Genomic DNA, 57,671 nt, shown 5'->3' with positions numbered 1-57,671 from the left:
AAAATCATTATGTTCTATATCTCTAAAATTATTTTCTTCTTGCCCTATTTTATCAATAAGCGTAATATCTTTATCTTCTGAATCGTCATTACTTGTAGCATCTAATGATATAGGTTGATATCCATACGATGCTTCCATAGCTTCTAGAACATCTTCCTCTGTACACCCTAAATACTTAGCTATATCTTTAGCCTTTGGATGTTTTTTACTTTCTTGTTCTAAAACCAACTTAGCTTCACTAATCTTTTTACTTAACTCTTGAACTCTTCTAGGTACTCTTAATGTCCAAACCTTATCTCTAAAGTATTTCTTTATTTCACCTACAATTGTTGGAGTTGCAAAGCTAGAAAATTCAAACCCTTTTTCAATATCATATCTATCAATAGCATATATTAAAGCTAAGGATGCCACCTGATAAATATCTTCAAACTCAACACCCTTATTAATATACTTTCTCGCTAGTAAGTTTACTAAATATAGATGTCTCTCAATCAAAATATTTCTTATTTCTCTATCTTTATTTTTACTATATATCTTGAACAGTTCTTTATTATCCATATTTAGGTAATTAGTAGCATTAGCTACGTCTTTCATTAATTATCAACTCCTAAATATTTAGTCATTTTTATTATTGTTCCTTCGTTGACCGATGATTCAATACTCACTTCATCCATTAAAGTTTGTATTATAAATATTCCTAATCCATTTTCTTTTGGATTATCTAAGTCCGGTTTTCCTAAAGATTCTATATTACAACCAATTCCGTTATCTTTAATCTCTATATTAAGTCCATTATCTAATATATTAAAAGTTATATAAAATACATCATCCGAACTATGTTTAATTGCATTTGTGCAAGCTTCTGATACTGCAACTTTCATGTCTTCTATATCATCTATAGAAAAACCTATCTTATTAGCTATCCCTGAAGTTGTCAATCTTATAATACCTACATACTCTGGATTAGCGCTAATTTCCATTTTTATACTTTCACAAGTCAAAATTTATCCCTCCACTTTAAATATTTTATCTAGACCTGTTATATTAAAAATCTTTCTAACATTACTTCTAGGATTAATTATGTATATTTCTTTATTTCCCACTTTTAATTTTTTTAAAACACCTATCATAACGCCTAATCCAGTAGAATCTATATATTCTAAATTTTCAAGGTTAATTTTCATATCTAACATTTCTTTATCTGCTAGCTTATGTAAATATTCTTTTAATTTATCTGATGTAGATACATCTAATTCTCCGCCTAAATTTACATCCCAAAATTTATTTTGAGAATCTAATGTAGAATTTATGTTTATTGACATTTAAAAACCTCCTAATATCTATTTTCTAAAAATCCTAAATACCTTAAGTATACTAGTTACTTTCGTAAGTATAGCTATAATTTCATCTACGCTTTTTGTTATAGATGCTGTATTTTCAATTATCTCCTGAATATTTCTTTCATTATAATCAATTAATCTATTAGCTCTTTCCACAACCTTAGTTGTGCTGTTTAATAATTTAGCTATATATATAGCCACAATTAAAGCTGATGCTCCAATTAAAATAGCACCGATTTGCCACCCCATTGCATTCATTACTTACTCTCTCCCTCACCACCGAAAGTTCTACTTATTATTATTTCATCTTCTGAGATTTCTATATTATCTTCATCTAAATCTTCTGTAAGTAATGATATTTTTTCTTTTACATCCTCTAATGTTTCATGTAGAACATCTTTCGGATTTTCTTTCACTTCATCAAATTTTTCTTTCGCGTCTCTTCTTAATTCAGATCCCTTTTTAGGAGCAAAGAATAAACCTGCAATAAATCCTAATATTGCTCCTAGAAATAAATACTTTCCGCCTTTTCTACTCATAAATGCTTCTCCTCTCTCTTTATATATATATACATATCTCAATTATAACTAAATTATACAAAAAGAATAGGATAAAATCCTATTCTTCTTCCATATTTATTTTAGCTATGGAAACTACATTTACTTCGTCATCAGTTTTCATTAGTTTCACACCACTTGTTACTCTACCAAATATTGATATATCTGCTACTCTTAATCTAATAAGAACTCCATCAGAGTTTATTATCATAATTTCGTCATCTTCATTTACCATTTCTGCTCCGACAATTTTACCTGTCTTTTCGCTATTATTATAAGTTTTTATTCCTTTACCAGCTCTTATTTGGCTTCTATATTCAGTTATGTCTGTTCTTTTACCTAATCCATTTTCGCTAACTACAAGTAAATCAGTTCCTTCATCAGAAAGATTCATAGACACAACTTCATCATCACCTGATAAAGTTATACCTTTAACACCCATAGCAGTTCTTCCCATATGTCTTATATCATTCTCATCAAATCTAATAGACATACCATCTTTTGTGACTAAAAGAACTTCTTTGTTTCCGTCAGTAAGTTTAACATCTATTAACTCATCATCAGCTCTTAATCCTATAGCTATAAGACCTGATTTATTTATATTTTTAAATTCTTCTCTCTTAGTCTTTTTAACTATACCTTTTTTCGTAGCTAATAATAAATATTTATCTTCATCTTTTGCATCTATTGCAATTAACGTAGCTATTTTCTCATTAGGTGCTAATTGAAGTAAATTAACTATAGCAGTTCCTTTAGATTGTCTCTTTCCTTCTGGAACTTCAAATGCATCTAATCTGAACACTCTACCTCTATTAGTGAAGAATAATAATCTACTATGAGTTGTAGTAGTAACAAGTTCTTTTATGAAGTCTTCTTCTCTTGTTGTAAGAGCTGCAACTCCTCTTCCACCTCTTTTTTGACTCTTGTAAGTATCTGATGGCAATCTCTTAATGTAACCAAAGTGAGTAAGTGTTATTGTAATTTCTTCATCACTTATAAGATCTCTCATATCTATTTCGCCTTCAGCATGTCTTATTTCAGTTCTTCTTTCATCAGCATATTTTTCTTTTATTTCTAATATTTCTTTTTTGATTACGTTTAAAAGTAATTTTTCATCAGCTAATATAGCTCTTAATCTTTCGATCTTCTTAAGTAATTCTTGATATTCAGCTTCTATCTTATCTCTTTCTAAACCTGTAAGTCTTTGAAGTCTCATATCTAAGATAGCTTGTGCTTGAACATCACTTAAATTGAACTTCTCTATTAATCCCGCTTTAGCTTCTTGAGTAGTTTTTGAAGCTCTTATTAAACTTATAACAGCATCTATATTATCTAATGCTATTTTTAAACCTTCTAATATATGAGCTCTAGCTTCAGCCTTATTTAAGTCGAATTTAGTTCTTCTAGTTACAACATCTTTTTGATGCTCTAAGTAGTAGTATAATATTTGCTTAAGGTTTAATACTCTAGGTACTCCGTTTACAAGAGCAAGCATTATTATACTAAAAGTATCTTCCATTTGAGAATGTTTATAAAGATTATTTAATACTATATTAGCATTAGCATCTCTCTTTAATTCTATAACAATTCTCATACCTTGCCTGTTACTTTCATCTCTTAAGTCAGATATTCCCTCTAACTTCTTATCTTTAACTAATTCAGCTATTCTTTCCACTAGTTTAGCTTTATTTACCTGATATGGTATTTCTGTTACAACTATTTGTTGTCTTCCTTTAGCTAACTCTTCTATATAAGCCCTAGCTCTAACTTTTACCTTACCTCTACCTGTTCTGTATGCATCTGCTATACTTTCTTTTCCCATTATTATTGCTGAAGTTGGGAAATCAGGTCCTTGTATATTTTTCATTAAATCTTCAACTGTACATTCAGGGTTATCTATTAATTGTATAGTTGCATCTATAACTTCACCTAAGTTATGAGGTGGTACTGATGTTGCCATACCAACTGCTATACCATTTGATCCATTGACTAAAAGGTTAGGGAATCTTGATGGTAATACTGATGGTTCCTTTAAAGACTCATCAAAGTTTGGCACAAAGTCTACTGTTTCTTTATCTATATCTCTTAATAACTCTAAAGATAATTTACTCATTTTTGCTTCTGTATAACGCATTGCAGCCGGTGAGTCACCATCTACAGAACCAAAGTTACCATGACCATCAACTAAAAGACCTCTAGTCGAGAAATCTTGGGCCATTCTAACCATTGCGAAATAAACTGCTGTATCACCATGTGGATGGTACTTCCCTAGAACGTCCCCTACAATACGAGCAGACTTTCTATAAGGTTTATCTGGTGTTAAGTTTAATTCACTCATAGAATATAATATTCTTCTATGAACAGGTTTTAAACCATCTCTTACATCTGGAAGGGCACGACCAGCTATAACACTCATCGCATAGTCGATATAAGAGTTCTTCATTTCTTCCGCTATTTCAACAGGGATTATTTTGTTATTGTTTTCTTCCATTTACACATTCCCCTTTCTTATACATCTAAGTTTCTAACGTAAGTTGCATTAGCTTCTATAAATTCTTTTCTAGGAGCTACTTTATCTCCCATTAACATCGAGAATATTTGATCTGCAACTACTGCATCATCTATAGATACTTGTAATAAAGTTCTAGTTTCTGGGTTCATAGTCGTATCCCATAACTGTTCTGCGTTCATCTCTCCAAGCCCTTTATATCTTTGAAGCTCTACACCTTGTCTACCTATTTCATCTAATAAACTGTTTAGTTGAGCATCTGAATAAACGTAGTATTCTTTCTTTTGTTTTTTAACTTTATATAAAGGTGGTTGTGCTATATATACATAACCTTCTTCTATAAGAGGTCTCATATATCTAAAGAAGAATGTTAGTAGTAATGTTCTTATGTGAGCACCATCGACGTCGGCATCGGTCATGATTACTATTTTATGATATCTTAATTTCTCTAAGTCAAAATCATTTCCTACACCGCATCCATATGCAGTTATCATATTCTTTATTTCATCAGAAGATAATATTTTATCTAATCTAGATTTTTCAACGTTAAGTATTTTACCTCTTAATGGTAATATAGCCTGAGAGTGTCTATCTCTACCTTGCTTAGCAGAACCACCGGCAGAATCCCCTTCGACTAAGAATATTTCACTCTTAGCTGGATCTTTTTCAGCACAGTCAGCTAATTTCCCAGGTAATGAAGTACTTTCTAGTACACTCTTTCTTCTAGTTAACTCTCTTGCTCTCTTTGCAGCTTCTCTTGCTCTTTGAGCTCTAAGCCCTTTATCTACTATAATTCTAGCAGTAGTAGGATTTTCTTCTAAGAATGCACCTAGTTCCTCTACAGTTACACCGTCAACTATACTTCTCATAACTGTATTTCCTAGTTTAGTTTTAGTTTGTCCTTCGAATTGAGGCTCAGGAAGCTTAACTGATACTACAGCAGTAAGACCTTCTCTTATATCTTCTCCTACTAAATTTGGCTCACTATCTTTGATTAATTTATTTCTTCTCGCATAATCATTTATAGTTTTTGTAAGAGCTGCTTTAAATCCACTTAAGTGAGTTCCACCTTCGTGAGTATTTATATTATTAGCAAAAGAATATATGTTCTCTGTATAACCATCAGTATATTGCATAGCCAACTCAACTACACAATCTTTAACTTTTTTATCTATATATACTATATCCTCATGAATTCCAGTTCTGTTTTTATTTAAGTATTTTACATACTCAACTAATCCACCTGTATAATGGAATTCTTTCTTCTTAGGATTTTCATGTCTTTTATCTTCAAATACTATTTTTATGCCTTTATTTAAGAATGCTAATTCTCTAAGTCTGTATTCTAATGTTTCATACTTGAATTCTATTTCATCAAATATTGTTGCATCAGGCATAAATGTGATTATAGTTCCAGTATGAGTAGCCTCACCTACAGGTTCTAATGCAGATGTAGTTACACCTTTTGCATAAGTCTGCTTGTATATCTTTCCATCCCTATATACTTCAGCAACTAACCATTCTGATAAAGCATTAACTACAGAAACCCCAACTCCATGAAGACCACCAGATACCTTGTATCCTCCTCCACCGAATTTACCTCCTGCATGAAGAACTGTTAATACTGTTTCCAGCGTTGATTTTCCTGTTTTAGGATGTACTTCTACTGGTATACCTCTACCATCATCTTTTACAGTTACACTACCATCATCGTTTATTCCTACGTATATTTTTGAACAGTATCCTTGTAAGGCTTCATCTATACTGTTGTCTACGATTTCATAAACTAAATGGTGTAAACCTCTTGGACCAGTTGAACCAATGTACATACCAGGTCTTTTTCTAACGGCTTCTAATCCTTCTAGTACCTGTATCTGACTTGCACCATATTCTTGTTTCATTTAGTTCCCTCCATTCTCTATGCTAACAACATTTCCTTGATTTATATTAAAAATAGTTGTATTACTTTTATTAAATATTTTTTTATGTGAAACCTCAGCCGTAGTAATAAACATCTGTACTAAACTTAAGTTATCTATAAGCAACTTTTGCCTAGTTTCATCTAACTCACTAAAAACATCATCTAAAATTAAAACAGGATATTCTCCTACTTCATTTTTTATTAACTCTATTTCTGATAATTTCAATGAAATAGACGCAGTCCTTTGCTGACCTTGTGATCCATATAATCTAACATCTAAATCATTTATAAATATATTTAGATCATCCTTATGTATACCATATCTAGTAGTCCTAGTATCTATATCATGCTCTCTACTTGATACAAGTTTCTCGATAAACTTATTGTACACAGTTTCTATAGTATCCTCTTCAGATATATTTATTTGATTTTTATAATTAATTTTTAGATCTTCAATTTCATTAGTCAAATTTTTATGCATTGTCATAGAAATATTAGCTATTTTCTTTATAAAATCTCTCCTAAGAATATAAATATAACTTCCATACCTTGCTAAACTTTCATCATAAACATCTAGTAGATTTTTATCTACAATATGTCCCTTTAAAAGTTTATTTCTTTGAAATAGTACTTTGTTATAATTAGTAAGATAATTATAATACTTAGGTATAATTTGGCTAATTTCCTTGTCTATAAATGCTCTACGTTCTTTAGGTCCTTCTTTTACTAATTTTAAATCTTCTGGTGAAAAGATTACAACATTTAAATTACCAAGTAACTCATACATCTTTTGTATATGTACTTTGTTTACCTTAACACCCTTTTTATTTTTACCAATAGCTATCTCTATTAAGTAATCTGAATTATATTTAGAGAAACTACCTCCTACATATAAATTTTCTTTTTCGAATTTTATAATTTCTCTATCTTTGCTAGTTCTAAATGATTTTCCAAAGGACAACATGTAAATAGATTCTACTATATTTGTCTTACCTTGACCATTTTTTCCAACAAGCAAATTAACTTTTTCATTGAAATTTATATGTAAATTATCATAGTTTCTAAAGTTAACTAACTGTAAAGTCTTTAGTCGCATAAAAGGCGCTCCTTTTTACACTACTTTAATTTTTTGCCCTTCAACCTCAACTATATCTCCAGGTCTTACTTTTTTACCTCTTCTAGTTTCAACTTCACCATTTACTTTAACAACACCTTCTTGTATTAAGAACTTTGCGTGTCCACCAGTTGATGCAAAGTCAACTAACTTAAGAAATTGATCTAATTTTATATATTCAGTATCTATAGTTATTTCTAACATGTTGACTCCTCCTATTTTTCCATTTATATTATTCTTCCAATATTGCGCTAAAAATATATTATATCATAAATTTACTGACTAGCATAATTTAGTGATAAAAAACCCAACTTTAATCTAGTTGGGTTTTGTCTGTCTCTATATGTTAGATGAAATTCTTACTGGAAGTAATAAGTAAGTATACTTAACCTCATCAGCAGGTTTTATTATGCATGGATTGACATTAGTAGTAAATTCTATAAATATTTCTTCGCTATCTATGTTTTTTAATCCTTCTAAGAAATATCTAGAGTTAAATGCAATATCTAAATATTCCCCTTCTAGATTTAATTCCACTTCTTCATAAACATTACCTTTATCAGTATTTGAAGTTATCGCCATTGAGTTATCTCTTATCGTTAATTTTATAAGATTATTCTTTTCAGCTTGAGATAAAAGAGAAGCTCTTTCTATACTGTTTAAAAGATCTCTTGTTTTTAATTTTATTTTAGAATTATATTCTCTAGGAAGTAATTTTTTGTAATCTATGAATTCACCTTCTAAAAGTCTAGTTATTATTTTTGTATCGTCTATTATGAAAATAGCATTCTTATCATCAAATCCTAATCTTACATCTTCTTCCGATGATAATAAACTATTTACGTCGGTTAAAGTTTTTCCAGGTATTATAACTTTTGCATTGTTTATTGCATTATCTATAGAACAACTTCTAACAGCAAGTCTGTATCCATCTATTGCAACTAAACTTATATTTCCGTCAACTATTTCTAAAAGTTCACCCATTAATATTGGCTTAGTTTGATCTTGTGATGTAGCAAATACAGTTTGCTTTATCATATTTTTAAGTAAGTCTTGAGGGATACTATATAAATCCTCTTCTTTTACTTCAGGTAATTTAGGATATTCTTTTGCGCTTTCACCTTTTATTTTAAATCTAGAATTAACACAGTTTATATAAATATTATTATCATTATCCGTTTCTATTTCAACAAATGAATCAGGTAATTTTCTAATTATATCTCCAAATAATCTAGCATTAACTACTATTTCCCCTTCTTCTATTACTTCTGATTGAGCATAAGTTTCAATACCTATTTCTAAATCATACCCTGTAAGTTTCAATTGATCATGTTTCGCAGTTAATAATAACCCTTTTAATAATTCTAAAGTTGCTTTTCCGTTAATAGCTTTTTGAGCTATTCCTATTTTATGAGCTAAAAGTTTTTGATTACAAATTATTTTCACTGTGGATAACCTCCTCTTGCTTTTTATACAAAAAAATAAATAAAAATATTAGTAGTAATAGTAGTAGGTGTTGTTGATAATGTGAATAAGTACTTATGTGATAATAAACGCAAAGATATTAACATGTGTACAAAATGTTAATATCTTTGTTAGTTTTTGTAGAATATATTGTTAGTAAAAAATAGACAAAAATCTTATCAACACTTTATTAGACAGATATTAACAGACAAATGTGTATAAGATTAGCCTTTTAATTCAGACATTATTTTATCTATTTTAGCTTTAATATCATCATTTTCTTGTATATCTTTTGATATCTTGTCATGGGCATGAATAACTGTAGTATGATCTCTTCCGCCAAATTCCTCTCCTATTTTAGGTAAAGACAAATCAGTAAGTTCACGTGATATGTACATAGCTATTTGTCTTGGATACGCAATTGATCTAGTTCTTTTTTTAGAATTAAAATCTTCCATTTTTATATTAAAAATAGTTGAAACCTTCTCTTTTATTCTATTTACTGTAATTTCCTCAGTTTTAGACGTAGTAATAATATCTTTTAATGCTTCTGTTGCAAGATCAAAAGATATATGTCTATTTGTAAGAGAAGAGTATGCCACGACTCTTGTAAGAGCACCTTCTAATTCTCTTATGTTTGATTTTATATTTTTTGCTATATAAGTCATTACTTCATTTGGAACATCGATACGTTCCATTTGAGCTTTCTTTCTAAGTATAGCAATTCTAGTTTCAAAATCAGGAGCCTGAATATCTGTAATAAGTCCCATTTCGAATCTAGATCTCAATCTATCCTCTAATGTAGGTATTTCTTTAGGTGGCCTATCACTAGAGATTATTATTTGTTTATTTGCTTCATGTAAAGAATTAAAGGTATGGAAGAATTCTTCCTGAGTCCCTTCTTTACCAGCTATGAATTGAATATCATCTATTAAAAGTACGTCTACATTTCTATATTTATTTCTAAATTCTTCATTTCGATCATTTTTAATAGAGTTTATAAGTTCATTTGTAAATTTTTCAGATGAAACGTAAACAACTTTTGGATCCTTTTTTTCACTTAATATATGATGTCCAATTGCATGCATTAAATGTGTTTTTCCTAAACCAACTCCTCCATATAAGAATAAAGGATTGTAAGCTTTTGCAGGAGATTCAGCAACAGCTACACAAGCAGCGTGAGCAAATCTGTTACTATTACCAATTACGAATGTATCAAAAGTGTACTTAGGATTTAAATTAGGATAATTCTTTTTTATATTAGAAGGCTTGTCTTCTTCTTCTTCGTCTAAGTCTTCAACCTCTGATTCGCTTAATACAAATTTTACATTGTACTTTTTTAAAGATAACTGATTTATTGAACCTTCTATTAAAGTTAGGTATCTATCTTCTAGTATGCTTTTTGTAAATTCATTTGGAACCAGAAGAATCAAGTCATTTAAGTAAATTTTTAAAGGAACTATTTGCTTAAAAAAAGCATTAAAGCTAGGGCGAGAGAGCTCACCTTTTATTAATTGTAGTGTCTTGTCCCATAAAGAAACTATATCCATAATATAAACCTCCGAACAAAATAATTAACATTTTCCACAAAGTTATTAACAAAAATAAAAAATCTATATAAATTTAAAAAAGAATAATTAAAGTTATGGATAATGATGTGTATAATATATAATAAGTTAAATTTAACCTTAAAAAACTAAAAGATATAAACAATATGTATATAAAGTTATAAATAGTATATTTTAATAATAAATAAGTTAATAACTAAAGTATTGTCTTAAGATTTATAAGTTATACACATTTATATCCACAGTTTGTGAATAAAATTAAAATAGTTGATAAATTTATGAACATTATCAACAGGTATATTAATAATATCAGAATATATGCCAAACTTCAATATAATATGCGTAATTTATCCACAGTATTGTCATATTGTTGATAAAAATACACACAGGTATAAAATCTACTGTTTTTAAGCTATAATAAAAAGGAAATATAAAAAGTTATATACATTTATATAAATAGATAGAATTTTTTATAATCCAAATAAGTGTATTTGGTCGTCCAAAAACACGTTGACAACTAAAATAAAAGCATTTATAATTGTATGTGTTATGTTTACTTTGAGGGTAAAGTTGTTATTTTAATAAAATAAAACGGAAAAAATCTGAAAGGCGGTGCAATAGAATGAAAAGAACTTATCAGCCAAAGAAAAGACAAAGAAAGAAAGAACATGGATTCAGAAAAAGAATGAAAACTTCTAACGGAAAAAACGTGTTAAAAAGAAGAAGAGCTAAAGGAAGAAAGAGATTAACTCATTAATAGTTAAAAGGGCCGCTTAAAAGTGGCCTTTTTGTGTAAAAAAATAGTAGAAGCTGTGTTTATGGAGGATAAAATATGGACTTTAATAGAACACAAGGTTTAAAAAAAGATTCTGATTTTAGAAAAGTATATAAACACGGCAAGTCTTTTGCAAATAGATATCTAGTAATGTATATACTAAATAATAAATCAGAAAATAGTCGTATTGGAATATCAGTATCAAAAAAGGTAGGAAAAGCGATTATAAGAAATAAGGTAAGAAGAAGGATTAAGGAAGCATATAGAGTCAATATAGATGAAAACGTTAAATATGGATATGACATAGTTTTTATTGCAAGGGTTGCTATAAAAGATGCTGAGTATAAAGATGTAGAAAAATCTATGAAGCATCTTGTGAAAAAAGCAGAAATGTTTATGTAGGTACATATGGGGTGTTGTATCTTGGAGGTTTTCAATATGAATAAAATAATGTTTATAATGAAGGAAATAAATATATACTTATCGAAATTATGTATTTATTTAGTAAAATTATATCAAAAGTATATCTCCCCTCTAAAGGGACCTACTTGCAGATTTTATCCCACTTGTTCGCAATATTCTATAGAGGCATTTAAAAAGTATGGTTTATTTAAAGGTATGTATCTTACGATAAAGCGAATATTGAAATGCCATCCTTTTCATCCAGGAGGCTATGATCCTCTAAAATAAAAGATACTCTAGGAGGTATAGAGAATTGAACATAATTGGTAATTTATTAGGGCATGTTTTAAGAATTATTTACGATGTTGTGCAAAATTATGGATGGTCAATAATAGCATTTACAATACTTGTAAAAGTATTATTATTACCACTTACAATCAAGCAAACAAAATCAACTAAGGCTATGCAAGATATACAGCCAAAATTACAAGAAATACAAGAAAAATATAAAAATAAGCCAGAAAAACAGCAACAAGAGATAATGAAATTATATCAAGAAGCTAAGATAAATCCATTAGCAGGGTGTTTACCATTATTAATACAAATGCCAATAATAATAGGTTTATTCAGTGTTTTAAGAGACCCAGTAGCTTATGGTGTATTTCAAAATGAAGCAGCATTCAAATTAGCAGATACTGGATTCTTATGGCTACAAAGTTTAACAGCAACACATAATATCGAAATGGGGATACTTTCAGGTGTAAGTGCTTATGTAATGCAAAAAGTTATGACTCCTCCAGACCAAGCACAAGGTCCAATGAAGACTATGACTTATGTTATGGCAGCAATGTCATTCTACTGGGGTTATACATTCACAGCTGGTCTTGCATTATACTGGACAGTAAGTAACTTATTCTCTATAGCTCAATATTACTTAGTAATGAATCCTTTAAAAGCTAAACTGGCTAACTCTAAGGAGGAAGTAATAAATGAAGAAAAGCCTAGAATTAAAAAGTAAAACACAGCAAGAGGCTATAGCTTCAGCATTAGAAAAGTTCAACAAAGAAAATTTAAATGTAGTTGAAGGAGATCTTGAGGTTGAAGTACTAGAGACTCCGAGCAAAGGATTTTTAGGTTTAATAGGTTCAAGAGAAGGTACCTATAAGATAACTGTAGTAAAAGAAGAAGAAATTGATATTGCAAGAAACTTTGTAGAGAATATATTAAAAAATGCAAAACTTGATGCGAATGTAAATGTTGTTCAAGAAAAGAACCTAATAAAGGTTAGCATTGAAGGTGAAGAAGCAGCTTGTTTAATAGGAAGAAGAGGGGAAACTTTAGACTCTATTCAATTCCTAACAGGTTTAGCTCTTAACAAGATAAATAAAGATTCACACATGAGAGTTCTTGTAGATATTGAAAACTACAGATCAAAAAGAGAAGAATCTTTGGTAAAATATGCAAATAAAGTTGCTAGAGATGTTAAGAAAACTAAGAGAACTAGAAAACTAGATTATATGAATCCTTATGAAAGAAGGATTATACATTCAGCACTTCAAAACGATAAGTATGTAATTACTTACAGTGAAGGAACTGATCCATATAGAAGATTAGTTATAGAATATAAAAGATAAAATTTAGCCTCCTATAGTATAGGGGGTTTTATTTTTGTAATTTATTTTATATAATGTTAAGATTAAGGTAACAATTAGAATAATATAGATAAAATTTATTATATAAGAGGTGAGAAACTTGTTTATAGATGATACTATAGCAGCAATAGCAACAGCTCCTGGAGAAGGTGGAATAGGAATTATAAGAATTAGTGGAGAAAAATCATTACAGGTAGCTGAAAGCATATTTAAATCTGTAACAGGAAAGCAAATAAAAGATTATAATACGAGAACTTTAATATATGGAACTATAGTAGATGGTGAAAAGATAATAGATGAAGCATTAGTTGCATATATGAAAGGTCCTAAGTCTTATACAGGAGAAGATGTTATAGAAATAAATTGCCACGGTGGATTTATTTCTGTAAAGAAAATATTAGAGCTAATATTATCGAAAGATGTACGATTAGCAGATGCAGGAGAGTTTACAAAGAGAGCATTTTTAAACGGAAGAATAGATTTATCTCAAGCAGAAGCAATAATAGATGTAATAAAGGCAAAAACTGATAAAGCTCATGAAGTAGCACAAAGTCAATTAGAAGGTTCATTATCTAAGAAGATAAGAGAATTAAGATTCAAAGTAACGGAAGTTTTAGCTCACTTAGAAGTTTCTATAGACTTTGCAGAGGAAGATGTAGAAGAAATAACATATAAAACTCTTAGAGAAAATGCAGAGGATATTAAAAATGAAATAAAAAAATTGTATGATACATCTGAGAGTGGAAAAATATTAAGAGATGGACTAAAAACAGTTATAATAGGTAAACCAAATGTTGGGAAATCATCTCTATTAAATTCTATACTAGGTGAGAATAGAGCTATAGTTACAGATATAGCTGGAACTACTAGGGATGTAATTGAAGAATTTGTAAATATAAAAGGTATACCTCTTAAGATAGTTGACACAGCGGGTATTAGAGAAACTGAAGATATTGTAGAAAAGATAGGTGTAGAAAAATCTAAAGAATCTTATAATACAGCAGATTTAGTTATAATGGTACTTGATTCATCAAGACCTTTATCACAAGAGGATAGAGAAATACTAGAAACTCTAGAAAATAAAAAGACTATAGTTTTATTAAATAAAACTGATTTACCACAAAAAATTGATATAGATGAATTGTCTAAATATGTTGACTGTAGTAGTATAATAAAGATATCGGCATTACAACATAAGGGTCTAGAAGAATTACAAGATAAGATAGAAGCTATGGTTTATAAAGGTAGCGTTAAAAATTCTTCTAATTTGATGATAACTAACTCTAGACACAAGGATGCCTTATTAAAAGCGTATGAGTCTATAAATGATGCAATAAGTGCGATAGACCAAAGTATGCCATATGACTTTATAGAAGTTGATTTTAAAAATATATGGGATTATTTAGGATATATAAACGGAGATACAGTAAAAGAAGACTTATTAGATACAATATTCGCTAATTTCTGTATAGGGAAATAGGAATAATTAATTTAAAAATATAGCTTAATAATTTATAGTATTAATGAAATTCAATAAATATTTTTGTAGAAATCTAATGTTTATTGTGAAACATTAATATTTTCAGAGAGGAGATTTGCATGAAAAACTTTAATGCAGGAAATTATGATGTAATAGTTGTTGGAGCAGGTCATGCAGGTTGTGAAGCTGCTTTAGCAACTGCAAGAATGGGTCAAAGAACATTAATGATAACATTAACGTTAGACTCAATCGCTATGATGCCATGTAACCCTAATATAGGTGGAACTGGAAAAGGTCAATTAGTTAAAGAAATAGATGCTCTAGGTGGGCAAATGGGAATAAATGCTGATAAAACAATTATACAAAGTAGAATGTTAAATACAGCAAAGGGACCGGCAGTTCATTCATTAAGAGCACAAGCAGATAAATTTAAATATCATACAGAAATGAAAAAGACTATAGAAGATGAACCTAATTTAGATGTTGTAATGGATGAGGTTATAGATATACTTCATGAAGATAACGTAGTTACAGGAGTAGTTACAAAGTTAGGTTGTGAGTACTATTCAAAAGCAGTTATATTAGCAACTGGTGTTTATTTAAACTCTAAAATATATATGGGAGAAGTATCTTTCATGGAAGGTCCTAATGGATTAGGGTACGCAAAAAACTTAACAGAGAGTTTAGTTAAATTAGGTCTACAAATGAGAAGATTTAAGACTGGAACACCTGCTAGAGTACACAGAGATAGTATTGATTTCTCAGTTATGTCAATTCAAGAAGGAGACGAGAAAATTACACCATTTTCTTTCTTAACAGATAACTTAAAGATCGATCAAATTCCTTGTTACTTAACAAGAACTAACTTAGAGACTCATGAAATAATAATGAATAACCTAGGTAGATCAGCAATGTACAGTGGAAAAGTGGAAAGTACAGGAGCTAGATATTGTCCTTCTATAGAAGACAAAGTTGTAAGATTCAACGATAAAGAGTCGCATCAAATATTTATAGAACCAGAAGGTTTAGACACTAAAGAAATGTACATCCAAGGTATATCTACAAGCTTGCCTTATGAAGTACAAATTGCGATGTATAAAAGTGTAGCAGGTCTTGAAAATGCTAAAATAATGAGACCAGCATATGCAATTGAGTATGATTGTATAGATCCAACTCAATTAAAAATTTCACTAGAAATAAAAGGTGTAGAAAACTTATTTAGTGCAGGTCAGTTTAACGGAACTTCAGGATATGAAGAAGCTGCGGCACAAGGTCTTATTGCAGGTATAAATGCAGTTATGAAAATCGAAGGAAAAGAGCCTTTTGTACTTGATAGATCTGAGGCATATATAGGAGTTCTAATTGATGACTTAGTTACAAAAGGAACTAACGAACCGTACAGAATGATGACATCTAGATCAGAATATAGATTATATCTAAGACAAGATAATGCTGATATGAGGCTTACTCAAAGAGGTTATGATATTGGATTAGTTTCAGAGGATAGATATCAAAGATTCTTAGAGAAAAAAGATGCTGTAGAAAAAGAATTAGAAAGATTAAAAACTGAAAGAGTTACTCCTAAAGAAGTTAATCATAAGTTAGAAGAAATGGGAGCATCAGAAATAAAAGTAGGTTTATCTTTATATGAATTCTTAAAGCGTCCAGAAGTTAATTATGACTTAATAGAAGCCATAGGCAAGGGCGCAGGTGATGATGTATCTGATGAAGTAAAAGAACAATGTGTAATAATGACTAAATATGAAGGTTATATAGATAAGCAATTAAAACAAATAGATCAATTTAAGAAGTTAGAAAATAGAAAGCTTCCAGAAGATATAAGCTATGCATCAATAGAAGGTCTTAGAATAGAAGCAAGACAAAAACTTGATAATATAAAACCTATATCAATAGGACAAGCATCTCGTATATCAGGAGTTTCTCCAGCGGATATTTCTGTTCTTCTTATTTATTTAGAGCAGATGAAGAGAAATAGAGGAGGCAAGAATGACTAACGAAGATATATTAAGACAAGGTATAAAAGGTTTTGGTATAGAAGTAAGTGACCAAGTAATAAGCGATTTAAAAACATATAGAGAAATTTTAGTTGATTGGAATCAAAAAATGAATTTAACAGGAATAGAAGAAGAAAAAGAGGTGTTTATAAAGCACTTCTTAGACTCTATTTCTGCTGTTAGCAATGGATATATTAAAGATGGTATTTCTTTAATTGATGTTGGAACAGGTGCAGGATTTCCTGGTTTACCATTAAAAATATGTCTACAGAATATAAAGCTAACACTTTTAGATTCTTTAAATAAAAGAATAAACTTCCTTCAAGAAGTTAGTAGTACTGTAAACCTTAAAGATGTAGAATTTATACATGGTAGAGCTGAAGATTTTGGAAAAAATTCAGATTATAGAGAACAATATGATGTAGCTACTGCTAGAGCAGTTGCTGGATTACCTATATTAATGGAATTTTGTGTACCTTTTGTAAAGGTAGGCGGATATTTTGTATGCTTAAAGGGTCCAAATGCTAATTTAGAATTAGAAGAATCTAAAGCTGCAATGGATGTATTAGGGATAGAATTTGTTGAGAAGATAGATATCGAACTACCTAATGAAGAATTGAAGCATAATATATTGGTATTCAAAAAAATAAAAAATACTCCAGAAAAGTATCCAAGAAAAGCTGGGAAACCTGCAAAAAGTCCTATAAAATAGAATAGTAGATACTTTATAGAACTTAATTATACATTTAATTTATAGAATTTCTATAAATTAGAAGGATTAAGTATTTATATGAAGAAATATTATACACAGATGTATAATTAATAAAAGAATTAATTAAATAATGTAAAGATTTACTGAAATTTAAATATATTTATATCTAATGAGAGAGGGATGTTATGGAAGATAAAAGAGTTATGGAGATACCTATAGAAAATATAGTTCCAAATCCATATCAACCAAGAAAAATATTTTCGCAAACAGCGCTAGAAGAGTTAAGTAGCTCTATAAAGGTTTATGGAATACTTCAGCCTATAACTGTTAGACAAAAAGATGATAAGTATGAGTTAATTGCAGGAGAAAGAAGATATAGAGCAGCCAAGCTTGCAAGCTTTAAGACTATACCAGCTATTATAAATAATATGTCTGATGAATCTTCGGCAGTTTTAGCTTTGTTGGAAAACCTTCAAAGAGAAGACTTAAACTTTATAGAAGAAGCTATGGGATATGAAAACTTAATAAAAGAACATAGCTTTACTCAACAACAACTAGCGGAAAAGTTGGGAAAAAATCAGTCAACTATAGCTAATAAGCTTAGAATTTTAAGATTACCGTCAGAAGTGAAGATTAAGTTAGTTGAAAATGGATTAACAGAAAGACATGCAAGAGCACTTCTTAAGTTACCGACGGAAGATTTGATGAAGGAAGTACTAGATAAAATTATAAAAAATGAACTTACTGTTAAAAAAACAGAAAAGTTGATTAAGGATATAATTGAAAGCTTAGAAGCGCAAGAAGAACCAGAGAAAAAGCAAAGTATCAAAGCTTCTATGGGAATAAGAATATACTTAAATACAATGAAGCAGGCTTTTGATGCTATACTAAATACAGGTATTAAGGCTAAGTATAATGAAATAGATAAGGGAGATTACATGGAAGTTGTTGTAAAAATTCCTAAAAAGTAAAGATTACTGCTTAGCAGTAATCTTTTTTTAAAAGGTTTAGAGGGGGAAATCTCATGGGCAAAATAATTGCAGTATTTAATCAAAAAGGTGGAGTTGGGAAAACTACAACAAATGTAAACCTAAGTGCTGGCTTAGGAAAAATGGGAAAAAGAGTTTTGGTTCTAGATTTAGATCCACAAGGAAACACTACTAGTGGATATGGTATAGATAAGCAAGAAGTAGAAGATACCATATATGAAGTAATGCTAGAAGATATTAGTATAAGGGAAGCTATTATACCTACTGAATTTGAGAATATAGATCTCGTAGCCTCAGCTACAGACCTTTCAGGTGCAGAAATAGAAATAGCAGAAATGGAAAATAGAGAATATTTATTAAAAAACGCAATAAAAGAAGTAAAAGAAGAGTATGATTATATATTTATAGACTGTCCACCATCCTTAGGGATGCTAACTATAAACTGTTTAACAGCTGTAGACAGTGTTTTAATACCAATACAATGTGAATATTATGCATTAGAAGGTGTTAGCCAATTGATGCAAACTATAAAATTAGTAAAATCAAGATTAAATCCAAATATAAGTATTCAGGGTGTTGTATTAAGTATGTTTGATGGAAGGGCTAACTTATCTATTCAAGTAGTTGAAGAAGTAAAAAAATATTTTAAGGGAAGTGTATATACTACACTTATACCAAGAAATGTAAGATTAGCAGAAGCACCAAGTCATGGCATGCCAGTAATTTATTATGACACTAAATGCAGAGGAACTGAGGCATATTTAGAATTAGCAGAAGAGTTTATAGATTTAGAGGAGGATATAATATAATATGGAGAAGAGAGTGTCTAAAAGAAGCAACAGATTAGGGAAAGGACTTAGTGCATTGATACCAGAATTAAAGGACGACATCGATAAAAAAGAAATTGTAGAATTAGATATAAGTATGGTATATCCTAACGAAGATCAACCAAGAAAAGTGTTTGATGAGGAAAAGATAAATATATTATCAGATTCAATTAAGGCCTATGGTGTTTTGCAGCCTATTGTTGTAAAACCTGATGAAAATGGGAAATATATGATAATAGCTGGTGAAAGAAGATATAGGGCTAGTAGAGCTGCAAAAAAGGGTTCTATACCAGCAGTAATAAAGGATTTACCGATAAGAGATATAATGGAAATAGCACTTATTGAGAACTTACAAAGAGAAGACTTAAATCCAATAGAAGAAGCATTAGCATATAAAAGTTTAATAGATAATCATAATGTAACTCAAGAAGAAATATCAGAGGCTGTAGGAAAAAGTAGACCTCATATAACTAACACAATTAGATTATTAAATTTAAGAGAAGAAGTTATATCTATGATTGAATATGGGGAAATAACAGCTGGTCATGGTAAAGCTCTACTTAGAATTACAGATAAAGACAAGCAATTAGAAGTTGCTAAAAGAATTGTAGAAGAAGAACTTTCAGTAAGAGCGACAGAAAGCATAGCTAAAAAAATAAGTGAAGAACAAAATGTAAAAATACCAACAAAAAAAGAAAAAGACATATTTATTGTTGATGTAGAAGAAAGATTAAGAAATATATTTGGAACAAAGGTAAATATATCTCAAGGTAAGAAAAAAGGAAAAATAGAAATAGAATACTATAATGATGAGGAATTAAATAGCATAGTATCTATGCTGCTTGAAGATATGTAAGTCCTTAAGAAAGGAAATTAGAATGATTTATTTAGACAATGCGGCTACAACATATCCAAAACCAAACTCAGTATATGATGCAGTATTAGACTGTATGAAAAATTATTGTGCTAATCCAGGAAGAGCAGGTCATAGATTAGCTATGAGAGCTGCAAGGGAAATATATGATGCAAGAGAAAACCTAGCAAAATTATTTAATATTGATAACCCTATGAATATAGTATTTACTAGCAATGCTACAGATTCACTAAATTTAGCTATTAAAGGAAGTGTAACTAAGGGAGATCATATAATAACTACTAGTATGGAACATAACTCAGTAATAAGACCTATAAAGGCACTAGAAAAAAATGGTGTGGAAAATACAATAGTTAACTGTGATAAAGATGGTTTTTTAGATTATAAAGATCTAGAAAATGCAATAAAAGCAAATACAAAGTTAATAGTAACCACTCATGCATCAAATGTATGTGGAACATTAGTTGATATAGCGAAAGTAAGTGAAATTGCCAAAAAACATAATATTTTATATTTAGTAGATGCTTCTCAAACAGCAGGAGTTTATGATATAGATGTAAAAAAAATAAACGTGGATATGTTAGCGGCACCAGGACATAAATGCTTATTTGGTCCACAGGGAACTGGTATTTTGTATATAAGAGAAGGTCTAAACATAGATATTTTAAAAGAAGGTGGAACAGGAAGTAAATCAGAAGATTTATTTCAGCCAGATTTAGTTCCAGATAAGTATGAATCAGGAACTAACAATACATCTGGAATTGCTGGTTTAAACGCAGGCGTTAAGTTTATATTTGAAGAAGGTATTGAAAACATAAGAGAACATGAAGAAAAACTATGTGAATATATGCTAAATAGATTAGAGGAAGTTCCTAATATAGTAATTTATGGAACGAAAAATGTTAAAGAAAAAGCAGCTGTAATAGCTTTAAATATAGGGAGTATGGATTCAGGTGAAGTAACATTTTTATTAGATAGTGAATATGATATAGCTACAAGATCAGGAATTCATTGCTCTCCATTAGCACATAAAACATTAGGAACACTAGAGCAGGGTGTCGTAAGATTTAGCTTAGGGTACTTTAATACTAAAGAAGATATTGATAAGACTATAGAAGCATTAAAAGAGATAGCGATTAATAATTAATAAAAAGGAGTATCTGAATTATTTTAGATACTCCTTTTTTTTAAGTTAAAATGACAGCATAAAACCAAATAATGTAAATTTATATAGTGTTTTTAAGATAAACATAAGTTATAATTATATTATAATAAACCAATTAATTCAGTGGGTTAGGGGGGAATAGTATGAACATTTTAAGTTTGGGCGAGAAAATAAAAAAACTGAGAAAAGAAAAAAATATGACGTTAAAGGAATTAGCGGGAGACAGGATAACTGCAGCTCAGATAAGTCATATAGAACGAGATAAATCCCATACAAGCTACGAGTTACTAGATTATTTAGCTAAGAGGCTAGATGTTAGTGCAGATTACCTTTTGGAAACGAAAGATATGCAAGCAAAAAAAATAACTGATAACTTAATACTTCAAAGTGAAATATATATAAAAAGTAATGAATTAGAAAAAGCAGATGAGCAAATAACTAAAGCTTTAGAAATATGTAAAGAATACGACTTAACGGATAATTACGGAAAATGTAATTTTTTACTAGCGAATATTCATTTAAAAAGAGGAGATTATGACAATGCAATTAGCAGCTTTGAGAAAGCATTATTCTTCTTTATAAAAAATAACGATAAAAAAAATATATTTAAATGCTATTTAGATATAGGAAGAATCTATAATAAAGAAAAATTTTATAAAGGAGCAATAAGTCATTTCAGTTTTGCTGAGGAAATATTGGATGATATTAAAGATGAAGATATTAACCTATATAAGGATTTATACAGTAAGATAGCAAGTTGCTATATGCAATTAGATCAGCCTCAAAAGTCTTTAGAATATATATCTAAGATAAATGAATTAGATAAGAATAACTCTATAAAAGAAGAAGCTGAAATGATTGTTCTAAAAGCAAAAGGTTTATTCGATATGGGGAGATACGAAGAATCTAAAGAGTATTTTAGAAGAGCATTAGAAATAATTGAAAAAGAAGAGGATAAAAATAAATTAGCAAAAATATATTTGGCCATGAGTGATGTTTACTCAAGTATAGGAGATACGGAAAAAGTATTAGAATATTCTCAGAGAGCATACGATATAAAGAAAAATGATGAAGATCAATATATGTTAGATGGCCTATTTAACATGATACAGTCTTATATAGATGATGAAGAGTATTCTTTAGCTAGAAAATACTGTAAGTTGACTTTAGCATCCTCAATTAAAAGTAAAAATAAATTAAGTGAATATAAATCTTTAAAGTTTTATTCAGATATCCATAAAAAAGAAAATGAAATAGAATTGGCAATAGAATATTTAACTAAATGTATAGCAATAGTTTCTACTCTAGAAGAGCAAAAACTATTGGCTGACTTATACATAGAATTAGGACAATTATATGCTAATATATCGAAAGACAAAGAATTAGAATACTACCAAAAGGGAGTATTTGTTTATAAAAATTTAGAAATAATTTAAAAAGACTCTTTTAAAAAGGAGTCTTTTTTTTTATATAGAATTAAGTATAGAAGTTAGGAGAGGATAAAGTATGAAAAAAATAACCATATTGGCAATAATAGCACTACTATTATTAATATTTATAAATCCTAGTAAGATAAGTACATTTAATGGCTTAAGTTCAAATACAGATAGTATAAAGGAAATAAGAACTATAGATTTTACAGGGGAGATACAGTATTTAGAATATAAGAATAGATTATGTTTATTGAATGATAATGAACTTAAAATTATAGATGAAGAGGGAAAAGATATACAAACTCAAGAAATGCAATCAGGAAATACAAAGATATACAGTAATATTTATATTGATGTTTTAAATAAAAACGATAACAAAGGATTTAGCCTGGATGAGAATGGAAATGTAGCATTTAGTACAAAGGTTTCACCAGAAACATTTTTGTATGAAAGTATAAATAAGTATGTATTTGTAGATGCACTTAAAGGTAGTGAGAAAGAAACATTAAAGATATTAAATAATGATGGAGAGGTAAATAATAGAATAGAAGTTGACGGAAAAATAACTAATATAAAAGCAATGGATGATTATATTTTAATGTCTTATATAAGTATTACAAATGAAATTCAAAATAAGTTGATTTTATATGATGAAAATGGAAATATAAAAAAAGAAACTGAATTTAATGATATTATTTTAGATATTTTGAAGATGGATGAAAATATATATATTGTATTTGAGGATAGTATAAAAATTTTAGATAAAGAATTAAATGAAAAAAGTTCTATAAAGATAGAAGGTGTGAGCTTAATAGAACAAAATAATGAAAATAATATTTTTATCAAAAATTATCAAGGAAACTGGGGTTATATTAAAGACGGAAAGTATAGAAGCATTAAAACAAAAGAAACAAATTTAAATATAGAGGGAATAAAAGATACATACTTATTATATTCAGATAAATCTATCTATAATGATAAGCAAAAGCAAATAATAAACTTTAATGAAGAAATCAAGGATATAGAAGCTATAGGGCAAGACTCTATAGCCGTAGTATTTAAAAATAAAATAAAAATTTATAAAATTCTATAAGTATTTCTATTAGTATATAGAAAGAATCTATAACAAAGAAAATATTAGTTATGATAGAATTAATTTAAACAATTTTGAAAGAAAGGGTATAAATCATGAAGATAGAAGTTGATGCTAGGGGATTAAACTGTCCTATGCCAGTTATAAATACAAAAAAAGAGTTAGATAAAATAGAATCAGGATTAGTTATAACTACTGTAGATAATGCAATTGCTAAGGAAAATATATTAAAATTAGCAAACTCATTAAACTGTGAAGCTAAGGTTATAAAAGAAGAAAAAGATTTGATTTCTATAGAGATAAAAAAAGGAGAAAATGTTATAATAGAAAAAAGTGAAAATATTGCCTTAGAAGATAAGTGTGTATTTATATCATCAGATAAAATGGGAGAAGGAAATGAGGAGTTAGGAAAAGTGCTTATAAAAGGATTTATATATGCATTAACAGAATCTAAACCTTATCCAAAACATATTATCCTTGTTAATGGTGGTGTAAAGCTAAGCACAGAAAATGAAGCTACTGTAGAAAATCTAAAACTATTAGAAGAAGCAGGAGTAGAAATACTTTCTTGTGGAACTTGTTTAGATTATTATAGACTAAAAGAAAAACTACAAGTAGGTTCAATCACAAATATGTATACAATATTGGAGATAATGAAAAATTCATTACAAACTATATCGATATAATAGACATAAAGATAATTATTACAAAGGCTACATATAATAAGATATGTAGCCTTTTAAATTAAAATATAATTTCAATATAAATTACATAAAAGAGAGGTCATCAAAATGAATGAAATGTATATAGTATCATTTAACTCAACGCATCATGCAATAAGAACAGAAAAAATATTAAGCGAAAATAATATAAAATGTACAACATTACCAACACCAAGAGAAATAACTGCTAGTTGTGGAATATCAATTAGATTTTTAGTTGAAGACATAGATAAGGTAAAAGAAATACTAATAAATAGTGAAGTAGATTATAAAGGAATATTTAAAATACAAAAACTATCTGATGGTAAAAAAAGTGTAGAACAAATAGGATAGGAGGAGAAATTTTATGCCAATAGATTTAAAAGTTGGGGATATAGTAGAATTGAAGAAGCAACATGCTTGTGGTTGTAAAGAATTTGAAATCACAAGAGTGGGTATGGATATAAAAATAAAATGCACTCAATGTTCAAGACTAATAATGCTAGATAGACCAACATTAGAAAAAAGAGTAAAGAAAATTGTAAATAGATAGTATAAAAAAAATTTTTAATATAAAGTAAAAATAGTTCTAAAACTTAACTGACATGCTTATAAATAAAAGGGGAACAAATTTATAGGGGGGATAACATGCCAGTTGAATTTGCTGATAGAATGAAAAATATAAAAGGCTCTGAAATTCGTGAATTATTAAAACTTACTGAGAATCCTGAGGTAATATCTTTTGCAGGTGGATTGCCAGCGCCTGAATTATTTCCAATTGAAGAAATGAAGAAGGTATCAGTTGCGGTATTAGAAGAAGAAGGCAGAGCTGCATTGCAATATTCAACAACAGAAGGACATGGACCATTAAGAGAGAAGATAGCTCAAAGGATGAATGATAAGTTAAAAACTAATATATCCAAGGTTGATATACTTATTACTAATGGATCACAGCAAGGATTAGATTTTGCCGGAAAAATATTTATTAATAAAGGTGATGTAATCTTATGTGAAAGTCCTTCATATTTAGGCGCTATAAATGCATTTAATTCCTATCAACCTAAATATATAGAAGTTCCAACTGATGAAAATGGTATGATAATGGAAGCGTTAGAAGAAATATTAGAAAAAACTAAAAATGTAAAAATGATATATGTTATACCCGACTTTCAGAATCCAACAGGAAGAACTTGGTCGCTAGAAAGACGTAAAAAGTTTATAGAAATAATAAATAAGTATGAAATACCTGCTATAGAAGACAATCCTTATGTAGAGTTAAGATTTGATGAGGGATTTTTACCATGTCTAAAAGCATTAGATACAAAGGGATTGATTATATATTTGGGGAGCTTTTCAAAAATATTCTGTCCAGGATATAGATTAGGATGGACTTGTGCTTCTCCAGAAATCTTAAGTAAATTTATAATTGTAAAACAGGGTGCGGATTTGCAGGCATCTACAATAAGTCAAAGAGAAGTTAACAAGTTTATGGAAATGTATGATTTAGATGCTCACGTAGAAAAAATAAAATCTGTGTATAAAGTACGTAGAGATTTGATGCTTAAAACTTTGGAAGAGGAACTTCCAGAAGGTGTTAAATTTACACGTCCATCAGGAGGACTGTTTACCTGGTTAGAATTACCTGAAAACATAGATGCATCAGAATTACTTAAAAAGTGTTTAGAGAATAATGTGGCATATGTGTCAGGAGAAGCATTCTTCCCTAATGGAGGCAAATATAATTGTTTTAGAATGAACTACTCTACTATGACAGAAGATAAAATTGTAGAAGGTATAAAAAGATTAGCTATTGCTTTAAAAGAATTTATGTAAATAAAAAAAGGTGGTCTAATGACCACCTTTTTTAGGGGAGATTGGGATGAAATATATTTAAGTTATGGGGGCTATATATCAATATTATTATCATTAAAAGTTAAAATTATACGTATTACAACCCAAAAATATGTAATAATAATAAAATAAGACATAAATTCAAATTGACAATTTTATTAAATGGTGATAAAATAAGCAAGTATGAGAATTTATTCTCATTTCTCTGCTCTGCGAAGCAGAGCCGTTAAGTCCAAAGGGAGGTGAATTATAGTGAAAAATTACGAATTAGTTTACGTTGTTAGACCAAATGCTGAAGAAGAAGTAAGAGAAGCGGTTATAAACAAGGTTAAAGAAGTAGTTGCTGCTTCTGGTGAAGTAGTTAACGTTGACGTTTGGGGAACTAAGAAATTAGCTTATCCAATAGCTAAGTTCAACGAAGGTCACTACGTATTAGTTAACTTTAAGGCTGCTGTTGATGTTCCTAAAGAATTAGACAGAAACTTAAAGATAAACGAGAACGTAATAAGACATATGATAGTTGTTGCTTAATAACTAAAGTCTTATTATAAATTAGGATGGTGTTTTTATGAACCATGTTGTATTAGTCGGTAGATTAACTAGAGATCCTGAACTTAGATATATTCCTGGAACAGGAACGCCAGTTGCTACATTTTCAGTTGCCATCGATAGAGATTATACTAAAAAAGATGGAACAAAAGAAACAGACTTTATACCTGTAGAGGTAATGGGAAAACCTGCTGAATTTTGTGCTAACTATATTTCCAAAGGAAGATTAGTTGCTATACAAGGTTCAATAAGAATTGACCAATATAAATCTCAAACAGGAGAAAATAGAACTTTTACTAAGGTAAGTGCTCGTAATGTACAAGCCTTAGATAGCAATAGAAATAGAACGGATAGTCCATATCCAGATCAATCTAGAGGTTCAGAACCGACTTTTGAACCTAGCTTTGAGCCACAAGGATTAGATCCTCAAGGATTCCAAGCGATAGATGATGATGATATACCATTTTAGAAAAGGAGGGGAACTAACATGATGAACAAGAAAAGACGTAAGAAAAAGAGAGTTTGTCAATTCTGTGCTTCTAAAGACGCTAGAATAGATTACAAAAACACTCAAAGATTACAAAAATACGTAACTGAAAGAGGTAAAATATTACCAAGAAGAATCTCTGGAACTTGTGCTAAGCACCAAAGAGAATTAACAGTTGCAATAAAGAGAGCTAGAAACATAGCACTTTTACCATACACTTTAGACTAAGATTTAGTCTAATAAAAAAACGAGCCTTAGGGCTCGTTTTTTGTTTATCTATTTTATCTGCTTAATATATTATAAATTATGGTATAATGTTTATATATTAAGGGGGGGAAATTAGTGAGATTTGATAAAGGTTCTGAGATTACTAAAAATGTAAAGATAATAGAATGGATGAAAAATGAAATATTAATGAGTGTAAGTGATTTATTTAATCTTTTATTTAAAGGTGTAAAACCAATAGATGAAGCATTACAAGACACTTTAGCAAATATTATAATGATTACATACCTTTTGGCAAAAAGACTTGGAATAAGTTTTAAAGATATAGATTACAAAATCAAAGAAAAGATAAAAATAGGAATAAAAGAAGAACATAGTATTGAAAGTTGGTACGGTGATTTATCTAATCTAAAAAAACACATGGACAATAAGGAGTGATTCTAATTGAATAAAAAATTTAGACTATCGCAAGCTGCAATGATAGTCATATTAGGTATAATATTAGTTTTAATATCAGTATATATTCCTATGCTAGCAATTTTAGCATTAGCAGTTCCAGTTCCATTTGCAATTATAGGAACTTTATGTGAAAGGAAATATGCTTTTTTATCATTAATATCTATCTTTTTGGTAATTATGTTTTGTGTAGACCCTATATATTCTATAAATATATGCATAATGAATGTAGTTCCAGGATTAATTATAGGTAATATAGCTAAACATAATATAAATAATGAAAATAGTAATAAATTTGAACCTATATATGGTGGAATGATTGCATTTACAGTTTGTACGATTATATTTTTCTTGTTATCAAAATCTATATTTAATATAGATTTAATCGGTGAGTTTAGCAAGGTAATCACAAATGGATTTAATGAACAAATGAGAATGATGGAAAAGATGAATGTAGACTTATATAAAAATATTAAGATAGAAGATATTCTAACTCTTGTAAAGAGCATGACTCCAACTATGTTATTTTTACAAGGTCTAATTGCATCGTTTATAACATACTACTTAGAGGTATTTATATTAAGGATAACAAGAATAATAAATTTACCAAAGCCGACATTTAGAGACTTTTATTTACCAGGAAATGCTGTGGCAACATCTTTGGTTTTATATTTAATAGTTCTATTATTAGGATTTATGAAAATTGGCCTATACATAGAATCAATAATGCTTAATTTACAAATGGTATTTAACTTCATGTTTATAATACAAGGAGTTGCGGTATCCATATACTACGCTAGAAAATGGTTAAAGCAAGGAACTGGTAAAAATGTTCTAGTATCAGGAATTCTTTTAGGTTTATTTGGTACAATGGGAATATCATTTATAGGGATGTTAGATAGTATAATTGATTTTAGAAAGGTTAGAAGCTATAAATCCACTTAGGAGGGTAGAAATGAGGAGTAAACCAAGTTTTAAAATAAATATGCCGGAAATAAATATATATATAATAATTATAGGGATAACAAGTACATTATTACTTTTCTATAATTTATATATAGGTTTTTTATTTTTCTTTGGTTTTATATATATAGTCTTTCATAATTGGAGAATAGCTAATATAAGAAAGAAAGAATGGACTAAATATATTCAGAACTTGTCTTTAGATATAGATGAGACAACCAAAAAGGCTATAATGAATCTTCCTATACCTCTTTGTATACTTGAATTTGATGGAAGAATATCTTGGTACAATAATAAATTTTATAAGATGACCGACTCATCTGATTTATTAGGTGTAAACATAGATAGTATAATAAAGAATTTAAATCTTAGAAAAGTATTAAATGAAAATAAGGAATTGTATACAGAGGTAACATATAAGGGTAGACAGTATACAGTAGTTTATAACGTAATAAAAAATGAACAAGAAAAAAATGCTAAGTATCTTATGATGCTTTACTGGCTAGATAAAACTGATTACTTAAAGCTTGAAAAAGAATATAATGAAGAAAAAAATGTAATTATGTTAATTCAAGTTGATGGATATGATGAAGTTTTAAAAAGTGCTAGTGAAGAAAATAGACCTCTAATAAACTTAGAGATAGAAAAAATGTTAACTTCTTTAGAAACTAATACCAAAGGTGCTTTAAAGAGAACCTCAAAAGATAAGTTTATACTCATTATGAATAAAAAAGAGTTAAATGAAATTGAAGAAAGTAAATTTGCTATTTTAGATAAAATTAGAGATATTAATCATGGAAATGGATTACCAGTAACGATAAGTATGGGTATAGGAATTGATGGAGATACCGTAAATGAAAACTTTAAACTTGCTAATAGTGCACTTGATTTAGCACTAGGTAGAGGTGGAGATCAGGCTGTTATAAAAACAAAGGATAAGTTTGCGTTTTATGGAGGGAAATCTAAGGCTGTTGAAAAAACAACTAAAGTTAAATCAAGGCTAATAGGTCATGCGTTAAGAGAAGTTATTTTGGGAAGTGACCAAGTATATATAATGGGTCATAAATATCCTGATATGGATGCTATGGGAGCTGCCGTTGGTATTTATGATATATGCAAATCTTGCAATAAGTCAGCTAATGTAGTATTGGATTCATCGAACGAATCTATTGATGAATTTGTAAAGCGACTAGAAAGTCAAGAATATTATAAAAATATATTTATAAATAAAGATGAGGCCATAAGAAATTGTAATAGAAATACATTGGTTGTAGTAGTTGATACTCATAGACCGTCATATACAGAATGTCAGGATCTATTAAGCTTAACTAAAAAGATTGTAGTAATAGACCACCATAGAAGAGGTGTAGAATTTATAAATGACTCAGTTTTATTATTCCATGAGATCTATGTATCTTCAACTTGTGAGATGGTTACAGAGTTAGTTCAATACATGGAGGAAAATGTAAAAATAAATAAAATAACAGCTGAAGGACTTTTAGCTGGTATAAGTTTAGATACAAAACATTTTGCATTTAAAACCGGAGTTAGGACATTTGAAGCAGCATCTTATTTAAGAAAAATGGGAGCAGACACAGTAGAAGTTAAAAAAATGTTTAATTCAGATGTTCAAGATTTTATAACAAAAGCAGATATTATAAAAAATTCAAAAGTAATAGATAATAGAATTGCTTTAGCATATTCAGAAAGAGAAATAGAAAATATAAATGTTGTAATTGCACAAGCAGCAGATGAACTGTTAAGTGTAAAAGGAATAGAGGCATCATTTGTAATAGGAAGAAAAGATGATACTGCATTTATAAGTGCAAGATCTTTCGGTCATATAAATGTGCAAGTTTTAATGGAGAAATTAGGTGGAGGAGGTCACATAGATATAGCTGGAGCACAGCTTAAAGATGTGAGCTTAAATGAAGCTTATAAAACAGTATATGAAATAATAGAAGAGTATTTACAGGAGGAAGATTAAATGAAGGTTATTTTATTAAAAGATGTAAAGGGAACAGGTAAAAAAGGAGAAATGAAAGAAGTAAGTGATGGATACGCAAGAAATTTTTTATTACCTAAAAAAATGGCAGTAGTAGCAGATAATACAGCTGTTAAAGAATTAAACGAAAAGAATAAAGCCGCAGAAAATAAGGCTCAAAAAGAGTATGAAGCTGCAGTAGAATTAGGTAAGAAAATGGAAGAAATGAATATAGTAATATACTCTAAATCTGGAGAAGGTGGAAGATTATTCGGATCAATAACTTCTAAAGATATAGCAGAACAATTAAAGAAACAACATGATATTGTTGTAGATAAGAGAAAAGTATTATTAAATGAACCAATAAGAGTTTTAGGCTCAACAAATGTTGAAATAAAAATACATCAAAAAGTTATTACTAAGATAAGAGTAGATGTAAGAGAAAAACAATAGTCAGTATACTTGAGGTGATATAAATGGAAGACGTAACGAGAATACCTCCCCATAGTGTGGAATCAGAACAATCTATATTAGGTTCTATATTATTAGATAAAGATGCAATAATAACTGTGAGTGAGACTATAAGGCCAAGTGACTTTTATAAAGAAGCTCATAAAATTATTTATGAATGTATGCTTAAGCTAAGTAATAAAAATGAACCTATAGATTTAATCACTTTGACAGAAGAACTAAAGAAACAAGGGCATCTAGATGATGTTGGAGGAATAAGTTATATAACAAGTCTTTCTACAATAGTGCCAACGACTTCTAATGTAAAGTACTATGCAGATATAGTAAAGGAAAAGTCGGTGCTTAGACAGCTTATAAAAGCTTCTAATGATATAATAAATTTAGGATATGAAAATTCTGTAAAAGTAGAAGAAGTACTAGAAAGAGCAGAAAAAAGAATTTTTGATATATCTCAAGAAAAAGCTAGTGATGATTTTAAATCTATTAATGAGGTATTAGTAGATGCTTATGATATGATTGAAAAGTTATATACTAATAAAAGTGATGTAACTGGAATAACCACAGGATTTAAAGATTTAAATAAAAAGATAAATGGCCTTCAAAGAACAGACTTAATATTAATTGCAGCACGTCCTGCTATGGGTAAAACAGCATTTTCTTTGAATTTAGTACAAAATGCAGCCTTAAAAGGTGATGCATCTGTTGCTGTATTTAGTTTGGAGATGTCTAAAGATCAGTTAGTACAGCGTATGTTAGCAGCTCAATCTCATGTTGAACTAAAGAAGATAAAAACAGGTACATTAGATGAAAATGACTGGCCAAGAATAATAGACGCTATGGCTGTTTTATCTAATGCAAGTATACATATAGATGATACCCCTGGTATAAAAATATCAGAGTTAAGGTCTAAATGTAGAAAGTTAAAGATAGAAAAAGGATTAGATTTAATACTTATAGATTATCTTCAACTAATGGAAGGTGAAGGTAATAATGAAAGTAGACAACAAGAAATAGCTAAAATATCAAGATCTTTAAAAATAATAGCAAAAGAACTCAATTGTCCAGTTGTTGCTCTTTCTCAGTTATCTCGTGCACCAGAGCAAAGAGCTGACCATAGACCGATGTTGTCGGATTTAAGAGAATCTGGATCGATAGAACAAGATGCTGATATAGTTATGTTCTTGTATAGAGATGAATATTATCATCCTGATTCAGAGAGTAAGAATATAGGTGAAGTTCTAATTGCTAAAAATAGACATGGTGAAACTGGATCTGTTGAATTAGTATGGTTAGGTGAAGTACAGAAGTTTGCAGATAAGGCTAGAGATATGTAATATCAACAAATATCCACAGAACAAATTTTCTATAAAAAACTATTTATGTGGATATTTATCATTAATTATCTGGAAATATTGAAATTTAGACGAAGTATTATCCACATTGTCCACAGAATGTCTGTTGATAAGTGTTGATAAGTAAAAAAGCAAGCTGAAATGCTTGCTTTTAATGTTTAAAAATATAAATTAGTTAATAGGGAAAATGTATTGAGTACGAGTTATAGTTATATATATATCCCTAAAAAGTAAATATAAACAAATATATTAAGGGAATAAAATTAAATATAAGAAGAATCATATCTATATAGATATATATTTCATTAAAATACATATTAAAATTATATAAGTATCAAAAAGGTTTGAAAATATATCGAATATTTGATAGAATATACAGGTAGAGTGTTCGAAAAAATGAAATAGAGGTGAAGTTCATGAAAACAGTCGCAGTTGTAGGATCTCAATGGGGAGATGAAGGGAAAGGTAAAGTTATAGATTACCTTGCTACTCAAGCTGATGTGGTAATAAGAGGTCAAGGCGGAAATAATGCTGGACATACTTTAGTTGTAGAGGGTAAAAAATTTGCTTTACGCTTAATACCATCAGGAATATTAAATTCAAATACTATAAATGTAATAGGTAATGGGATAGTATTTGATCCAAAGGGATTTTTAGAAGAAATAGAAATGCTTAATAGCAATGATATAGATACAAGTAACATAAAAATAAGTGATAGAGCACATGTTGTGTTCCCATATCACAAAGAATTAGATGCTTTAGCGGAAGAAGCTAGAGGAGATAATAAAATAGGTACTACTAAAAAAGGTATAGGACCATGTTACATGGATAAAACAGAAAGATCTGGATTAAGAATATGTGACTTAATGGATAAAGATATATTTGCTAAGAAATTAAAAGCTCAAATAAATGCTAAGAACAAATTAGTTATGGGTGTTTATGGAAAAGAAGCTATGTTTAATTTCGAAGAAACATATAATGAATATTTAGAATATGCAGAGAAAATAAGAAACTACGTAGCAGATACTTCTGTTATTGTTTATGATGCAATAAAAGCAGGAAAAAGAGTATTATTTGAAGGTGCACAAGGTACTTTATTAGACTTAGACTTAGGAACATATCCATATGTTACATCATCTCATCCTATATCAGGAGGATTTGCTGTAGGAGCTGGTGTTGGACCTAATATGATAAAAGATGTAGTAGGTATAGTAAAGGCATATACTACAAGAGTTGGAGAAGGTCCTTTTGTTACAGAATTAGATAATGAAATTGGTGAAAGAATAAGAGTTCAAGGTCATGAGTTCGGAACTGTAACAGGAAGAGCAAGAAGATGTGGTTGGTTTGATGCTGTCATAGTAAAATATGCAGCAAGAGTAAATGGATTAACAAGTATATCGTTTATGCTTTTAGACGTTTTAACTGGATTTGATAAAATTAATATATGTACAGCATATAAAATGGGAGACAAGATAATAAATGATTTCCCTGCATCATTAGAAGACTTAGCTAAATGTGAACCAGTATACGAAGAATTAGATGGATGGCATGAAGATATAACTAAAGTAGAAAAATTTGAGGACCTTCCTGAAAATGCTAAGAAATATATAGCAAGGATAGAAGAATTAGTTGGGGTAAATATAGATATGGTCTCTGTAGGACCAAATAGAGCTCAAACTATAATAAGAAAGAATATATTCGCTTAGAAATTAGAAATAATTATAACTATTTGCACAATATCTTAAAATTTATTATTAAGATTTTTTAGGATATTGTGCAATTTAATTTAAAAAATCAAACTTTTTATATAAAAATACTAAGACGTAAGTATTGAAATTACTAGGTTTACAAAAATATAATAAAAAAATAAAAAAAGTTTTAAAAAAGTGTTGACGAAATATATAAAAGTATATATAATAATATTTGTGAGCGAGAGAAATGACGAAATAAGTCGAAAGATTAAATCGCGAAACATAAGAAGATGATCCATTAGCTCAGTCGGTAGAGCACCTGACTTTTAATCAGGGTGTCCCGCGTTCGAGTCGCGGATGGATCACCATTTTATGGCCCATTGGTCAAGCGGTCAAGACACCGCCCTTTCACGGCGGTAACAGGGGTTCGATTCCCCTATGGGTCACCATTTCCCGGGACTATAGCTCAGCTGGGAGAGCACCTGCCTTACAAGCAGGGGGTCACAGGTTCGAGCCCTGTTAGTCCCACCATTTTTGGCCTGGTAGTTCAGTTGGTTAGAATGCCAGCCTGTCACGCTGGAGGTCGAGGGTTCGAGTCCCTTCCAGGTCGCCAAAAAATTTGCTGGTGTGGCTCAACGGTAGAGCAGCTGACTTGTAATCAGCAGGTTGTAGGTTCGATTCCTATCACCAGCTCCATTTAAACTCTTAGAATTTTTCTAAGAGTTTTTTTATTTTAAAAAGTTTTATTTTTAAAATAAAAAAAGTGGCATTAGCCACTTTTTTATTATGCAAATTTATTATTATTTTTATTTAGATAACTCATTGTAACTAGTTATGATTTTATTTACAATACCATAATCAACAGCTTCTTCAGATGTTAACCAATAGTTTCTATCAGTATCTTTTTCTACCTTTTCTAGAGGTTGGTTGGTTGCCTTACTTATAATCGTATTAATTCTGTTACGAACTCTAACGATTTCTTGAGCTTCTATATGTATATCGGTAGCTTGTCCCCTGCATCCTCCTAATGGTTGATGTATCATATATCTTGTATTTGGAAGAGAGTATCTATTTTCTTTATTAGCTGCAAGATATATTGTGATACCAGCACTTGCAACCCAACCAGTTCCTATAACGATTACCTTTGGTTTAATAAATTTAATCATGTCATGTATAGTATCCCCTGCTTCAACGTGACCACCTTGACTATTTATAAATAATTTAATAGGCTCATCACCCATTTCTTGTAATATTAGAAGCTGTGTAGCTACTTTTTCAGCTAAAGCTTGATTTATTTCTCCAGAGATTATAATAGATCTAGATTCTAGTAATTTTTCAGATATAACTGAGTTTTCTTTATTATTTTCTTGTTTTTCTTCTAAAATAAACATTATCTATTCCCCCTTATTTATTTGTAAATACTTTACTCCATAAGTATAGCATAACTTTAAAAGTTTGCTGAAAGGTTTATAGATAACTATTATAAAAAATGTTAATATAAATTTAAGGTATTTTATACAAATAACATAAGGATAATGGGGGAATATTTATGTACAGCTTTAAAAACGATTATAGCGAGGGAGCACATCCTAGAATTATTGAAACATTACTAAGAACAAATTTAGAACAATGTGAAGGTTACGGAAAAGATACGTATTGTGAAGAAGCTGAAAAATTAATAAAAAATAAGATAAATAATGATTCTGTAAATATTCATTTTATATCTGGAGGGACACAAACTAACTTAATCGCAATATCTGCATTCTTAAGGCCTCATGAAGGTGTTATATCAGCAAATACAGGGCATATATTTGTAAATGAAGCAGGTTCAATAGAAGCCACAGGACACAAGGTGATACCTGTTGATGTTGTAGATGGGAAACTAAGAAGAGAGGATATATTATCAGTATTGAGCAAGTTTACTAATGAACATGTTGTAAAACCAAAGCTTGTGTACATATCTAACTCTACTGAAATTGGAACTATATATAAACAGTCTGAATTAGAAGAGTTAAGTAAAGTTTGCAGAGAAAATAAATTATTACTATTCATGGATGGAGCAAGATTAGGTTCTGCACTTTCTTGTAGAGAAAATGATTTAACATTAGAAAATATAAGTAAATTAACTGATGCTTTTTATATTGGAGGAACAAAGAATGGAGCTCTTTTAGGTGAAGCACTTGTTATATGTAATAAAGATTTAAAAGAAGACTTTAGATATCACTTGAAACAAAAAGGAGCAATGCTTGCTAAAGGAAGATTACTTGGAATACAGTTTATAGAATTATTTAAAGATAATTTATTTTTTGAAATAGGAAAGCATGAAAATGATATGGCTGATTTATTAAGGGATGGAATAAGTAATCTTGGATATGAATTTTTAGTAGACTCTCCATCTAATCAAATATTCCCTATATTTGATAATTATATTATAAGAGAATTAGAGAAAAGCTATGGATTTAATATATGGGAAAAAATAAATAAAGAAAAAACTTCAATAAGATTAGTAACATCTTTTGCAACAAAAAAAGAAACTTGTCTAGAATTTATAAAGGCTTTAAGCGAATTAACTAAGTAATAAATAAAAGGTAGAAGAAAATACTTAATAGTATTCCTTCTACTTTCTATTTTCCCATCTTAAATCTTTACCTATAAACTTAACCATTTTAAATCTATCGAAAACTCTAGAGAAAATTCTCTGAGCGTACTCAGATCCTAATTGCATAGGAGATAAGTTTGTAGAAATTATTGTTTTCTTACCAGATAATAATCGAGTATTTATAATATTGAATAATTCGCTATTAGTAAATGAATTCGTAAGTTCTGTCCCTAAGTCATCTATTATTAAAAGATCACAATCAAATAAATTTTCATAGTTATCTTTACTTATATGACTGTCTGAATTTTTAAACTTATAATCTTCTATAATTTCAAACATCTTAAATGCTGTTTGATATATTACAAGGTTCCCTCTGTCTAAAAGAGCTTTAGCAATACAATTGCACATAAAGGTTTTGCCTAATCCTGTATCTCCATAAAATAATAAATTTTCTCCATTATTTTTATTAAAATCCATAATAAATAATTCACAAATAGAAACTATTTCTAAAATATTTTCATACGGAGAAATATTAGACCCAGGTAATTTTTCTTTTGAGAATATAGATGTGTCTAAAGTAGAAAAATTCTGAGTATCTAATACTTTTGATAAATTAGACATTTTATAAGCATCATTTATAATTTCTTGTTTTAGGCAATTGCATTTATGACCATTTTTTAAGAATCCTCTGTCATTACATGCATTGCAATTATATTGTACATCTAAATACCACTCAGGAACTTTATATTGTTTTAATAAAGACTCCTTCTTAGCTTTAAGATCAGCCATTTTTTCTTTGGATTCAGCTAGAATATCTTCTTTATTTGAAGGATTTAAAAGAACTAATCTAGCTAAATTTAATCCTAATTTAGACACTTCTTCATCAATAGCTTTTATTTCTGGAATTTGATTATATACATCTTTTTTTCTATCTTCTAAATCAGATTCTGCTTTATCACGTTTTCTTTCATAAGAAACTAAAATTTCTCTTAATTTTGATTCTTTCATTTAATCACCTACTTAAATTTCCCCTTTTGGCTTTCTTGAAGTAATTTTTCAAGTTCATCAGGGCTATAATTTGTAAAAGTTTGATTTATATTATGATATCTCGTTTTTACTTGTGGAACTTTACTAGTAGAATTTTTAGGCGAAGATTTCTTTTCAGTCTTAGCTTTGTGCTCTTCATCTAATATTTTTACATCTTCTAAAGTTTTGACATTCTTATCTTTCCACTTTTCAATTATTCCATTAATATAAGATACAGAAGGTTTTGAAACATTTTTAGATTTAGAGCAAGCTTCAAGTATAACTTCGATATCCATGTTGTATTTATCTATCCAAACATCCATGATACGCTCTTCTTCTTTAGAAGGTTGTCTATAAAAGCCTAGTTCATTGAAAATAGTCTTATATAAAATGTATCTTTCTTTTCTTACGGCAAAGCTATTTTCAACATCCTGAGGTGTGTATAAATTAGAATCATACCAACTTCTAAGAATTGATTCGATATATCTAACGGGCCTAGCGGATCCATGTTTATCTTTTACATACTGATAAGCATACAGAATCATATCAGGATCAAGATTATACTTATTCATAATATCAAGAATACTAATTTTTTCACTAGGATCAAGATATCGTCCGATTATTTGATTAATAGAATTAAACATTTTTCTTATGCTAGGATTTTCAGCAACAGAAACAATACTATCACTGTTAGATTTTATAGAGGTAGTATTAATATGCATATTTTCCATATAAAATCTCTTTAAGTCTAAAAATTCTATAGAGTAGTCATAGTCATTCATTCCGTCATTTTTATGCATTTTAATTATGCTTTTTTTCTCCCAAAATTTCCAAGCATCTATTACATCAGATAATGGTATATTTAAATTTTTGGCAATTGAGTTATTGTCAAATTTAGGATTAGCGCTAGAATCACATGCCTGTCTATAACCTAAAAGATAAACTTTTACGTATAAACCATTTGCCATAGGCATAAATATATCTATGAAGATATTGGCAATTGTAGTTTCGCCTAAATCTATTTCATTAACTTCCTTATAAAACATTTTATCACCTCAGATTAAATTATATCATAAAAGGTATTACAAATTTATCTTGTAAATATTTTTTCAAATTATTCATGTAAATAGGAGGGGATAATTTGATTATAAAATTTACTCGAAAAATAAGACAAAGAGTACTAATCATAACAAGTTTAATAATATTACTAGGAGGGGGGATATACTTATTTAAGCCAAATACAATCAAGGAAACATCTAATATTGAGGAAGGAAACAGAAATAAATACACGATAGATGTTATATTTGATGATGAAAGCAAAAGATTGATGTGCAACCAAAATTTAATGTATGTAAATAAGACTGGGAAAGATATAGACAAGATATATTTTCATATATATCCAAATGCTTTTTCTAAAAGAGAGTATGCACCTTTTGAGGATAATGAAATATCAGAAGCATATCCAAATGGGTTTAACGAAGGATATGTAGACATAAAAAATGTTTTAAATAATTCTAATACCTTAAAATATAATATAAAAGGTGATAAGAATGACATTTTAGAAGTTAGTTTAGGAAAAACATTAAAACCAAATGAAAAAGTATCAATAGATTTTAAATATAACGTAAAAATACCAAATTGTTTGGGGAGATTTGGATATGGAGATAGTACTGTAAATATAACTAATTGGTTTCCAATAGCTTGTGTATACGATGATAGAGGTTGGAACTTAAAAAGCTATGAATCTTTAGGAGACCCTTTTTACAGTGACACAAGTGATTTTTATGTAAAAATTTTGATGCCTCGAAAATATGATATCGGTTGTACAGGTAAAGTAATTAGTGAAAAACATGATAATGAAAAAATATTTTATGAAATAGAAGCGAATAAAGTAAGAGATTTTGCGTTTATATTAAGTGATAAATTTGATATACAAACAGATTCATATAAGGGAGTACTTATAAGTACATATAATTTAAACAAAGACCTTTCAAAATATACGACAGAAGTTGCAAAAGACTCAATAAAAATATTTAGTAATTTATTTGGAGAGTATCCGTATGATACATACTCTGTAGTTGCAAGTGATTTTTATATAGGTGGAATGGAATACCCTAATTTAGTAATGATAGATAGCACTTTATATAAAGATAGTAAAAAATTCATATTGGAATATATTATAGCCCATGAAACTGCTCATCAGTGGTGGTATTCTGTAATAGGAAATGATGAAATCAGTGAGCCTTGGCTAGATGAAGCTCTAACTGAGTACTCAACTGTTCTTTATTTTGAAAATAAGTATGGCAAGGGTGTTGGAGAAAAGCTTATAAAGACAATGGAAGTTCAAAGTAGAAACTATTTGTGTCATAACATTTTTAAGGCAACAACTCAATACAAAGACTCGACTGAATATAGCCTAAATGTTTATACTAAAGGGGCTGTAATATTTAATGAAGTTAGAAATAAAGTGGGAGATGAAGTATTCTTTAATACACTAAAAGAATACTATAGTAAGTATATGTATGAAAATGTAAATGGGGCTAAGTTTGTTGAAATGTGGAAGGAAAAAGGTGTAGATTTAGATAAAATCATAAGTGAATATAAGTAGATTTAAAATAGAGCATTGAAAAAATATTTAATGCTCTATTTTTTTGGTATAATATAATTTATGAGACTATGAAGAAGAGGTGGCATAATGCTAAAATATTGTTCGATAGGAAGTGGAAGTAGCGGGAATTGTCATTATGTTGGATATAAAGACACTAATATATTAGTTGATGCAGGCCTTAGTGGAAAAAGAATAACTACAGGTCTAAATGATATAGAAGTTGATATAGATAAAGTTAAAGGAATATTTATAACACATGAACACTCAGACCATATAAAAGGAGCAGGAATAATATCAAGAAAGTTTGATATACCTATTTTTGCAAATATAAAAACATGGTGTTCAATGAAAGATAAAATCGGAGATATAAAAGACAGTAATATGAAAGTATTCGAAAATGATAAAACATACTCATTAGGAGATTTAATTATAAGACCATTTTCAATACCGCATGACTCCGAAGATGCAGTAGGATACAACTTTTATGCAGGAACAAATGATAAGATATCTATAGCTACAGATATAGGTAAAATAACTGATAATATAAGAAAGCATTTATATAAGTCAAGATTGGTAGTATTAGAGTCAAATTATGATCCGAATATGTTGATGATGGGAAGTTATCCATATGCGTTAAAAAGGAGGGTAATGTCAGAAGAAGGGCATTTATCTAATGAAGACGCAGCTAAATTTTGTATAGAGCTTGTAAAAGAAGGAACGGAACGTATACTATTAGCTCATTTGAGTAAAGAAAATAATTTTCCTGAGTTAGCATATGAAACATCTAAGGGAATATTAGCTCAAAATAATATAATTGTAGGACAAGATATAAAGCTAGACGTACTATCTAGAAATGAAGTTTCAGATGTTTATAAACTTTAGTATAGAGGTGTTAAAAGCTTAAGTAAAATAAAGATTAAAGAATAAGGTGACGTATATGAATATAAATATAGTTTGTGTCGGAAAGATTAAAGAAAAATATTTAAAGTTAGGAATAGATGAATTTAAAAAGAGATTATCTAAGTATTGTAAGTTAGATGTAATTGAATTAGATGATGAGAAAGCCCCAGAAAATCTAAGTGATAAAGAAATGCTTATGATAAAAGATAAAGAAGGAAAGAAGATTTTAAGTAAAGTTAAAGCCAATAGTTATGTTATAGCTCTTGCTATTGACGGGAAAAATTTATCTTCTGAAGAATTAGCTGATACTATGAGTAAGCTTGCTGTTAGAGGAAATAGCCATATTACCTTTATAATAGGAGGGTCATTAGGTCTGTCGGATGAGGTTTTAAGTCGAGCTGATTATAAGTTATCTTTTTCTAAGATGACATTCCCACATCAATTAATGAGATTAATATTATTAGAACAAGTGTATAGAGCTTATAGAATAAACAATGGAGAACCGTACCACAAGTAACGGAGCTTGGGTAGAAAATAAATGAAATAGTAAAGGAGTTGATTTTATGCCAAGGTTTGCTGAATTTTGTGCAGGCATAGGAGGGTTTAGAATTGGCTTAGAAAGAATAGATGGATGGGAATGCGTATATACAAATGAAATAGATGAAAGATGTCAAATAACATATCGAGATAATTTCAATGAGGACTTTAGTTCTACAGATATATTTGAAATAGATGTAAGTCAGTTACCAGACTTTGATGTATTATGTGCAGGATTTCCATGCCAATCTTTTTCTATTGCTGGAAAGAGAGAAGGATTTGAAGATCCTAGAGGACAAGTATTTTTTAAGCTAGAAGAAATAATAGAAAATAAAAATCCAAGTGTAATATTTTTAGAAAATGTAGCAAATTTAGTAAGACATAATAGAGGAGAAACATTTGGATATATCAAAAAATCACTGAAAAGGTTAGGGTATAAAGTTTCGCATAATATTTTAGATAGCTCATATTTTGGTGTTCCTCAAAAAAGACCTAGAGTATATATTGTAGCATTTAGATATGACATAAATTCTAATGAATTTGAAATTACGGAAAGAGTAACAAATAGAACTACATTTAGAGAATTCATTAATCATGGAGACAACTCTATACCAATTAGTGATAAATGGCAAACATATATAGACTTATATACAGGGAATATAGATATTGAAGATGTAGATTTTGAAGTTCCTAAAACTAGGAAAAAACTAGAGCGTATTGGATCAAATGTAGATTTAAATGATTGTATTTTTCAAATACGTTCAAGTGGTATAAGGGCAGTATCTATAGATGAGCCTTTACCAACATTTGCAGTTAGTAATAGTGGAGGAGGAGCAATGATTCCAGTATATTCAAGGGAAAGAAGACACTTAAATTTAACAGAAATGAAAAGAATAATGGGATTTCCAGATGAATTTATATTCACAGTTGCTAGAACACATGCAATAAAACAACTGGCGAACGCAGTTTGTCCGCCAGTAATAACATCTATTGGTAGAGATATAGATATTATACTTAATAATCAAGAATAATATCTTACATTCTATCAGAAATATCTTCATTAGTTGCTTTTACAATAGAATTAGTTTCAGGAGAGACTAAAGCACAGTCTGAATTACACTTTTCATGAGGGCAAATGTAACACATTTGCCTTTTACATTTATTACAATAATGACATAAAGCTTGGAAATTATCCAAAGAATTTTTACCACCTTTATCAATAGGTATTCTATGGTCATACTCTGTTTTAACCCTATCTTTAGCAAATGTATGATTATTTATTTCGCTATTTAATTTTAAATTTGAACCACATATATTACACTTAGAATTTTGTCGATTCAAAATAGCTTCCTTATTTTTTTTGCTAAGCTGTATTCTTTCAGATTTTTCTACATTAAGAAATAATAATTCATGGTCTTTAGCATCTAAAACATATTGCCTATTACCTTTCATACCTTCAGCTCTAATAAAAGAAAATCCTTCTTCAGACCATAGTTCACTAAAAGGTTTATTAGCATCACCATATCTGTCTTTAATAAGATCTTTAGGGGCTTTGTCACTTAGGATAGATTTTAATTCTTGTAATCTGGTGTTTTGACCAGCTAAATCTTCTTCTGAACAAATACCATACTTTATTAATAAAAGAAGACCAACTATAGTTCTTTTTTTTCTCATCCAAATAATATTATTATCTGGAAATTCTATTTCATATCCTTTTTTTTCAGTACATTTTCTTATTTCAATAATATCTTCTATTTTAAGCATAAAACACCTCCTAAAAAATATTACCATAAAAAGGAATAAAACACTATATATGTTGAAAATGTGATAAAGAAGAAAATAAATAGATATTATAAAAATGAAAAATATCTATGCTAGATAGATGATTACTATAGGAGCATAAATATATTTGAGTAGATGTTGCAATAAAAGCAACATCTACTTTTTAATACTAAAAAAGGAGAAAATAAAATGATAATTAAGATTTGGAAAGAGAAAGATTTAGAACTAGTAAGGGAACTACCTATTGAAGTAAAAGAAGTAATAAAAGAAAATGTAAAGATTCTAGTAGAAGAATATGGTGAAGATAGAACGGAAAAACAACTTGGAGGATTTGTTGCATTAATTGATGAAGAAGGGCTAAGAGAACTTAAAGAAAAGATATTGAAAAATACAATACCAGAATACATAGATGAAATAAAAGGAGCTGACTATATATCAGCTCTATTTTTGTGTGGAAGTGATTTTTCAGTAGTAGTAATTTGTGATAAAAAGCTAATAAAAATAGTTGAAGAATAGAGAGGAAGTACATGATGTTTACAAATGAAAGATACTTGACAAGAGAAGTGGCACACCAAGTACCAATAAAAATACAACTACTAATGTGGGATTTAGTAGAAAAACTAGAAGAAAAAGACTACCTACAAATTTTTGAATTGACTCCGAAAGGAAGTGGAATCGTGGAATTAGTACATAAACAGGAAATTCCCGAAATCACGTCTATTTACAAAATAAAGAATACAGATATAAAAGAGAAAATGAAACTATACATGATTGATAGTGGAGAATACAGTACTCTAATGTTTAGTCATGAGTACTAGAAATAAGGAGATAAATAAAATGATAAAGCATAAATCAGCAATAATAAATCAACTTTTCTATGCAGAAGTGAATGCTTTAGTAAAAAAGTTCAATAAGATAAATGAATTTGAAGTAAATGAAATAGAAGAAATATTTGAACAAGTAAAACATGAAGATACTAAATCATATCTAATAAATAATACAAATAAACTATCAGAGATAATAAAAGAAAATAGAAATAGGAAACTAAAACAAGGTGAAATAGAGCTATTTAGTTGGATAAATGAAGAACTAGAAGAAGTAAGTATGCATAAAGCTAGTGAATACTATGGAGAACTAGGAATAGTTGATTATATAGAAATAGGAGAATGTCTAATATATAAAGAGGGATGTAATCTAAAAGAATATGCAAATGAAGTATTAGAAGAAAGACTAAAAGATGAGTTTTGGGTAGATACACTATTTACTAAAGATGATGTTGTTGAAATGTGGGTCAATGAAACTACAAAAGAGGAAGCTATTGAACAAATACTAGAATCTAATGATATAGAAGAAATACTAGGTTTAGAACCACAATATGCATTCAGTATAAATGATACTGACTATAAATACTCATATATAGAAGAGTAAATATAAATAGAAAAATAACGTGAAAACGTGGATATATACATCCACGTTTCTATTAATTTGAAACTAAAAGGAGAGAATATAGATGAGTAAGAAAGTAGTAAAAGCAACAGACTATTGCACCATATTACAACAATCAATAATAGATAAAGGTACATATGCTTATGGTATAGAAAAAATAATAGTAAATGATGGTGATGGGGAAGAAGAAATAAGATGGGTATTTTTCAAGGATACAATGAGGGCTAAAAAACAGTTGATTGCAAGACCATTAGACCTTCCAGAGAAAGACTTGTTGGAATTGATAGATAAGGCTATAAATGAAAAAATATTTTCAAAAGTATTTGTAGAAAGCTTAAAAGATATATTAAATAAGTGATAATAAATATTCAATATATGTTTAAGTTTTAGAAAGGAGATACAAATGATACAAATAGCAATGCTAATAGCAGAAATAATTCTAATGATACTAAAGGAAGGTCTTAGTGTAGAAAGTGCAACAAGTAAGGTATCTAAATCAAGTGGAATAGACTATAAATCACTATATAATAGAATCCCAAATAAGTATAAATAAATAGTAAATTATTAAAAGATAATAAGAAACATTGATAAATACATATAGAAGTGATAATTTAGTAATTAGTATTAGTTGTAAAAAATTACTACTAATTAATAATAATTTTTTAGGAGATATTTTATTAATATGAAAATAAGTTTATCGGAGTTAGCGAAAAGAAGCTATGATATTGATATTAAAAATAATAGTTATAGAGTAAAAGATGTAAAAGATGGAGAAGTAGGAGAAAAAGACATAAAGGAATATGTGGATGGATTCAATAGAACAATAAAGCCTATGGTTCTAAAATATATGATTGAAAAAAACAGATACTTAATACCAGAAGAAAAGGCAAGTTGTATATTAAAGATATATGATTTATTAAAAGATGGAGAATCAACGTTATTAAAAATTTCAAACAAAAAATATGTAAGTGCAAAGGAGTTAAAAAAAGCTATAGATAATCTAGAATTAGAAGATGAGGAAAAAATAGAATTCCTAGAAATTTTTGATTATGAAGTTAGATGTGAAATTGACAAATTAAAGAAAGATATTATTAGTAAATTAGAAAATAGTTTAAATTACATATTATCACCTAATACAGATTATAAAAGTGATACAAGAGATCCAAAACAATTAACTAGGCAAGAAAAGAAAAAGTATAAAGAAGAAGAACTCTTTATAGAAGATAAACTAGAGATACTTAAATATATGAGTAAAAGATATAATGAATTTGATTTTAATTCATTATGCTTAATAAATGATATAGCAATTACAAGAAAAGAAGAAAACCCTATAGAGAGAGAAGAAATAAAATCACTAATAAGTAGGTTGTCATATTGGGAATAAAAAATAATACAAGATGCAAAAAATAGACCTTATTTTTTGCATTTTTTTTTATACTCTTAAAACTGATAATATGTAATTAAGAAAGGGGATAACCCCTAAAATAATTAAGCATAAGGGAGAATAAATTATGATATCAAGAAGTAAAGACATGAGAAATGTGAGTGGAAAACGTACATTAGTAAAAAGACAAAACTCTTTAGGTGAAGGGTATTGGGAATTAGTTTTAGAAGAAGCTAAACAGACAAAAAGTAAAAATGGCGCTGATTTAATAAAACTTGTATTTAAAGAGTTAGAAAGTGGGAGACAAGGAACTTTTATAATACCAATGGTAGGAAGTATTATGGATCAAATGATAGATGGAATATTCGGAGATAAAGAAGATGAAATATATTTAGAGGATATGTTAAGATACGAATTTGGTGTACATATTGAAAGGAATGGTAATTATTTAAATATTAAATCTATTGAAGCATTACAAGAAGAGTATGAGGAGGAAGAAGAAAATATACAACCACAAAATACACATAGTCGATTTACGTTTGATGATGAAGATGATGATTTGGATGTAGACTTTTTTAATGATGAAGATGACGATCTAGATAATATATAGAAAAATGTGATCATAAGGAGATTGAATATGCGTATTAATGAACATATACAAAGAGGAAATGATGGAATCTATATAATAGATGGTAATCAACAGTTGAAGATATGCCGTGAAATCGGCATATCTTCTATAAAAACAGATATAGAAACTAACGAAAAGGTTGGCACGATAGATTATGATGATATGGGGATGATGAGAAGTATTGACATAAAAAGGTCGGATTATTTAACACCATCAAAGTTACTTAAGTATCAAGCAGTTGGAATGGATGTAATGAGTAATAATGCACAGTATATAGCAATGTATTTAAGAGATGAAGAAATAACAGCACTTAAACTTTATAGTCATTCAAAACTAGGATTTGATAAATATGAGGATAAGGAAATATATAAACTATATGAATGTATAGGATGTAAGTCCATCTATAAAGGTGATTTAGAATTAGAACCTAAAGGTACTAAAGATAATTGGCTTAGTATGTTTAATCAAGAAGTTTTAGGTCATGCACCATTAGAACTAATTAGTGTAATATCCTTATCAGCAGTATTGATTGGATATATAGGTGAGGAACTAGCATTAGATACACAAATAGTTCATATATCAGGTAATTCTACAATAGGAAAGTCAACAGCAATGAAACTGGCAATATCTATGTTTGGATATCCTGATGTTAAAAAGAGAGGATTGTTTACAACATATAATTCTACAGATAATGCATTAATAAGAAAGATATCAGGCATAAATGGTGTACCAATTGCATTTGATGAATTATCTATGTCTAAAATAGATAATTTTACAGAAGTAATATATAGAATAACGAATGGTACAGATAAGGATAGACTTAATAAAAATTTAGAGATAAGAAAAACAGAATCATGGCTAACTACTGTACTATCTAATGGTGAAAAATCATTAGTAAAATCTGCAAATAAGAATGCAGGTATACAAGTAAGAGTATTAGAAATTGATGATTTAGTTTGGACTAAAGATGCTAAAAATGCAGAAAGAATAAATCAAACTATAATGAATAACTATGGTCATATAGGTATTGAATTTGCCCAATTTGTAATGGAAAAAGGTAAAGATGAAATAAAAAATATATATGAGAAGTGTATAGTTAAAATAAAACAGATATTTAAAAATAAGAATGTAATAGATGAGTTTAGTAATAGAAGGATAAATAAATTTGCAATAATATTAGCTACAGCAATACTTTTTGAAGAGATGTTGGGTATTAAGTTGAATAAAAAAGAGATAATGAACATACTAGTAAATGCAGAAAAAACATCTATTAAAAATAGGAATTTTGATAAGTCAATAATTGACTACCTTAAAGAATATATATCTAGTAATCCATCTAAATTCAAGCATGGGTTGGAAAAAATTACAACGAATGATTATGTTGGAAGACTAACAAATAAAAAAGACTATACTGAATTAGAAATAGTACCAATGCAGTTTGAAAAAATAATAAAAGAAGGTGGCTTTGAAGATGAAAAAGTAGTACTTAAAGAACTTAAGAAAAATGGGTATTTAGACCATGAGAAGGATAGAAATACTAGAAAAAGAAAAGTGAATTCAGAAATGAAAACTAATGTATATGTAATAAAAATACCTAATAATTAATAATAAGGTCTAGGATGTGCTAAACACATCCTAGGCAATGAATGTAATAAAAGAATATATAAATAGATATTATATATTGGAATGCAATAAATCAAAAACAAAGGACTCAGTTTCACGTGAAATTAAAATATATAGGAGATAAAATAATGAATAATAAATATGATATTAATAAATATTCTATAAATTATAATTTGTATGAATGTGTAAAAGAAAATGAAATGTATGAAGAGCAATATGAACATGAAAAAGAATACTATGAATATCTTAGAATGTTAGAAAAAATGTATATTATAGTAAAAATGATACGTTTAGAGGAGTTAGAAGAAATAATGAATACATGGAAACCAGAAGAGTGTGTAAGATATTTTTATAGGATAATAGAAAGAATTTCTAATATATCTTAAGTATAAATTTTAAAAATAACGGGAAATCGGGACAAGCCGATTTCCTGTATAAATCAAAAATGGTGGAGGTTAGAATGGATACATTGATAATAGAGCAAATAAAAGCTGATGAAATAATACAAATACTAAGTAATATAATACAAAAACAACTAAGTAGAGATAATGAAATATTGGGAGGATGTAACGATGAAAGCAAGCAAAAGGATTGCAATCTACTGTAGGGTATCAACAGTAGAGCAGGCTGAAGAAGGTTACAGTATTGATGAGCAAAATGTAAAGATAACAGAATATTGTAATCAGGAAGGGCATGAAATATATAAGCTTTATGAAGATAGAGGAATAAGTGGTAAGAATATAACAAATAGACCAGGAATAAAACAACTACTACATGATGCTACTGAAAATAAGTTTGATTTAGTGATAGTTTGGAAGTTGAATAGGATAAGTAGAAAACTTTTAGATATACTAAATATAGTAGAACTGCTGAATAAACATAACATAGCATTTCGCTCACTAACAGAGAATTTTGAAACAGAAACTCCAGCTGGAAAGTTGCAACTAAACATAATGGGAGCAATAGGTGAATTTGAAAGAGAGAGCTTAGCTGACAATATTAAACTTGGCATGGTGGCAAGGAGTAAACAAGGATCATGGAATGGTGGGATAGTACTAGGATATGACTCTGTAGAAATTCCTAATGAAGGTAAAAAAAGAAAAAATACAGTACTAAAAGTAAATGAAAACGAAGCAAATACAGTAAGAAAGATATTTCAACTATACAGTCAAGGTCATGGATACAAAGCAATAGTAAATAAGATAAATAAAGAAGGATACAAGACAAAGAAAGGTAATCAATTTGCTGTTTCTACAGTAAAAACCATATTACAAAATCCCATATACATTGGGAAAATAAGATTCAATGTAAGACAAGATTGGGCAAAGAAAAGAAGACAAAAAATAAATGAAAATCCGATATTAGTAGAAGGACAACATGAACCAATAATTGACGTGGAAACGTGGAATAAAGTACAAGTAATCCTAAAAGAAAGAAGTAAGAAACATAATAAAGTGTATGATAGTGAACAACCTTTGACTGGAATACTAAAATGTCCAGCATGTGGAGCAAGTATGACTATAAGTAGATCAACTACTAAAAGAGCAGATGGAAGTAAGAGAGTGATAGAAACATACAGTTGTGGTAATTGGAAGAATAAAGGAACAGCAGTATGTAACTCTAACTCAATAAGAGTAGAAAAAGCAAATGCATATGTAATGAATAAGGTTTCAGAGCTAGTAAATGATGAATCAATACTAAGAAAAGTAGTTGATAACATAAATAAGAATAAATCTACTAAATTGAAACCTACATTGGATCAGATAGAACAAGTAAACAAAGAGATAAAAAAGCTAAGTATAAAGAAAGATAAGAACTTAGAACTATTTGAAGATGGAATACTTGCTAAAAGTGAGCTATCAACAAGAATTAAATCAATAAATGATGACATAGAGAAATTAAAATTGAGAGAACAAGAATTAAAGCAAGAGGTTGACATTGCAGAGGGAGAACCTGTGTCATATGAACTAGTTCGAGATGTAATGACTAGATTCAAAGAAGTGTTCCTAAGTATGGGAACAAGTCAACAAAGGAAACAATTGATACATTTGCTAATTTCTAAGATAACGATGAATAAGGAAAGAGAGATAGATAGCATAGAGATACAAATAAATAATGATGTGATAACATACTTAAAGAAGGATGGGTTGCCAAATAAAAAAGGTAACCCATCCTTTTTGCATTTATTTAGAATGAATAATATTAATTTAAAGATAGCTATTTAATATTAAGTAAGAAAAAATGACAAAAAATAACAATTGAAAAATATATAATAATAAATATATAATAATTAAGGGGAAAACATATTCATGCTGTAGGGTATGGAGAGGATTTGACTGCAATAATAACAGCATTAGTAGTAATTTCTATGTTCATAACATTTGAAATTAAAAGAAAAGCAAGAGAAAAAATGCTAGAATGGTTTAGTTATTTAACAGAAGAAGATTTTAAATAATTAGATACTAAATTTAATAATTAAAGAGTGAGATGATAGAAAATGAAAAAAGTAATCATGTTAATGGGGCTGATAATTTTATTAATAGTAACTGGATGTGCTAAAAATGAGAAATCTGAAGAAAAAGAAGAAGTTGTAAAAAGTGTATACTGTACTAGTTGTGGAGAAAAATCAACAGAAGTAACTAAATTTTGTTCAAGTTGTGGAGAAGAAGCAACATGGGTATCTGAAAAACCTAAAGAAAAAAAAGAAGAAAGTAAGCCAGATAGTAAAGAAGAAACTAAAAAAGAAGAAAGTAAGGCAGATACTAAAGAAGAAACTAAAAAAGAAGAAAGTAAGGCAGATACTAAAGAAGAAACTAAAAAAGAAGTAAAAAATGAAGATAAAGTAGAGACTAAGATGATTAAAGTTCCTAATTTAGAGGGGGATTATTTAAAATATGTAGAAGGATTGAATATTGAACAAGACTCTAGCATGTCAGTTCTTGTTCCTGAGTATGAGGCAAGAGGAATAGTCAAGTCACAATCAATAAAAGCAGGTGAAATGGTTCCAGTTGGAACAACAATAAGAGTTGGTGTGTATGGATTTGATGGTCATTATAACCCATTTACAGATATGCACGAATGTATAATTCAAAATGGAAAATGTGTAGGGAATAGCTACAATGAATAGAATATTATTAAATGATGATGTGATAACATATTTAATAAAGGATAGGTTGCCTAAAGAACAAGGTAACCTATCCTTTTTACATTTACTTGTAATGAATTGTCTAAATCTGAAAATAGTAATATAATAAGTAATAATAAAGTTGAGTTAAAATACGCTCCGTAGAGTGCGATACGGAGAACCGTATCACAAGTAACGGAGCGCGGTTTAGGTCAAAAGGTAGAATAAAATTATTCTACCTTTTAATCTTAGTCATTTAATCTAACAACTTTTCCATATGTATTTTTACCTTCTTTATAATGTTCTATTCTAAATGTTCTTGGAGCATTTAATCCTATAATTACCATAGGAACTGTTAGTAAATTATTTAAAGGCGGTAAATACTGAAGAAATTTTTCGTATGATCCGGTAGCACCATCAAAACCTCCAGCTGATTTCATTTCATCAGTAGCACAAATCAATATGCCTGCTCTTGTTTGTATGTCTTTTTCAACATGGTTTAACTCACTAGCTAATACCGGTTTAATAAGATTCCATGCAACTGCTTCTCCATGATTAAAAGCAACTTCAATTGAAATATCGTCTTTAGCGAAATCTAATCTCCAGTTACTGTTACCTCTACCACTTCTGTAAGTAGGATCATTGAATATAAAACTTTGTCTATTCCAACCTCTATTGGTTAACCTTTCATCTAATAAGTAGTTGATTGCTTCAGATATGCTTTTAGCTCTTCTTTGTTGATTTTCAAAATATTGTATTATATCATCATCAGTAATACTATTAATTGAATCAATAACTTCATCCCATAGAATTCTAAAATCCTCTTGAGTATTGAAGATTTCCAATCCATATCTAAAAGAATGTGTTCTAAATTCCATAAAATCCTCCATAAAATAATTTTAGTATAATTATAGCATAATAAAAAAAATAGAGTTTAAAATATATATTTAAGAAGAGAAAAAATAAAATTATTATTATAATCGATCTTTTCATTTGATTAAAAATATAATATAATAATTATTAATAACAGATGATAAATTTCTAGAAAGCGAGAATATAATAAAATGGCAATAGATAAAACTGTATGCGAACTCTTCGCAGGGGTAGGTGGTTTTCATGTAGGTTTAGGAAGAAGTAATCAGGGGTGGAATGTAGTTTTAGCGAATCAGTGGGAGCCAAGTAGAAAGTCACAACATGCATATGATTGTTACACAAAGAGGTTTCCAAATACGCGAGCATTAAATATTGATATAGCTGAAATAAATAATAATTATAATGATTATAATATACCAACGTATAATTTGTTAGTGGGCGGTTTTCCTTGCCAAGATTATTCGGTAGCATCTACTGGAGCAAAAGGAATAGAAGGTAAAAAAGGCGTATTATGGTGGGAAATAAATAAAATGTTAGATAGAGATAGACCTCCATTCGTATTATTAGAAAATGTAGATAGATTACTAAAGTCTCCTTCTAATCAAAGAGGAAGAGATTTTGGAGTAATGTTAGGGTGTTTTAGAGACTTAGGATATAGCGTTGAGTGGAGAGTTATAAATGCAGCAGAATATGGATTTGCTCAAAAAAGAACTAGAATATTCATATTTGCATATTTAAATACAACTAATTATCACTCTAATCAAATAAAAGAATTAAATGAAAATACTTATTTAAAAAAAAGAGGATTTTTTGCACGTCAATTTCCGATAGAGAGCATAGAATCTACAAATAACTATATCTTAAATGAAGATATATTAACTATATCTGATAATTTCAGATTTGAATTTTTAAATAGTGGAATGATGATAGGAAATACAATAACTACACAAAAATATAAACCAGTAATAGAGCCTTCGATAAATCTAGGTGATATTTTGGAGCTTGAGGTAGAAGAAAAGTATTATTTAGGTGATAGCTTAGATGATTGGAGATATATGAAAGGAGCTAAGGCTATACCTAGAGTGTCTAAGGATGGACATGAGTATATATTTAGAGAAGGTGCAATAGCATTTCCAGATCCATTAGATAAACCGTCAAGAACAATGTTAACAAGTGAATCATCAAAGAATAGAAGCACTCATGTTGTTAGAGATTTACAAACTAATAGGCTAAGAGTTTTGACTCCAATAGAATGTGAGAGATTAAATGGATTTGATGATAATTGGACTAATACAGGCATGACAGAAAAATTTAGGTATTTCTGTATGGGGAATGCATTAGTTACAGGATTAGTAGAAAGGATGGGTATGGAGCTAAATGAGATATTTGAAAATGAATATGAAGTAAATCGTAATATTAAAATAAATCAAAATACACATGAGGAAGTTGCTATAACGCAAATTGGATGGGAATTAGATTAATAATTATGCAAAGGTATTATTAGAGAAAATATAATACAAAAATATATTAATAAAGAAACTGTAGTAAAATGTAATTTAAAATATATATTATAACTATAATAAAGCTAGATGAGGTAGAAAAATACTTAATCTAGCTTCTTTTGTTTTCAAATAAGGAGGAAGATACAATGATAATAAATATTTGCAAAAAACAAGACTTAGAGTTAGTAAAGGAGCTACCAACAGAAGTAACATCTGCAATAGAAGATACCATAGAAATACTAGATGAAAATTACGGTACAGAAAGAACAGCAGAAGACTTAGGTGGATATGTAACTGTAGTAGATAAAGTTGGAGCAGAAGAACTAAAACAACATCAACTAAAAGAAATAATACCTGAATACATAGATGAGATACATGGAACTGATTACATTTCAGTTCTATTTTTGTGTTCAAGTGATTTTTCAATAGTTGTTATTTGTAAAAAAGAATTAAAAGATCTAATAGTAATTTAGAATAAAACCCCGAAACCCCGCTAAATTTTAAATAAAGAATAAAAATAATAGGAGAAAAGAAACATGTTTAAAACAGAAAATAGATACATGACTAAAAAAGTAGCAGAAGAAATACCTTTAGAAATAAGTATACTGTTGTGGAATTTGATAGATAAACTAAATGTAGAAAAAGACTATTTACAAGTTTTTGAATTAAATCCTATAGGAGAAGGGATAGTTGAAATAATTCATAAGCAAGAAGTACCAGAATATAAAAGTAGCCTATACATACATAGAGAGGAAATTAAAGAAAATAAGAAGCTATACGCTATAGATAGCTTAGAATACAGTACTTTGATGTTTTCAGAAGAATACTAATTTTACACAGAAGTAAGAGCATTTCAATGTTAGACAATGAAGATAAAAAAATAAAATTACAATTCTCTTTAATAAAACCCCGAAACCCCGTAAAAATAGAAAGATAATTAAAAAATTGAAAGGTAGAAATGACTATGATAAATAATAAATCTGAAATAATAAATAAATTATTCTTTGATGAATTAAAGGAATTAGTAGATAAATACAATAACATAGATGATGAAACTATAACTGTCATAGAAAGAATAGATAATGAAATAGAAGATAAATACATAAAGGAATACATTTTAAAAGATAGTAATAAGCTAGATGAAATAATAGCTGAATATAAAAATAATTTGGATATAGATAAGATAATATTCTTTGCTTGGTACAATTTAAACATAGAAGAAATAAGCATAGATAAGATAAGTAATTACTACAATGAATTAATTTCTCAAAAATATACTGAGAATGATAATTACTTAATTTACAAAGATAAAGATGATTTAAAAGAGTATGCAATGAATGAATTAGATTACATGTTAAATACAGAGCATCACATCGATAGATTATTTGATAAGGACACAATCATAGATTTCTGGCTAAATAATACAACTAAAGAAGAATTAATAAAAGAAATGATGTTAGATGATGATGTAGAGGATATACTAGACCTTTCACCAGAGTATGCATTTACATTAACAGATGGAAGTGAATATGTTTTTTCAAGTAAGGAATAAAAAATAATAAAAATAATTTTAAAATAACGGGGTTTCGGGATTTTACACTTAGACAAGAAATAAAATAAGGAATTTTTCAAGAAATAATTTCAAAGAAACTTTCTGTAAGAATAGTTATTATTAATTAGAGAATGAAAGGAGGTGAATGATGAAAATAGAAAAGAGTGATTTTAAAGGAATTTACGCAGAAATGTCAGAAATTCTAGGTGAAGAAATAGTAAGAATAATACATAAGCATTATAAAGGTCAGCAGATTAATCTACCAATGAAACTATACTCTAATGAATATGTAGAAAAATACATAATTAATAATTACAGTAAAAAGAGTGTAAGAGAAATAGCTAGGGAACTAGGATATTCTGATAAATGGGTTGGTAGATTAATCAAAGGAATAAGTTTAAAAGAAGAAAAGGCTAAATAAAAAATAGAAAAGGATGGATAATAACATGGGTATATTTGATAAAATTTCAAAAATTTGCAATGAAGAAAAGAAGAGAGCAATAAGAGCTCATGAACAATCAAAGAATTCAGGAAGAAGAAGTCAAGTTGAAGATACATATAATCATTTCATGAAGACACTTGAAAAGACAAGTGGAATCAAAAAAGAAGATATAATCAGTATGAAAGTGAACAGTGTAGAAAGAAAAAAGAGATATTAATTAAATAAAGGATTACATAAGAAAGGAATAGTATGTTGCTATTCCTTTTTTGTTTTTAAGGAGAAGAAAAATGAGTAAATCAATAAGTGAAACTAAGTACTGTATAGTATTAAAGCAAGCAAAAATAAGAGATGGAAATGTAGGGTATGGAATAGAGAAGATTTTTGTAAAGTCATTAAATCAAGAGGAGATAAGATTTGTATACTTTAAGGATACGTTTAGAAAAGAACAGCAACTAATAGCAAGACCTTTAGATTTAACAGAAGATGATTTAATTAAGTTAATTAAGGAATCCATAAAGAAAAATATATTTTCAAAGGAGTTTGTAAGTAATCTTAGAGGGATTCTTAATACTAAGGAGGTAGAATAACATGACACTAGAGTTATTTGTAGCAGGTGTTAAATTTGGAGTGTCAATTTTTGGTATAGTGATGAAGCAGAGAAAAGAATATACAAAATAAGGAGATTAAATTAAATGAAAGAATTTACATTAGGTTCAGTAATAGGATTAGGAGTATGTATAGTAATAGAATTAATGGTATCAGGTAGAGCAATATTAAGGTAATAAGACAATAAATTTACAAGTAAAATCTTAGATAGGAGGGAATAGCATGTTGCTATTTCTTTTTTTTACTTGTAATCGTAAAACATGAGTAAGGTAATGAATTAAATAAAATACTGTATACAAATATAAAAGAGCTACTATACAAAATAGTAGCTCCTATTAAATAATGTTATCTTATCCTTCCTACCTTTCTTCTAACAAAAGGATTTTGATCTTTTGATTTCCATTTTTTTAAATGATCAT

General features: G+C 28.7%; 68 protein-coding genes and 5 tRNA genes (1 of these 73 running past the window's edge). 57 read left to right on the top strand and 16 right to left on the bottom strand.

Translation table 11 applies throughout. The features are described 5' to 3' along the window. The 11 genes from H8923_RS15720 to dnaA all read right to left on the bottom strand — a co-directional run. On the bottom strand, positions 1–594 hold the 5' portion of the coding sequence (locus H8923_RS15720; RefSeq protein ID WP_153972807.1) for a SigB/SigF/SigG family RNA polymerase sigma factor. 180 nt of this gene lie to the left of the window's left edge; only the first 594 of its 774 coding nucleotides appear in the window; it begins with the start codon at positions 592–594; its stop codon lies beyond the left edge, outside the window. Further along, entirely contained in the window at positions 594–1,001 is a 408-nt protein-coding gene (locus H8923_RS15715; RefSeq protein WP_279235025.1) for an ATP-binding protein, read from the bottom strand. Before H8923_RS15715 ends, H8923_RS15720 begins: the two co-directional genes overlap by 1 nt. A 3-nt stretch (positions 1,002–1,004) precedes the next feature. Further along, positions 1,005–1,322: an STAS domain-containing protein gene (locus H8923_RS15710; RefSeq protein ID WP_153972806.1), complete on the bottom strand. Its 318-nt coding sequence runs from the start codon at positions 1,320–1,322 to the stop codon at positions 1,005–1,007. Positions 1,323–1,340: 18 nt separating this feature from the next. Then, entirely contained in the window at positions 1,341–1,598 is a 258-nt protein-coding gene (locus H8923_RS15705) for a DUF948 domain-containing protein (RefSeq protein ID WP_153972805.1), read from the bottom strand. Then, positions 1,598–1,879: a YtxH domain-containing protein gene (locus tag H8923_RS15700; RefSeq protein WP_153972804.1), complete on the bottom strand. Its 282-nt coding sequence runs from the start codon at positions 1,877–1,879 to the stop codon at positions 1,598–1,600. The genes H8923_RS15705 and H8923_RS15700 overlap by 1 nt, the downstream gene beginning before the upstream one ends. 79 nt (positions 1,880–1,958) lie before the next feature. Continuing rightward, positions 1,959–4,388, bottom strand: coding sequence for a DNA gyrase subunit A (gene gyrA / locus H8923_RS15695; protein WP_153972803.1), 2,430 nt, complete (start codon positions 4,386–4,388; stop codon positions 1,959–1,961). A 17-nt stretch (positions 4,389–4,405) separates the two neighbouring features. After that, the gene (gene gyrB, locus H8923_RS15690; RefSeq protein ID WP_153972802.1) at positions 4,406–6,307 is read right to left on the bottom strand and encodes a DNA topoisomerase (ATP-hydrolyzing) subunit B; all 1,902 of its coding nucleotides are present in this window, start codon (positions 6,305–6,307) and stop codon (positions 4,406–4,408) included. Then, positions 6,308–7,423 carry a DNA replication/repair protein RecF gene (recF, locus tag H8923_RS15685; protein WP_153972801.1) on the bottom strand — a complete coding sequence of 372 codons (1,116 nt, stop codon included), beginning with the start codon at positions 7,421–7,423 and terminating at the stop codon, positions 6,308–6,310. A 15-nt stretch (positions 7,424–7,438) separates the two neighbouring features. Further along, positions 7,439–7,645 carry a S4 domain-containing protein YaaA gene (gene yaaA / locus H8923_RS15680; protein WP_153972800.1) on the bottom strand — a complete coding sequence of 69 codons (207 nt, stop codon included), beginning with the start codon at positions 7,643–7,645 and terminating at the stop codon, positions 7,439–7,441. A 135-nt stretch (positions 7,646–7,780) separates the two neighbouring features. Then, entirely contained in the window at positions 7,781–8,887 is a 1,107-nt protein-coding gene (gene dnaN / locus H8923_RS15675) for a DNA polymerase III subunit beta (RefSeq protein WP_187127980.1), read from the bottom strand. 242 nt (positions 8,888–9,129) lie between these two features. After that, the gene (gene dnaA / locus H8923_RS15670) at positions 9,130–10,455 is read right to left on the bottom strand and encodes a chromosomal replication initiator protein DnaA (RefSeq protein ID WP_153972799.1); all 1,326 of its coding nucleotides are present in this window, start codon (positions 10,453–10,455) and stop codon (positions 9,130–9,132) included. 640 nt (positions 10,456–11,095) lie between these two features. Between dnaA and rpmH the strand changes: the two genes are divergently transcribed. From rpmH to H8923_RS15510, 32 genes are all read left to right on the top strand, one after another. After that, on the top strand, positions 11,096–11,230 hold the full coding sequence (rpmH, locus tag H8923_RS15665; protein WP_021428024.1) for a 50S ribosomal protein L34: 135 nt from the start codon (positions 11,096–11,098) through the stop codon (positions 11,228–11,230). Positions 11,231–11,305: 75 nt separating this feature from the next. Beyond that, positions 11,306–11,650 carry a ribonuclease P protein component gene (gene rnpA, locus H8923_RS15660; protein WP_153972798.1) on the top strand — a complete coding sequence of 115 codons (345 nt, stop codon included), beginning with the start codon at positions 11,306–11,308 and terminating at the stop codon, positions 11,648–11,650. 36 nt (positions 11,651–11,686) lie between these two features. Next, entirely contained in the window at positions 11,687–11,938 is a 252-nt protein-coding gene (gene yidD / locus H8923_RS15655) for a membrane protein insertion efficiency factor YidD (protein WP_153972797.1), read from the top strand. Positions 11,939–11,963: 25 nt separating this feature from the next. Beyond that, a complete protein-coding gene (locus H8923_RS15650) occupies positions 11,964–12,668 on the top strand; it encodes a YidC/Oxa1 family membrane protein insertase (protein ID WP_153972796.1) in 705 nt (234 codons plus the stop codon). Beyond that, the gene (gene jag / locus H8923_RS15645) at positions 12,640–13,284 is read left to right on the top strand and encodes an RNA-binding cell elongation regulator Jag/EloR (protein ID WP_153972795.1); all 645 of its coding nucleotides are present in this window, start codon (positions 12,640–12,642) and stop codon (positions 13,282–13,284) included. The genes H8923_RS15650 and jag overlap by 29 nt, the downstream gene beginning before the upstream one ends. 118 nt (positions 13,285–13,402) lie before the next feature. Beyond that, positions 13,403–14,782, top strand: a complete 1,380-nt coding sequence (gene mnmE / locus H8923_RS15640; RefSeq protein WP_153972794.1) for a tRNA uridine-5-carboxymethylaminomethyl(34) synthesis GTPase MnmE — start codon at positions 13,403–13,405, stop codon at positions 14,780–14,782. Between the two features lie 119 nt (positions 14,783–14,901). Then, positions 14,902–16,797, top strand: a complete 1,896-nt coding sequence (gene mnmG, locus H8923_RS15635) for a tRNA uridine-5-carboxymethylaminomethyl(34) synthesis enzyme MnmG (RefSeq protein WP_153972793.1) — start codon at positions 14,902–14,904, stop codon at positions 16,795–16,797. Further along, positions 16,790–17,509, top strand: a complete 720-nt coding sequence (gene rsmG, locus H8923_RS15630; protein ID WP_153972792.1) for a 16S rRNA (guanine(527)-N(7))-methyltransferase RsmG — start codon at positions 16,790–16,792, stop codon at positions 17,507–17,509. Before mnmG ends, rsmG begins: the two co-directional genes overlap by 8 nt. 185 nt (positions 17,510–17,694) lie before the next feature. Next, positions 17,695–18,480 (top strand): nucleoid occlusion protein, encoded by a 786-nt coding sequence (gene noc, locus H8923_RS15625; RefSeq protein WP_153972791.1) that lies wholly within the window; start codon positions 17,695–17,697, stop codon positions 18,478–18,480. Positions 18,481–18,533: 53 nt separating this feature from the next. Continuing rightward, on the top strand, positions 18,534–19,307 hold the full coding sequence (locus H8923_RS15620; protein ID WP_153972790.1) for a ParA family protein: 774 nt from the start codon (positions 18,534–18,536) through the stop codon (positions 19,305–19,307). Position 19,308: 1 nt separating this feature from the next. After that, complete coding sequence (locus tag H8923_RS15615) at positions 19,309–20,181, top strand: ParB/RepB/Spo0J family partition protein (protein ID WP_153972789.1); 873 nt, start codon at positions 19,309–19,311, stop codon at positions 20,179–20,181. A 22-nt stretch (positions 20,182–20,203) separates the two neighbouring features. Then, on the top strand, positions 20,204–21,346 hold the full coding sequence (locus tag H8923_RS15610; protein ID WP_153972788.1) for an aminotransferase class V-fold PLP-dependent enzyme: 1,143 nt from the start codon (positions 20,204–20,206) through the stop codon (positions 21,344–21,346). A gap of 161 nt (positions 21,347–21,507) precedes the next feature. Then, complete coding sequence (locus H8923_RS15605; RefSeq protein ID WP_153972787.1) at positions 21,508–22,800, top strand: helix-turn-helix domain-containing protein; 1,293 nt, start codon at positions 21,508–21,510, stop codon at positions 22,798–22,800. 70 nt (positions 22,801–22,870) lie between these two features. After that, positions 22,871–23,890, top strand: a complete 1,020-nt coding sequence (locus H8923_RS15600) for a hypothetical protein (RefSeq protein WP_153972786.1) — start codon at positions 22,871–22,873, stop codon at positions 23,888–23,890. A 95-nt stretch (positions 23,891–23,985) separates the two neighbouring features. Then, entirely contained in the window at positions 23,986–24,576 is a 591-nt protein-coding gene (yedF, locus tag H8923_RS15595; protein WP_153972785.1) for a sulfurtransferase-like selenium metabolism protein YedF, read from the top strand. A gap of 105 nt (positions 24,577–24,681) precedes the next feature. Further along, positions 24,682–24,945: a DUF3343 domain-containing protein gene (locus H8923_RS15590; protein ID WP_153972784.1), complete on the top strand. Its 264-nt coding sequence runs from the start codon at positions 24,682–24,684 to the stop codon at positions 24,943–24,945. 13 nt (positions 24,946–24,958) lie between these two features. Further along, entirely contained in the window at positions 24,959–25,144 is a 186-nt protein-coding gene (locus tag H8923_RS15585; protein WP_153972783.1) for a DUF951 domain-containing protein, read from the top strand. Positions 25,145–25,239: 95 nt separating this feature from the next. Further along, positions 25,240–26,424, top strand: a complete 1,185-nt coding sequence (locus H8923_RS15580; protein ID WP_153972782.1) for an aminotransferase-like domain-containing protein — start codon at positions 25,240–25,242, stop codon at positions 26,422–26,424. A gap of 270 nt (positions 26,425–26,694) precedes the next feature. After that, positions 26,695–26,973 carry a 30S ribosomal protein S6 gene (gene rpsF / locus H8923_RS15575; protein WP_187127979.1) on the top strand — a complete coding sequence of 93 codons (279 nt, stop codon included), beginning with the start codon at positions 26,695–26,697 and terminating at the stop codon, positions 26,971–26,973. Positions 26,974–27,010: 37 nt separating this feature from the next. Continuing rightward, complete coding sequence (locus tag H8923_RS15570; RefSeq protein ID WP_153972781.1) at positions 27,011–27,460, top strand: single-stranded DNA-binding protein; 450 nt, start codon at positions 27,011–27,013, stop codon at positions 27,458–27,460. Between the two features lie 18 nt (positions 27,461–27,478). Further along, the gene (rpsR, locus tag H8923_RS15565) at positions 27,479–27,706 is read left to right on the top strand and encodes a 30S ribosomal protein S18 (protein ID WP_095405516.1); all 228 of its coding nucleotides are present in this window, start codon (positions 27,479–27,481) and stop codon (positions 27,704–27,706) included. A 114-nt stretch (positions 27,707–27,820) separates the two neighbouring features. Then, positions 27,821–28,141 carry a MazG-like family protein gene (locus H8923_RS15560; protein ID WP_187127978.1) on the top strand — a complete coding sequence of 107 codons (321 nt, stop codon included), beginning with the start codon at positions 27,821–27,823 and terminating at the stop codon, positions 28,139–28,141. A gap of 6 nt (positions 28,142–28,147) precedes the next feature. Next, positions 28,148–29,104 carry a DUF2232 domain-containing protein gene (locus H8923_RS15555; protein WP_153972780.1) on the top strand — a complete coding sequence of 319 codons (957 nt, stop codon included), beginning with the start codon at positions 28,148–28,150 and terminating at the stop codon, positions 29,102–29,104. Between the two features lie 10 nt (positions 29,105–29,114). Beyond that, positions 29,115–31,109, top strand: coding sequence for a DHH family phosphoesterase (locus H8923_RS15550; protein WP_153972779.1), 1,995 nt, complete (start codon positions 29,115–29,117; stop codon positions 31,107–31,109). Then, the gene (gene rplI / locus H8923_RS15545) at positions 31,110–31,559 is read left to right on the top strand and encodes a 50S ribosomal protein L9 (protein WP_153972778.1); all 450 of its coding nucleotides are present in this window, start codon (positions 31,110–31,112) and stop codon (positions 31,557–31,559) included. A gap of 23 nt (positions 31,560–31,582) precedes the next feature. Then, positions 31,583–32,911, top strand: a complete 1,329-nt coding sequence (dnaB, locus tag H8923_RS15540; RefSeq protein ID WP_147540358.1) for a replicative DNA helicase — start codon at positions 31,583–31,585, stop codon at positions 32,909–32,911. Between the two features lie 434 nt (positions 32,912–33,345). Continuing rightward, a complete protein-coding gene (locus tag H8923_RS15535) occupies positions 33,346–34,635 on the top strand; it encodes an adenylosuccinate synthase (protein WP_153972777.1) in 1,290 nt (429 codons plus the stop codon). A 277-nt stretch (positions 34,636–34,912) separates the two neighbouring features. Further along, a tRNA-Lys gene (locus tag H8923_RS15530) sits at positions 34,913–34,988 on the top strand. A gap of 6 nt (positions 34,989–34,994) precedes the next feature. Then, a tRNA-Glu gene (locus H8923_RS15525) sits at positions 34,995–35,069 on the top strand. A gap of 6 nt (positions 35,070–35,075) precedes the next feature. Continuing rightward, positions 35,076–35,151: transfer RNA gene (locus H8923_RS15520), tRNA-Val, on the top strand. A gap of 5 nt (positions 35,152–35,156) precedes the next feature. Then, a tRNA-Asp gene (locus tag H8923_RS15515) sits at positions 35,157–35,233 on the top strand. Between the two features lie 8 nt (positions 35,234–35,241). Next, a tRNA-Thr gene (locus H8923_RS15510) sits at positions 35,242–35,316 on the top strand. 110 nt (positions 35,317–35,426) lie between these two features. Here H8923_RS15510 and H8923_RS15505 read toward each other — a convergent pair. After that, complete coding sequence (locus H8923_RS15505; RefSeq protein ID WP_153972773.1) at positions 35,427–36,011, bottom strand: ATP-dependent Clp protease proteolytic subunit; 585 nt, start codon at positions 36,009–36,011, stop codon at positions 35,427–35,429. Between the two features lie 158 nt (positions 36,012–36,169). Between H8923_RS15505 and H8923_RS15500 the strand changes: the two genes are divergently transcribed. Further along, complete coding sequence (locus tag H8923_RS15500; RefSeq protein ID WP_153972772.1) at positions 36,170–37,198, top strand: threonine aldolase family protein; 1,029 nt, start codon at positions 36,170–36,172, stop codon at positions 37,196–37,198. Between the two features lie 39 nt (positions 37,199–37,237). Here the strand turns inward: H8923_RS15500 and H8923_RS15495 are convergent, their stop codons facing one another. Together H8923_RS15495 and H8923_RS15490 are read right to left on the bottom strand one after the other, a co-directional pair. Next, positions 37,238–38,227 carry an ATP-binding protein gene (locus H8923_RS15495; protein WP_153972771.1) on the bottom strand — a complete coding sequence of 330 codons (990 nt, stop codon included), beginning with the start codon at positions 38,225–38,227 and terminating at the stop codon, positions 37,238–37,240. Between the two features lie 8 nt (positions 38,228–38,235). Then, positions 38,236–39,291 (bottom strand): DnaD domain protein, encoded by a 1,056-nt coding sequence (locus H8923_RS15490; RefSeq protein WP_153972770.1) that lies wholly within the window; start codon positions 39,289–39,291, stop codon positions 38,236–38,238. A gap of 95 nt (positions 39,292–39,386) precedes the next feature. On the opposite strand from H8923_RS15490, the gene H8923_RS15485 reads away from it, so the two are divergent. The 4 genes from H8923_RS15485 (at position 39,387) to dcm (H8923_RS15470) (ending at position 43,321) form a co-directional block, all read left to right on the top strand. Further along, the gene (locus tag H8923_RS15485) at positions 39,387–40,853 is read left to right on the top strand and encodes a M1 family metallopeptidase (protein WP_172976749.1); all 1,467 of its coding nucleotides are present in this window, start codon (positions 39,387–39,389) and stop codon (positions 40,851–40,853) included. Between the two features lie 87 nt (positions 40,854–40,940). Continuing rightward, a complete protein-coding gene (locus H8923_RS15480) occupies positions 40,941–41,735 on the top strand; it encodes an MBL fold metallo-hydrolase (protein WP_153972769.1) in 795 nt (264 codons plus the stop codon). Between the two features lie 55 nt (positions 41,736–41,790). Continuing rightward, positions 41,791–42,270 carry a 23S rRNA (pseudouridine(1915)-N(3))-methyltransferase RlmH gene (gene rlmH / locus H8923_RS15475; protein WP_153972768.1) on the top strand — a complete coding sequence of 160 codons (480 nt, stop codon included), beginning with the start codon at positions 41,791–41,793 and terminating at the stop codon, positions 42,268–42,270. Positions 42,271–42,316: 46 nt separating this feature from the next. Beyond that, positions 42,317–43,321, top strand: coding sequence for a DNA (cytosine-5-)-methyltransferase (gene dcm / locus H8923_RS15470; RefSeq protein WP_153972767.1), 1,005 nt, complete (start codon positions 42,317–42,319; stop codon positions 43,319–43,321). Positions 43,322–43,325: 4 nt separating this feature from the next. On the opposite strand, the gene H8923_RS15465 is transcribed toward dcm (H8923_RS15470), so the two are convergent. Continuing rightward, positions 43,326–44,054 carry an HNH endonuclease gene (locus H8923_RS15465; protein WP_153972766.1) on the bottom strand — a complete coding sequence of 243 codons (729 nt, stop codon included), beginning with the start codon at positions 44,052–44,054 and terminating at the stop codon, positions 43,326–43,328. A 207-nt stretch (positions 44,055–44,261) separates the two neighbouring features. Here H8923_RS15465 and H8923_RS15460 point away from each other — a divergent pair, with 207 nt between their 5' ends. The 13 genes from H8923_RS15460 to H8923_RS15405 all read left to right on the top strand — a co-directional run bounded on the left by H8923_RS15460 (position 44,262) and on the right by H8923_RS15405 (position 52,280). Beyond that, entirely contained in the window at positions 44,262–44,588 is a 327-nt protein-coding gene (locus H8923_RS15460) for a hypothetical protein (protein WP_153972765.1), read from the top strand. Between the two features lie 11 nt (positions 44,589–44,599). Then, on the top strand, positions 44,600–44,890 hold the full coding sequence (locus H8923_RS15455) for a DUF960 family protein (RefSeq protein WP_243139990.1): 291 nt from the start codon (positions 44,600–44,602) through the stop codon (positions 44,888–44,890). Between the two features lie 19 nt (positions 44,891–44,909). After that, positions 44,910–45,500 (top strand): hypothetical protein, encoded by a 591-nt coding sequence (locus H8923_RS15450; protein ID WP_153972764.1) that lies wholly within the window; start codon positions 44,910–44,912, stop codon positions 45,498–45,500. An 82-nt stretch (positions 45,501–45,582) separates the two neighbouring features. After that, positions 45,583–45,876 carry a hypothetical protein gene (locus tag H8923_RS15445; protein WP_153972763.1) on the top strand — a complete coding sequence of 98 codons (294 nt, stop codon included), beginning with the start codon at positions 45,583–45,585 and terminating at the stop codon, positions 45,874–45,876. A gap of 45 nt (positions 45,877–45,921) precedes the next feature. Beyond that, a complete protein-coding gene (locus tag H8923_RS15440) occupies positions 45,922–46,071 on the top strand; it encodes a hypothetical protein (RefSeq protein ID WP_153972762.1) in 150 nt (49 codons plus the stop codon). 129 nt (positions 46,072–46,200) lie between these two features. After that, positions 46,201–46,902 carry a hypothetical protein gene (locus H8923_RS15435; RefSeq protein WP_153972761.1) on the top strand — a complete coding sequence of 234 codons (702 nt, stop codon included), beginning with the start codon at positions 46,201–46,203 and terminating at the stop codon, positions 46,900–46,902. Between the two features lie 127 nt (positions 46,903–47,029). Then, complete coding sequence (locus H8923_RS15430; RefSeq protein ID WP_153972760.1) at positions 47,030–47,512, top strand: hypothetical protein; 483 nt, start codon at positions 47,030–47,032, stop codon at positions 47,510–47,512. A gap of 27 nt (positions 47,513–47,539) precedes the next feature. Then, positions 47,540–49,135 carry a DUF927 domain-containing protein gene (locus H8923_RS15425; RefSeq protein WP_153972759.1) on the top strand — a complete coding sequence of 532 codons (1,596 nt, stop codon included), beginning with the start codon at positions 47,540–47,542 and terminating at the stop codon, positions 49,133–49,135. Between the two features lie 146 nt (positions 49,136–49,281). After that, on the top strand, positions 49,282–49,539 hold the full coding sequence (locus H8923_RS15420; RefSeq protein WP_153972758.1) for a hypothetical protein: 258 nt from the start codon (positions 49,282–49,284) through the stop codon (positions 49,537–49,539). 74 nt (positions 49,540–49,613) lie between these two features. Then, positions 49,614–49,760, top strand: coding sequence for a hypothetical protein (locus tag H8923_RS15415; RefSeq protein WP_153972757.1), 147 nt, complete (start codon positions 49,614–49,616; stop codon positions 49,758–49,760). Continuing rightward, positions 49,726–51,378, top strand: coding sequence for a recombinase family protein (locus H8923_RS15410; RefSeq protein ID WP_243139989.1), 1,653 nt, complete (start codon positions 49,726–49,728; stop codon positions 51,376–51,378). The genes H8923_RS15415 and H8923_RS15410 overlap by 35 nt, the downstream gene beginning before the upstream one ends. 107 nt (positions 51,379–51,485) lie before the next feature. Continuing rightward, on the top strand, positions 51,486–51,608 hold the full coding sequence (locus H8923_RS17555) for a hypothetical protein (RefSeq protein WP_257560009.1): 123 nt from the start codon (positions 51,486–51,488) through the stop codon (positions 51,606–51,608). Between the two features lie 42 nt (positions 51,609–51,650). Then, a complete protein-coding gene (locus H8923_RS15405; protein ID WP_153972755.1) occupies positions 51,651–52,280 on the top strand; it encodes a PASTA domain-containing protein in 630 nt (209 codons plus the stop codon). Between the two features lie 245 nt (positions 52,281–52,525). Here H8923_RS15405 and H8923_RS15400 read toward each other — a convergent pair whose 3' ends face one another. After that, a complete protein-coding gene (locus H8923_RS15400; protein ID WP_153972754.1) occupies positions 52,526–53,155 on the bottom strand; it encodes a BglII/BstYI family type II restriction endonuclease in 630 nt (209 codons plus the stop codon). 186 nt (positions 53,156–53,341) lie between these two features. Here H8923_RS15400 and dcm (H8923_RS15395) point away from each other — a divergent pair, with 186 nt between their 5' ends. The 7 genes from dcm (H8923_RS15395) (at position 53,342) to H8923_RS15365 (ending at position 57,233) form a co-directional block, all read left to right on the top strand. Continuing rightward, a complete protein-coding gene (gene dcm / locus H8923_RS15395; protein ID WP_153972753.1) occupies positions 53,342–54,631 on the top strand; it encodes a DNA (cytosine-5-)-methyltransferase in 1,290 nt (429 codons plus the stop codon). A gap of 167 nt (positions 54,632–54,798) precedes the next feature. Then, the gene (locus H8923_RS15390) at positions 54,799–55,125 is read left to right on the top strand and encodes a hypothetical protein (protein ID WP_153972752.1); all 327 of its coding nucleotides are present in this window, start codon (positions 54,799–54,801) and stop codon (positions 55,123–55,125) included. A gap of 63 nt (positions 55,126–55,188) precedes the next feature. Further along, positions 55,189–55,482 (top strand): DUF960 family protein, encoded by a 294-nt coding sequence (locus tag H8923_RS15385; RefSeq protein WP_153972751.1) that lies wholly within the window; start codon positions 55,189–55,191, stop codon positions 55,480–55,482. A 134-nt stretch (positions 55,483–55,616) separates the two neighbouring features. Beyond that, positions 55,617–56,204, top strand: coding sequence for a hypothetical protein (locus H8923_RS15380; protein ID WP_153972750.1), 588 nt, complete (start codon positions 55,617–55,619; stop codon positions 56,202–56,204). A gap of 148 nt (positions 56,205–56,352) precedes the next feature. Beyond that, positions 56,353–56,625 (top strand): Mor transcription activator family protein, encoded by a 273-nt coding sequence (locus H8923_RS15375; protein ID WP_243139988.1) that lies wholly within the window; start codon positions 56,353–56,355, stop codon positions 56,623–56,625. A 25-nt stretch (positions 56,626–56,650) separates the two neighbouring features. Continuing rightward, positions 56,651–56,863, top strand: coding sequence for a hypothetical protein (locus H8923_RS15370; protein WP_187127977.1), 213 nt, complete (start codon positions 56,651–56,653; stop codon positions 56,861–56,863). A 70-nt stretch (positions 56,864–56,933) separates the two neighbouring features. After that, positions 56,934–57,233 carry a hypothetical protein gene (locus H8923_RS15365; protein ID WP_153972748.1) on the top strand — a complete coding sequence of 100 codons (300 nt, stop codon included), beginning with the start codon at positions 56,934–56,936 and terminating at the stop codon, positions 57,231–57,233. Positions 57,234–57,671: the final 438 nt, after the last annotated feature.

Origin of the sequence: Romboutsia faecis, assembly GCF_014323405.1 — a bacterium.
GTDB classification, from domain to species: Bacteria; Bacillota; Clostridia; order Peptostreptococcales; family Peptostreptococcaceae; genus Romboutsia_E; species Romboutsia_E faecis.
The sequence above is the reverse complement of the archived record's forward strand: the minus strand, read 5'-3'. Positions and strand labels throughout refer to the sequence as shown.

What these genes read in the sequence shown, in the direction of transcription:
- H8923_RS15455 (WP_243139990.1), top strand. Translation starts at nt 44,600, where the DNA reads ATGATGTTTACAAATGAAAGATACTTGACAAGAGAAGTGGCACACCAA.
- dnaB (WP_147540358.1), top strand. Translation starts at nt 31,583, where the DNA reads ATGGAAGACGTAACGAGAATACCTCCCCATAGTGTGGAATCAGAACAA.
- H8923_RS15440 (WP_153972762.1), top strand. Translation starts at nt 45,922, where the DNA reads ATGATACAAATAGCAATGCTAATAGCAGAAATAATTCTAATGATACTA.
- gyrA (WP_153972803.1), bottom strand. Translation starts at nt 4,388, where the DNA reads ATGGAAGAAAACAATAACAAAATAATCCCTGTTGAAATAGCGGAAGAA.
- dcm (WP_153972767.1), top strand. Translation starts at nt 42,317, where the DNA reads ATGCCAAGGTTTGCTGAATTTTGTGCAGGCATAGGAGGGTTTAGAATT.
- rpsR (WP_095405516.1), top strand. Translation starts at nt 27,479, where the DNA reads ATGATGAACAAGAAAAGACGTAAGAAAAAGAGAGTTTGTCAATTCTGT.
- H8923_RS15385 (WP_153972751.1), top strand. Translation starts at nt 55,189, where the DNA reads ATGTTTAAAACAGAAAATAGATACATGACTAAAAAAGTAGCAGAAGAA.
- H8923_RS15390 (WP_153972752.1), top strand. Translation starts at nt 54,799, where the DNA reads ATGATAATAAATATTTGCAAAAAACAAGACTTAGAGTTAGTAAAGGAG.
- yidD (WP_153972797.1), top strand. Translation starts at nt 11,687, where the DNA reads ATGAATAAAATAATGTTTATAATGAAGGAAATAAATATATACTTATCG.
- mnmG (WP_153972793.1), top strand. Translation starts at nt 14,902, where the DNA reads ATGAAAAACTTTAATGCAGGAAATTATGATGTAATAGTTGTTGGAGCA.
- H8923_RS15445 (WP_153972763.1), top strand. Translation starts at nt 45,583, where the DNA reads ATGAGTAAGAAAGTAGTAAAAGCAACAGACTATTGCACCATATTACAA.
- H8923_RS15495 (WP_153972771.1), bottom strand. Translation starts at nt 38,227, where the DNA reads ATGAAAGAATCAAAATTAAGAGAAATTTTAGTTTCTTATGAAAGAAAA.
- H8923_RS15415 (WP_153972757.1), top strand. Translation starts at nt 49,614, where the DNA reads ATGGATACATTGATAATAGAGCAAATAAAAGCTGATGAAATAATACAA.
- H8923_RS15430 (WP_153972760.1), top strand. Translation starts at nt 47,030, where the DNA reads ATGATATCAAGAAGTAAAGACATGAGAAATGTGAGTGGAAAACGTACA.
- yedF (WP_153972785.1), top strand. Translation starts at nt 23,986, where the DNA reads ATGAAGATAGAAGTTGATGCTAGGGGATTAAACTGTCCTATGCCAGTT.
- H8923_RS15490 (WP_153972770.1), bottom strand. Translation starts at nt 39,291, where the DNA reads ATGTTTTATAAGGAAGTTAATGAAATAGATTTAGGCGAAACTACAATT.
- H8923_RS15370 (WP_187127977.1), top strand. Translation starts at nt 56,651, where the DNA reads ATGGGTATATTTGATAAAATTTCAAAAATTTGCAATGAAGAAAAGAAG.
- dnaA (WP_153972799.1), bottom strand. Translation starts at nt 10,455, where the DNA reads ATGGATATAGTTTCTTTATGGGACAAGACACTACAATTAATAAAAGGT.
- H8923_RS15505 (WP_153972773.1), bottom strand. Translation starts at nt 36,011, where the DNA reads ATGTTTATTTTAGAAGAAAAACAAGAAAATAATAAAGAAAACTCAGTT.
- rlmH (WP_153972768.1), top strand. Translation starts at nt 41,791, where the DNA reads ATGAATATAAATATAGTTTGTGTCGGAAAGATTAAAGAAAAATATTTA.
- H8923_RS15375 (WP_243139988.1), top strand. Translation starts at nt 56,353, where the DNA reads ATGAAAATAGAAAAGAGTGATTTTAAAGGAATTTACGCAGAAATGTCA.
- recF (WP_153972801.1), bottom strand. Translation starts at nt 7,423, where the DNA reads ATGCGACTAAAGACTTTACAGTTAGTTAACTTTAGAAACTATGATAAT.
- H8923_RS15465 (WP_153972766.1), bottom strand. Translation starts at nt 44,054, where the DNA reads ATGCTTAAAATAGAAGATATTATTGAAATAAGAAAATGTACTGAAAAA.
- H8923_RS15380 (WP_153972750.1), top strand. Translation starts at nt 55,617, where the DNA reads ATGATAAATAATAAATCTGAAATAATAAATAAATTATTCTTTGATGAA.
- H8923_RS15410 (WP_243139989.1), top strand. Translation starts at nt 49,726, where the DNA reads ATGAAAGCAAGCAAAAGGATTGCAATCTACTGTAGGGTATCAACAGTA.
- H8923_RS15450 (WP_153972764.1), top strand. Translation starts at nt 44,910, where the DNA reads ATGATAAAGCATAAATCAGCAATAATAAATCAACTTTTCTATGCAGAA.
- H8923_RS15580 (WP_153972782.1), top strand. Translation starts at nt 25,240, where the DNA reads ATGCCAGTTGAATTTGCTGATAGAATGAAAAATATAAAAGGCTCTGAA.
- H8923_RS15705 (WP_153972805.1), bottom strand. Translation starts at nt 1,598, where the DNA reads ATGAATGCAATGGGGTGGCAAATCGGTGCTATTTTAATTGGAGCATCA.
- H8923_RS15610 (WP_153972788.1), top strand. Translation starts at nt 20,204, where the DNA reads ATGATTTATTTAGACAATGCGGCTACAACATATCCAAAACCAAACTCA.
- rsmG (WP_153972792.1), top strand. Translation starts at nt 16,790, where the DNA reads ATGACTAACGAAGATATATTAAGACAAGGTATAAAAGGTTTTGGTATA.
- H8923_RS15500 (WP_153972772.1), top strand. Translation starts at nt 36,170, where the DNA reads ATGTACAGCTTTAAAAACGATTATAGCGAGGGAGCACATCCTAGAATT.
- noc (WP_153972791.1), top strand. Translation starts at nt 17,695, where the DNA reads ATGGAAGATAAAAGAGTTATGGAGATACCTATAGAAAATATAGTTCCA.
- yaaA (WP_153972800.1), bottom strand. Translation starts at nt 7,645, where the DNA reads ATGTTAGAAATAACTATAGATACTGAATATATAAAATTAGATCAATTT.
- H8923_RS15600 (WP_153972786.1), top strand. Translation starts at nt 22,871, where the DNA reads ATGAAAAAAATAACCATATTGGCAATAATAGCACTACTATTATTAATA.
- H8923_RS15700 (WP_153972804.1), bottom strand. Translation starts at nt 1,879, where the DNA reads ATGAGTAGAAAAGGCGGAAAGTATTTATTTCTAGGAGCAATATTAGGA.
- H8923_RS15435 (WP_153972761.1), top strand. Translation starts at nt 46,201, where the DNA reads ATGAAAATAAGTTTATCGGAGTTAGCGAAAAGAAGCTATGATATTGAT.
- H8923_RS15550 (WP_153972779.1), top strand. Translation starts at nt 29,115, where the DNA reads ATGAGGAGTAAACCAAGTTTTAAAATAAATATGCCGGAAATAAATATA.
- H8923_RS15365 (WP_153972748.1), top strand. Translation starts at nt 56,934, where the DNA reads ATGAGTAAATCAATAAGTGAAACTAAGTACTGTATAGTATTAAAGCAA.
- H8923_RS15585 (WP_153972783.1), top strand. Translation starts at nt 24,959, where the DNA reads ATGCCAATAGATTTAAAAGTTGGGGATATAGTAGAATTGAAGAAGCAA.
- H8923_RS15590 (WP_153972784.1), top strand. Translation starts at nt 24,682, where the DNA reads ATGAATGAAATGTATATAGTATCATTTAACTCAACGCATCATGCAATA.
- rnpA (WP_153972798.1), top strand. Translation starts at nt 11,306, where the DNA reads ATGGACTTTAATAGAACACAAGGTTTAAAAAAAGATTCTGATTTTAGA.
- H8923_RS15400 (WP_153972754.1), bottom strand. Translation starts at nt 53,155, where the DNA reads ATGGAATTTAGAACACATTCTTTTAGATATGGATTGGAAATCTTCAAT.
- rplI (WP_153972778.1), top strand. Translation starts at nt 31,110, where the DNA reads ATGAAGGTTATTTTATTAAAAGATGTAAAGGGAACAGGTAAAAAAGGA.
- jag (WP_153972795.1), top strand. Translation starts at nt 12,640, where the DNA reads ATGAAGAAAAGCCTAGAATTAAAAAGTAAAACACAGCAAGAGGCTATA.
- H8923_RS15480 (WP_153972769.1), top strand. Translation starts at nt 40,941, where the DNA reads ATGCTAAAATATTGTTCGATAGGAAGTGGAAGTAGCGGGAATTGTCAT.
- rpmH (WP_021428024.1), top strand. Translation starts at nt 11,096, where the DNA reads ATGAAAAGAACTTATCAGCCAAAGAAAAGACAAAGAAAGAAAGAACAT.
- H8923_RS15420 (WP_153972758.1), top strand. Translation starts at nt 49,282, where the DNA reads ATGAATAATAAATATGATATTAATAAATATTCTATAAATTATAATTTG.
- H8923_RS15605 (WP_153972787.1), top strand. Translation starts at nt 21,508, where the DNA reads ATGAACATTTTAAGTTTGGGCGAGAAAATAAAAAAACTGAGAAAAGAA.
- H8923_RS15535 (WP_153972777.1), top strand. Translation starts at nt 33,346, where the DNA reads ATGAAAACAGTCGCAGTTGTAGGATCTCAATGGGGAGATGAAGGGAAA.
- gyrB (WP_153972802.1), bottom strand. Translation starts at nt 6,307, where the DNA reads ATGAAACAAGAATATGGTGCAAGTCAGATACAGGTACTAGAAGGATTA.
- H8923_RS15620 (WP_153972790.1), top strand. Translation starts at nt 18,534, where the DNA reads ATGGGCAAAATAATTGCAGTATTTAATCAAAAAGGTGGAGTTGGGAAA.
- H8923_RS15460 (WP_153972765.1), top strand. Translation starts at nt 44,262, where the DNA reads ATGATAATTAAGATTTGGAAAGAGAAAGATTTAGAACTAGTAAGGGAA.
- dcm (WP_153972753.1), top strand. Translation starts at nt 53,342, where the DNA reads ATGGCAATAGATAAAACTGTATGCGAACTCTTCGCAGGGGTAGGTGGT.
- H8923_RS15615 (WP_153972789.1), top strand. Translation starts at nt 19,309, where the DNA reads ATGGAGAAGAGAGTGTCTAAAAGAAGCAACAGATTAGGGAAAGGACTT.
- H8923_RS15570 (WP_153972781.1), top strand. Translation starts at nt 27,011, where the DNA reads ATGAACCATGTTGTATTAGTCGGTAGATTAACTAGAGATCCTGAACTT.
- H8923_RS15425 (WP_153972759.1), top strand. Translation starts at nt 47,540, where the DNA reads ATGCGTATTAATGAACATATACAAAGAGGAAATGATGGAATCTATATA.
- H8923_RS15405 (WP_153972755.1), top strand. Translation starts at nt 51,651, where the DNA reads ATGAAAAAAGTAATCATGTTAATGGGGCTGATAATTTTATTAATAGTA.
- H8923_RS15710 (WP_153972806.1), bottom strand. Translation starts at nt 1,322, where the DNA reads ATGTCAATAAACATAAATTCTACATTAGATTCTCAAAATAAATTTTGG.